Here is a 56,516-nt window from a genome sequence, read left to right on the forward strand (position 1 = left end):
GCGTAGGCTGCTGGAGAACGGCAGTTGAGTGCGCTGTGAAGTGCGTGGAGAAGAAAGACAATGCCGAATGACCGCAGCACAGAACGCCTTCTGCAAAGGAAGAAGATCGCAGAGGAAGCTGGTAAATCCCACCCAGGAGAATGGGGCACGGACATTCGCTACAATCTCAAAATGTCCGCAGTCTGCGCCGATAACGGCAAACCGCTGTGCATCATGACAGACGACAAGGACGTAGCGACCGCGACCCACATCGCCCTCAGTGCCCCTGGCACCACGCAGCAGGATATTGATGAGATCATCAGACTACGGCAGGAGAATGAGCTGCTTGCGCTGGAAAATCAGCGCCTGACCGTGGACGGGGCCAAGGATGAATCCTACCTCCTCACCTGTCTGGACATTATCCGCAAGTCAGTTGGTATGCCAGTCGGCAGTGACTGGCAGCAGGTTGCTGAGCGCGTCGATCGGCTGGGGAAAGAATCCGACTGGCTTGTGAAGATGTTATCGCTCTACACCGAAGACTGTCCGCTCAAATTTTCGTGGGTGTATGCAGAAAAACTCCCCATCCCGAAAATTGATGACTGCGAGGGAACATGGTCGGTCGATGACTGTTTCCACTGCGCTGGACGTAACCCTGGACAATGCTGGCGCGAGGCCGCCAGAAAGGCTGTGGAGGAAGAAGAACGTCATGGATAGCCCCAAGCTCAGACCATGTCCGCACTGCGGGGGAACAAACCTGCGCGTCTACTGGAATGACATCTACGGAAAACACTACGTCAGGTGCCATACATGTCACATGCAGGGGGCTGAAATATACGGAAGGGATAAGGCTGCCGAAGCATGGAACTCTATCCCACGTGCGCTTACCTGGACGAAAGAAACGCCGATGCAGCCGGGATGGTACTGGATTAAAGAGCCAGGCAAAGGTGTCGAGATCATCAGAGTTGAAAAATATTTCGGGCTAGAAGACAAATTTATTGCATTTTTCTTAGAGACAGAATCCAGCAAGTTTTTGCATGAACTGTCCCAAGGTACAATGTATGCAGGACCAATCCCAGACCCGAAGGAGGTAGGATAGATGAACGGATTGAAGCCGTGCCCGAACTGCGAGAAAAAAATTCTTGCACGTCGCAGAGAGAACGGATTCTGTTTTGTCGAATGTCTGTCATGCAAGATGATGGGCCCTGGGAAATCTAAAATTGCTGATGCTCAATATGCCTGGAACTCCCTCCCCCGCCGCCACGAGATCACGCCAAACTCCGTGGACTGCGCAGGCTGCCCGGAGCGGCGGTACAGACAGGATACATCACGATGATTGGCTCCCATACGGAAGCAGCCATGCTGGGAACGTCCCCCGGTGTGGCTGCTTTTATTTTGGAGGAATGACCATGCCTTCATATCCACTTTTTTTGCGCACCAAAGAACTGAAAGATGTCCTTGGCTTGCCTGAATCCAGGGCACTGGCTTTGTTAGAAGAACATGGAATCAAGCCCGTAGATATGGGAAGGGGCAGGTGCAATGGCTTGCGCTGGCGAACCTCCGCTGTTATCCATTTGGCGGACACATTGCACGCTGAAGCCCAATCAACAGAACGACAGCGCAGAAAAAAGGCTGCGTCGCATCCCATTCGCGGGCGCAATGCAGCAGAGCTCTACGCTGAGTTCAACAGGGAGCAGAGGCTCCAATAGGAGGAGCGTGCATGGCAATCAGGGAAGTGAAGGGGCGGAAACGCCCCTTTGTTGTTTACTGGGACAACCCCTTTACCAAACGGAGGGAAAGCAAAGCCTGCGCAACACGCCAGGAAGCTGAAAAGCTGGATGCTCTGGTAAAGTATCAGCTTAAATATGAACGCGAAGCATTCCGCAGGGAAGCAATGGAAGAGGACAAAGGGCCTGAAAGTGTATCACTTGAGTCCCTGCTGTATCTTTACCTGAAAGATAGGAAACTTTCTCTCCCCTGCCTTGAGCGAACGATGTTTGCCGTTAAAGGTATCCTGGCAGACTTCGGGGATCTTGAACTTGAGCATATCACTATGGAGGTACTCAAGAAAATGCAAGAACGGTTGACCGCAGCAGGAAACAAATGGTCAACCGTCCGTCGCAAGATGGGGATAATCCATGCGGCTATGATGTGGGGAGTGAGGCAAGGTATGATCGCATCCCTGCCCGTCTTCCCGGTTATTCCGCAAGGTCATCATGCCAGATTCGTCCCACCGACTCAAGATGAAGTATCTGCCCTATTCGCAGTTGCTCCAGATCATCTGCGTCGTGTCATCGTCTTGGGATACCACTGCGGCATGCGTGTGGGCCAGTCGGAACTTTTGAGGCTGCGCTGGCATGACGTAGACTTCACAGCTGGGATCATTCGTGTTCCAAATGCACAGAAAGGAGCACGCGAGCCGTGGCGTGAGGTCCCCATACAAACAGCCCTTCTTCCCATGTTGAAGGCTTGGGAAGAACAAGACATGGCATCAGGTGTGGACTTCGTTGTCAGTTTCCGGGGAAAGCCTGTGAAGCACATCCGTTCAGCCTGGAAAGAGGCTCTCCAGCGGGCGGGGATTACAAGGCATATCCGCCCCTATGATCTGCGCCATGCTTTCGCTACGGAGGCTATCAGGGCTGGAACAGACTATGGGACGGTCGCTCAGCTCATGGGGCACAGCAGCCCTGTGATGGTCATGCGGCACTACCAACACGTGCGTAACGACCAAAAAACAGCAGCCATTGAGGCCATCCCAACCCCGGAAGCATGTGTACAAAATAATGTGTACAAAAGGAAAGGGGTCACGGCGTAAGCCGTAACCCCTTGATTTCCTTGGTGGGCAGTACAGGACTTGAACCTGTGGCCCCCGCCTTGTAAGGGCGGTGCTCAACCAGCTGAGCTAACTGCCCAAGCCGCCTTTTCCAGAGCGGAAAAGACATGCCGTCTTCTAATATAACACCGTACGAGTGTCAACCGCACATGCCGGTCAGCTGAATTGCAAGGGCTTTGCCATCAGCGTTGCCATATCGCCGGCCAGCTTTTCCTTGAGGGCCGCCGCACGCACGGTATCCTTCATAATCATGTCCACCTGACGGCTGTGGATCAGCAGATAGCCGATCAGGCGCGTCCGGCGCAGGGTCTCTTCGGCATTGTACGCTTCCGCCACAGCAAACATGGAGTCGTTTTTGATGTCCACGCGGAAACCGTGGCTCTCCAGCAGGTCGGCCAGCATCCTGGCACGCAGGATGCGGCGGCTGACGTCCGCTGCCCCCCCCTTGAACTGGAAGCTGACGAAGTTCTCGTGCTCATCCTCGCCCGCAAGACATTCCACCGTGCAGAAATGGTATCCGTACCGGGCCTGCAGGATCATATAGCGCGAGGCGATGATGAAGAAGTTTTTGTCAGCCATGGCCGTGGGCGCCGTACTTTCCAGTTCCCGGTTCATGGTGCTCTCGAACACAACACTCATGAAGCCCGAAGCGCTGGTCGCCGGCGGCCCGGCCCAGGGCACGGCCACCATGCCGTTCCACAGAGCCAGCATGGGCTTGCAGGCGATATCCCCCAGCTCCACCAGCGGCCCGCTGACGCTGCGCTTGAAGCCGTCATCCATGTCGATGACCCAATATTGCAGCTTGACGCCCACCTTGAGCTGTTTGCCCATATTGCGGTTGAGGGCCGCCTCACTGTCGAACATCAGCCCCACGGCCTTTTCATGGCAGAAGCGGGTGATGTCGTGCAGGCTCGTGCAGTTGGCCGGCGAGAAATCCGGCGAATCCGGGTCCAGCAGATGCAGGGGCGTCATCAGGGCCGCCAGTTCCTTGAGGCGCTGATACACAGGGCTCCCGGCCATAAGGTTGGGGGGCGTCGCCCCTGCCGGGATCAATTCAGGATGGCTCCCGGCCAGCACCGTGCCCCGGTCGGCCAGCAGCGTGACCTCACCGGCATTTTCCAGCAGATGACTGGCATCCTTCAAACTAAACAGGGCCGGGAGCTTGTATTCCCGTGCCACAGAGGCCAGATGCCCGGCCATGCCGCCCGTTTCGCTGATCAGGCCCGCAGCCCGGGAAAGCAGCGTGGCCCAGCGGGGCTGCGCCCGTTCGATGACCAGGATGCCCCCACGCGGGAAAGAAAGCATGTCCGCATCCTTGCGGGCCACGAACACCGGTCCCACGGCCACCCCGGAACTGACGGCCATACCGCCCTGCGCCAGGACGGGCAGATCCCCCGGATCTTCTTCTCCGGCCACTGCCGCCGGGGCTTCCTCCACCTGGTCGGGCACGCTTTCGAACAGCGGACGGCTTTGCAGGACCACGATGCGCGTATTGCCCTCATAGGGTTCCAGCGCCCATTCCACGTCCTGCGGCTCGTTATAGAATTCTTCCAATGCCAGGGCCACCTGCGCCAGCTCACGGGCCTGGGCATCCGTCAGGCTGGGACGGACAGCCGCCTCGCCTTCCAGATCGGAACGACTGACGCCCTGCACCGCCTCAGGAGCACAATCCAGGCGAAACGCCTTGTGGGCGATGTGCTTTTCAAGCAGTTCCGGCGGGTTCTGGCGACTGAAGGCGAACACGTCCGGTGTGACGGCCCCGTCCACCACAGCCTGGGGCAGCCCGGGAACGGCATTGAGCGTCACCTGTCCCCTTCCCTGCCGGCTGGCCACGGGGTCGCGGCTGTAGGCCACACCGCCGGCCAGCGCCTGCACCATGCTGAGTACGCCCACACTCATGGGCGCAGCCTCATCCGGGATGCCGCGCTGGAAACGGTAGCTCATGGCCGTGACCGCATATTTACTGGCTACGATCTCCTTCCAGACTTCGCAGGCTTCCTCAGGCAGGACATTCAATTCCGACCGGTACTGCCCCGCAAAGGTCACGCCCAGGGCATCTTCGCCCACGGCGCTGCTGCGCAGGGCAAGGCGCAGCTCGCTGCCGCAACGTTCCACCATGCCCGCCACGGCCTCTTCGATGGCCTGCTCCAGCTGCGGCGGCAAGGGCGCGTTGAGGATGCACTGCTGCAATGCGGCCGACAGGCTGAACAGATCGTCCATGCTGTCCATGTCCGCGCTCTGGATACGGCGGGAGATCTCGTCGCGCAGCCCGTTGTATTCCATGAAGGCATGATAGGCATTGACCGTCACGGCAAAACCGTCCGGCACGGCCAGACCCACATTGGCGGAGACTTCGCCAAGATTGGCCATCTTGCCGCCGACCTGCGGCATATCTCCCAGACGGATGTCCGTCAGGGGCAGCAGCAGGGGGCCGTCCGTGACCAGGCTCTTCCGTTCCAGTACGTCCGTGATGCGACCACTGACATCATTGAAAGCGGTCTGCAGGCTCTCGTACTGGTTGTCGGAAAGCGCGTTCAGTTCGCGCACCATCTGGTACACGGCCGTTGCCGCCCGCGTACCGGCACCGCGAACATAGCTCATGCCGAAGGGTCGCGAACCGGCCAGGGCCTCTTCCACTTCGCTCATGATCTCGAGCGCGTTCTTGTTGGAGGACAGCAGGCGACGGAACCGGGCACAACGTTCGCGGAGCTGCTTTTTCAGCTCTTCCTCGCGTGCCAGATCCTCGGGGCTCAGCTCTTTCTGCCCGCCCAGCAAGTGTCGCAATCGTGTGAATATGGACATATCACGCAGCGGCGCGAACCGCCTCCTCCATCTTGATGATCAGCTCGTTGATGGCCACGGGCTTCAGCATATAGTCGTAAGCCCCCAGATCCATGCCCTGCACGGCCACACCAAGAGAGGCATGACCCGTCAGCAGCAGGACAGGCAGCTTGGGCGCGATCTTCTTCATGTGGCGCAGGGTCTCCAGACCATCCATGCCGGGCATGCGCACATCCATGACCACAACCTGGAACATGGTCTCGGGCTGCTTCATGGCCTCCGTGACGATATCCAGCGCGCTCTGCCCGTCAGGAGCCGTCACGATGGTCATGCCGCGACGGGACAGACGTTTTTCCATCAGCTGCAGGAATTCCACTTCATCATCAACAAAGAGTGCGTGCATGGCATTCTCCTAAGCGTCTTCGCTGGTTTCAAGGGGTTGGCTCGGCGGTTCCGCGGGCAGGCTGATGCAGAATGTCGTCCCCTGCCCCACAACGCTGCTGACCTCTATACGGCCACCAAGCTTTTCCAGAATCGTAAAGCAGATGGCCAGGCCAAGCCCTGTACCCTCGCCCACTGCCTTTGTGGTGAAGAAAGGATCGAAGATACGCTGCATGGTCTCTTCGTCCATGCCCGGTCCCGTATCCTTGAAGTAGATGCGTGCGCCATCTTCCCAGGGTTCGGTGCGCACGGTGATGGAGCCATTCTTGCCGATGGCGTCGATGGCATTGTCGATGATGTTGATGAACACCTGCTCCAGCTGGGCCGAATCGGAAAGGATGACCGGCACATCGGCGGAGAACTCCTTCTCGATGGCGATGTTGCGGCCGCGGGCCTCGGTCTTGAGGAACTCCGTCGCCTGATCCACCAGCACGTTGACCATGATCTCCGAGCGGCCGGGATTCATGCGCCGGCCAAAGCCCAGCATGCGCTGCGTGATCCCCTTGGCACGCTGCACGTGCTTTTCGATCTTGTCCGTGCTCTCCATGATCTCGTCATAATTGACCATGTTCTTGGGGTTCTCGTCCTGCAGCAGGTCGCGAATCCAGCCGGCATTCTCCTGAATCAGCATGAGGGGATTGTTGACCTCATGGGCCACGCCTGCGGACATCTTGCCGAGGGCCGCCATCTTGCTGGATTGCAGCATACGGGCGTCGATATGGGCCTGCTTGCGGTCGGCGGCGGTCAGACAGGAAACGATATAGCGCGTCCCCAGGAAGGCACCCACCGTGACCAGCACGGCACCCAGCCCCACGAAAAGCAGGATATAGATGCGCAGACGGTGCAGCGGGGCCAGGCTTTCCCGCACATCGTCCACCACCACCAGCAGCCAGGGCATGGAATCCAGATGCATCATGGCCGCCAAAGGCTCCTTGCTGCCGCTATCTCCCGGCTGAGACGGCAGGGGCACCAGCGCGATGCCCTGACGCAGCACATTGGGCAAGGTGACATCGAAATGCTCAAGGATACGGCCGTAATCTCGGGAATCGGTCTGCAGCACGCCCTGCTCGTTGATCAGGAAGGCATCACTGCGCTCCCCGGAGTACACGCGCTGCAACAGGCCGTTGATGGCTTCCATGTCGATGGTGGCACGCATGATGAAGCTTTCGCCCCCCTCGTGACGCAGGACGGCGATGATGAAGTGCGGCACATTACGGAAGCCCATAAACACGTCGCTGACGAAAACGCCTTTGCGCAGTACCTCCGTGAACCAGGGAGCATTGACGTAATTAGCATCACGCAGGTCGAACGGCCCCACATAAGAGATGTGGCGGCCGTCCATGCCGATGATGCCAAGGTCCACGAAGGAGCGCCCGCTCTGCTGCATGACCGTGAAGATACGGCTCAGACGGTCGGGATCCCGCAATTCGGCAAGGTCATGCGTAAAGGCCAGCGTTTTTATCTGGGAAACACGTTCATGCAAAAAGGTATCCAGCGCCCGGTGTTTACTGCTGCAAACGGCTTCGATACCGGCAGAGATCTTTTCATCATAGATGGAATTGATGCGGTCTATGCTGAAGATCCCCAAAGCCACCAGCGGCAAAAGGGCAAGCCCCAGATGCGTGACGAACAGACGGCGGAAGATGCGTCTGTATTCCCGTGTGGAAGGCATCTACTCCTCCTTGGCTGAAATCTGGGAAAGGTCTCCACCAGTCAGCAAAATACGGCAATGGTTCAGCATGGTCTTGCGGGTCGCCGCCACCTTGGCGCTGTCCTGCATGATCATGTCCAGCTGGCGGGTATGGATGGTCAGATAGCCTGCCACAGCCAGCAGGCACTGGCCTTCTTCCATATCCATGCCTTCAAGGCGCGCTGTCACGGCGTCATTGCGGACCACCGGCGTCAGGCCGAATTCCCACAGCAGATCGGCCACGAAGCGCACCCGCAGGATACGGCGCTCGATATTGGCCGCCCCGCCGCGCAGCTGGAAGGCCACGTAGTTTTCCGGCGTACGGTCCCCCAGCCGGGCTTCGACGGAGACGAAATGGAAGCCGAAGCGCGAATGCAGGCTGCAATAGTCGCGCGAAACCATGAAATAGTTCTTTTCCGTGAAGTAGGCCGTCTGTGCCGCCGGATCCAGATTGGGATTGGCCGTGGCCTCGAACAGCACGGAAAGAAAGCCCTTGCCGTCCACCGGCGGGGGCCCCTGCCAGGGATAGGCGTTCATGCCGTGCCAGATAGCCTGCATGGGGATGGAGGTGATGTCCTCCACGTCAATGACCGGCCCTGGCTGAACCTTGCCGAAGCCGTCATTGAGGTTCACGACCCAGAACTGCTTGAGGACCTTGTCCCGCAGCTGTTTGATGCGCTGGGCCGCGTACTGTTTGTCGGAGCCCAGGGTGAACATGGCGCTGACGGCCTTTTCATGGCAATAGCGGGCGATATCGTGATAGGTCTGGCAGTTGGCCGCCTTGAAATCCACGCTGTCCACGTCGATGGTCAGGGGCAGGATATGTTCGGCCGCATGCTGCAGCACCCGGTACACAGGGCTGCCGGGCAGATAGTCACGGGGCGGGCGGGCCTGGGCCAGCAGCTCGTCCAGCTGCCCGGTAAAGACACAGCCCATCTCCGTGCAGACCGTCACCTTGTCGCCCGGGGTCAGCTTTTCCATGGCCCCGGCCAGGCCGAACATGGCCGGGATACCGAACTCACGGGCCAAAGAGAACAGGCGCGAACCCAGCAGACCGTCCTCGGCGATGATGGCACCGGCACGGTCCACCAGCGAAGCCCACTGGTACAGGTCGCGCTGCACCACCAGGATACCGCCGTCCGGGAAGTCGAGAACGTCGGACCAGGAACGGGCAATGACCACCGGGCCGCAGGCCCGACCACGGCTGGTGGTGACACCGCCGGTCAGCAGAGGCGCGGGCAGGTTGTCATCCGCGCGGGACTCGGCCTCTTCTTCGCGCTCTTCCTGGGTCCGGGCCTTGATGACCATGGGACGGGCCATGAGCACCTGCGTCCGGCCGGACGGCGTGCGCAGCCAAACCATGGACTGGGGACAAGCGGACATATTTTCCAGCTCCATGGCCAGGGCCGCCACGTCCGCAGCCGCCTGATCGGAAAAGGAACTGCCGTCCTCGGCATCATGCATACATCGGGCACTGACCTTGTACGGCGGGATCCGGGAAACGTGCATCACATTGACGGGCACCAGGGAATATTCCATGTCCTGCGGCAGCCCGTTACAGAAATAGATATGGACGTTGCCGCCCTTCAGGTCGATGGGGTTGGCCGTATGGGCCATGCCGCCAAAACTGCCTTCTTCGACAGCAAGACAGGTGATGCATATACGGGCATTGGCTTCCATCAGGCCGCGGGCACGCCGGTAGACCAGGGCCTGGGCCTGCTGTTTGCGGGCCAGCGTCGTGTGCAGGGAGGCCAGGATGTCCATGTCGGGCGCGTTCAGGGATACCGTGGGGCCCCAGACAAGGAGCCCGGGGTCCGTGCCCGGCGTATCCTCGCCGTCATCCATGCAGGGCCACAAACGCCCTTTGAACAACAGGCGCATCTCGCCCGGGCATCTTTTGCGCAGTTCCGCCAGCGCGGCACAAAATTCTTCCACCAGCCTGTCCGGCAAGGGCGTACTTTCCGTCAGCTCGCTCAGACTTTCCGAAAGATCCTGCAAGGTCTCGGGGATGTAGCCCCCTGCGGCCTGGATGCGGCGGTTCATCTCCTCAAGCATCCCCGTACCGGCAAACAGGCTCATGCAGCCCGCGGCCGTCACCACAAAACCGTCAGGGACCACATCGGGATTCTGGCGGCGCAGCTCGCCCAGGCGGGCAGTGGATTTGTCGGCCAGGTGGGCTTTCGCTGCCCGGTCCGCCTCTTCCAACGGGATGATATACGGTCCTTCCAGCAGCTGTACGCGCGGATAGACCTCACTGGCGACCGCTGTCTGCAAATGGTCGAAGCGTTCGTACAGGGCCTTGCACTGGGAAGGGTTGAGGCGTTCGAGATGCTGGATGCACTGGTACACCTGCGTAGCCACACTGGTGCACAGGGCCCGGACCCGGTGCAGCCCGAAGGGATGGTCACAGCACAGGGTATATTCCAGGGAGGTCATGTTTTCCTGGAACTTGTTCCAGGCCGTCAAAAACAGTTTGAAGCGATGATGGCGAACGGCAAACGTGTGCTCAGGGCTGCCGTCCGTGGCGGAGCTGCCTTTTTTATCGCTGGTAAACCGTTTGAAAAATTTGCTTAAAAACATTCTCTTCCTCGTCCGAAAAAACAAGGGGCGGCAAAGATCCGCCGCTTTACAGGAGGCCGGGAAAACGATTTGCAGGATATTGTGCATAATATCCCAAGCAGGCCGCAGATTCAAGCCCGGTCAGGAATTTCGGTAAATTTCTCACCTGGCTCCTGCGCCGCGGCATCGCCCAAAGCGGCCGTAGCCTGCTGCAGATCCTGCGGCGTATTGACATTGAAGAAGGCGCGGGCGTCCTCCGTGCCGTATTGTTCAAAGCATTGCAGTTCCAGGGGCACGGCTTCCCGCATCTTGAGATGCCCTTGAGCCACGGCAGCTTCCAGAAAAGAGGCAGCCTCCACCCGATAGATGGCGGCCAGGGATTCCGTCCAACCATTGGGAGCCATGAAGGCCGTCATCAGGGATTGGCGGGGAGAGGCGGCAAACGCCGTGACAAGGCGCCGCAGCATGTTTGTATGCATGAGCGGCATATCGCACGAAAGCGCCAGCACCGCTGGAAGGCCTTCCATACGGGCACGGACCAGGGCCGCATGGACGCCGCAGATGGGGCCGGAGGCCGGCAAGATATCCGGCACACAGCTCTGCCCGGCATATACCTGCCCTGCCCGGCACGATACCCAGACCTGCTCACACAGCGGCCGCAGCAGCGCCACACTCCGCTCCAGCAGGGTCGGGGCAGCCTCCCCTCCCAGGCGCAACAGGCTTTTGTCCCGGCCCATGCGCCGAGAACGCCCCCCCGCCAAAACGACACCGGCGATCCGTATCACGTTCCCTCCTGCCACTGTCAGCCACAAAAGGCCTTGCCAAGACGTCTTCCTGCCAGCATAATGCCCGCCGGAGAGGCTGGCAAGTCTGTGGTTGACAAACAGCCAAGCTCTTTACTAGGTTTTTTGAAAATCATTTTCGGATTTATCATATGCTCGCAATCGCTCCCCGGTGCAGCTCTCGAACGGCTGCAAGCCTCCTGATCATGGCCCTTCTGTTGCTGCTGGCCCTGCCCCTGCAGGCGGCCTCGCGGCCCGTGCACGTCCTGGCAACGACGTACCCTGTCTGGCAGCTGGCCCGTCCTCTGGTGGCCGGTCTGGAAAATGTCCACCTTGATCTGCTGATCCCCGCTGCTACCGGCTGCCCGCATGACTATGCGCCGACCCCGGCTGACCTGACCAAGGTGGCCACCGCGGACGTGATCCTCATGAACGGTCTGGGGCTGGAGGCGGCTTTTGCCCCGGCGCTAGCCCAGGCCGAAGCCCACAAAGCTGACTGCAGCCAGGGAATCGCCCTGCTTCCCGGCCGCTCCGGCCATGAAGAGGCAGGGCACGATCATCATTATGATGACAACCCGCATGTCTTCACTTCTCCTGCTGCTGCGGCCCAGATGGCCGAGACCATGGCCGAGGCCCTGATCCGTGCCTGCCCGGAACAGGCGGAAACCATCCGGAGCAATGCCGCTGCCCTGCAAAAAGACCTGCAGGATCTGGAAAAACGGCTTGCAGCCCTGGGAGCGACCCATCCCGGTGCCTGCGTGCTGCTGCAACATGATTCCCTGGCTTACATGATGCGTTCCGCGGGGCTGAAGGTCATGGACGTTTTGCAGGAGAACGAGGAGCAGGCCCCCTCTGCCGCCCGGCTGCTGGAATGCATCAGCCATATCAAGACGGAACGGCCCGTCCTGCTCATAGGCGAGCCCCAGTTCTCGCCCCGCCCGCTGGAGACCCTGGCCTCCGAGACGGGCATCCCCGTCATCCAGCTGGACTCCATGGCTTCAGGGCCGGAAAGCACTCCTGTGAACCACTTTGCACAGCAGATGCGCAACAACTGCCAGATACTTGAAAATGTCCTCTCTCACTAATCAGCCCGCGGCTATCGCTATCGCCCATGTGGATGTCCGCCGTGGAGATCTTCATATCCTGCAGGACATCTCGGCCACCGTCCCCCAGGGGAGCAGCACGGTCCTTGTCGGCCCAAATGGCGCGGGAAAAAGCACCCTGCTGCACTGCATCATCAACGAGATCGCCTATACCGGCGAAATCTGCATGCAGGGGAAAAACGGCCGGAGACCCCGCCTGGCCTATGTGCCGCAAAACCTGCAGATGGACAGCGCCCTGCCCCTGACCGTGGCCGAATTCCTTTCCCTGGGGCACCAGCGCCGCCCCCTCTGGCTCGGCATCAAGGGCAGTGCCTCCCGGCGTGCCCGCGCGGCTCTGGCGCCCGTGCATGCGGAGCACCTCATCCGGCGTCGCATGAGCGATCTTTCCGGCGGGGAGCTGCGCCGTGTTTTGCTGGCCGCAGCCCTGGCCCGTGAGCCCGAGATCCTGCTGCTGGACGAACCGGCGGCGGGAGTGGACTTTCAGGGGGAACGCCTTTTCTGGGAGGTCCTCGACAATGCCCGGCAGCAACAGGGATTTACCCAGCTCATGGTGACCCACAACCTGCCTCTGGCGGCCCATTACGCCGATCATGTCATCGGGTTGAACAAAAAGGTCATTGCCCAGGGGCCGCCCCAGCAAACCCTGCTCGCTCCTACTCTGATGAAGCTGTTCGGCGTGCCCATCCATCTTTATCCCAACCAGTGCGAACACCCTGAAGCCGCCTGCAACAAATGCGGCGCCCTGTGCCACGCCCTGCGCATGGCGCCTGCGGGCAGGGAAGACAAGGGGCAGCGCCATGCCTGATATCTCCTCTATCTGCCATATGTTTTCCCTGCTGCCGCTGGATTGTCTCAAGCTGAGCTTCATGCAGCAGGCTCTGCTGGCCGTCCTGCTGCTCACCCCCATGACAGCCGCTCTGGGAGTAGAGGTCATCTCCTTCCGCATGGCATTCTTTTCCGATGCCATCGGGCATTCAGCCTTTGCCGGTGTGGCTTTGGGCCTGCTGCTCTCGATTGACCCGCACTGGTCCATGCCTGCGTTCGGTGTGCTGGTGGGTCTGGCCGTCATGGCCGTACGCCGGGGCAGCGCCCTTTCCTCGGATACGGTCATCGGCATCGTCTTTTCGGCCGTCGTGGCTTTCGGTCTGGCCGTGGTCAGCCGCCAGCCGGGCATGGCCCGCACCATGCAGCAGTTCCTTTACGGTGACGTGCTGACCGTGAGCCAGGGCGAAATACTGTGTCTGGCCATTCTGTTTGTCGCCCTGCTGATCTTCCAGATCATCGGCTACAACCGTTTGCTCTATATCGCCCTCAATCCTGTCATGGCGCGTGTCCACGGCATTAATGTCTGTCTGTGGCAATACGTCTTTTCCGGTCTGCTGGCTCTGGTCGTCATGTTCTGCGTCTGGACCGTGGGCGTGCTGCTGGTCACGGCCATGCTCATCGTCCCGGCGGCGGCAGGCCGCAACTTTGCCCAGACGGCGGGCGGCATGTTCTGGTGGGCCCAGGTCGTGGCTATCACATCGGGGGTAGCCGGGCTGCTCCTCTCGGCGCAGGAATGGATGTCTACGGCCAGCGGCGCTACCATGATCCTTGTGGCCTGCGTCTGGTTCGCCCTCAGCAGCGTGTGGGCCCGCTTGCGCCGTCCCCACCGGCTTTCGTGATGCAGGAGGCCTGATCCATGAGCATGCGCGTCCTGGTCTTTGCCGGCAGCCGCTCCCAGCTGCTGCAGCATATCCCCGTAGACCGTACGGTACGGAGTTTCCGTGCCTGGGAGCCCCGTCTCGTCCTTTCTTCTGAAAGAGGGGATCACGCCCTCTGGGCTCCCCTGCTCGACGACTATGGCATCACCCCCTGCCACCGGCTGGGCCCGGCTCCGGCCTCCCTTTCCGATGCGAGCCTGCTGGCCCACATCATGAGCAGCGCCAGTCTGCTGCTGCATCGGGAAGCCCCGGCCGCGGTGCTGGTCTACGGCCATTCCGTCACAACGCTGGCCGCAGCTCTAGCCGCAGCGGAACACGGTATCCCGGTCATCCATGTGGGCGCCGGACAACGTCCGGAAAACATGAGCAGCTCGGAAGGGCGGCATGCCGAGCTTACGGACCGCCTGTCCAGCCTGCTCTGCTGTCTCGATCCTGCTGATGAACAGTATTTGCATGCCCGGCAGATGGAGCGTGGGACCTGCGTCACAGGCGATACCCTCTATGATCTGTTCGAGCAGGACCGCCCCCGCCTGCAGCCCTTTGAGGAGGCAGAGCGTCATGGAGCAGCCTTCGGGGAATTCATCCTTTGCTATCTTTCCCGGCCGGCGGCCCTCCGCAGCCCCAACGACCTCCGCTCCCTGCTGGAAGGATTGCGGGCCCTGCACACCCGGCAGGAGCGTCCCATCCTGCTGGTGCGGCACTCGTCTGCCCTCGCCTGTTTCCAGAAGCTGGAGCAGCAAATTCCCGACGGTATCCGCATCCTGCCGCCTCTGACGCACATCGACTTTCTTTCCCTCGTGTGCGCCAGCACCTTTGTCGTGACGGACTCCCCTGCCCTGCTGCTGGAGGCACTATACGCCGGCAAGCGTGCCCTGCTGCTTCCCCCGGTACCATCCGGATCGGCTGCTGTACAAAACGGCTGGCATATCACCTGCGCCTCTGCCGCGGACCTGGCCGCTGCCGGAGAAACCGTACTCCAGCCCTGCCAGCATCCGGGCCTGCCGGGGACCAGCGGTCAGGCTTCCCGCAGGGTGGCGGCCGCCGTTATGGCCATCCTGGCCGACATCGCGGACGGCATCCCTCAAGGGAACGGCGCCTCCGGTCCACAGGATGATTGATGGGCTATCTTCCGCAACCTGTTGACAATCAGGGAAAAACGCGAAACAAGGATTGCTTGGTGTTTTCACCGGGCAATTTTTTTTGCCCTGCACAGAAGAGCACAATCCCCGGGAGGAACCATGGATGCGCTTATGCTGAGTCAACCGGAAACCGTGGCCTTTGGGATAGCCATGGGAGAAAAAAAGGCCAAAGCCGGCTGGGTGCGTCAGATCGTGCTCGCCTTCTGGGCCGGAGCCTTCATCGCCTTTGCTGCGGAAGGGTCCAACATGGCCGCCTTCAACCTGCTTGCCCGGCCGGAGACCTACGGCCTGGGCAAATGCCTGGCAGGCACCATCTTCCCCGTGGGCCTGATGCTGGTCATGCTGACGGGGGCGGAGCTGTTCACCGGCAATACGCTCATGTGCATGGCCCTTGCGGAAAAACGCATCACTCTGGCAGCCATGCTGCGCAACTGGCTGTTCGTCTACATCGGCAACTTCCTGGGCAGCCTCTTCCTTGCCCACATGATCGTCACGTCCGGCCAGCTCGCCAGCGGCGCCGGGATGCTTGGCGGTGTGACCCTGCGCATCGCCGCCGGCAAGGTCGCCCTGGACTTTCTGCCCGCCTTCTACCTGGGCCTGATGTGCAACTGGCTCGTCTGTCTGGCAGTCTGGTTCTGCTGGAGCGCCCGCAGCCAGACCGGCAAGATGCTGGGCATCTTCTTCCCCATCTGGCTGTTCATCACCTCCGGCTTCGAGCACAGCGTCGCCAACATGTATTATATCCCGGCGGGCATCATGGCTGCGGGCAATGAACTTTTCGCCAAGGCTTCGGGCCTGTCCGCCGAGGCGCTGGCCAGCCTGACCTGGAGCAACTTTGCCATCCACAACCTCATCCCCGTCACCCTGGGCAATATCGCCGGCGGAGCTCTGTTCGTCGGCATGATCCACTGGTGGACGCACCGCGGGGCTCTGCCTGCCAAGCAAAACCACTAAGACGGCAGACCAACCTGTGAGGGGGCCTGGTCCCTGCGGACCGGACGGCAACGATGTTGTTCTTCCGTTTCGTCCCGTCATGCTCTTCTCAACTACGAACACAAAAAGGCGGACATCTCTCCAAGAAGGGATGTCCGCCTTTCCCTATGCTGCCGGCTGGACATGAGATGCCGTGACGCATCTGCTGTCCCCCGCCTGAAATGCATAACCGGGCAGAGCCAATGTGCCCAATCCTCGTTATCCGCCTTCCTCACAGCCTGTGGCAGTGCGCTCGCGCACTCAGTGCCACTCTATACTGTCGATCAGGCTTTCCAGGGCGGCATGTCCCCCCATGATGGAGATCACGCGCAGGTCCGCACCGGCAACGTGCACGACAGCCACACCATCGTCCCCGAACGTGAAGCTGTACACGCCGCCTTCTTCTACAAGGTCACTGCCGCCCAAGCCCTGAGCCATCTCCGCAGCAAAAGCCGCCGGATCGACATCTTGAGCCGAGGCCACGGTCACGGTCACAACGGCTTCCCTGCCGGGCGATACGAAGCCCACCATGGCCTCCTTTTCCTCCATGACTTTCCATCCCGGGGGCACCTCGGCACTGAATCCATTGAAATCCCTGGCTATGCTGAGCACAGGCAGGAACAACAGCAGCATAATGCAAACAAGCAGCTTTTTCTGCATCCATATCTCCTAAAAGAAAGAAGGCTCGCTTGCCCGGAGAGTCCTCTCAGCTCCGGGCCAATCGCGCGCATAGCCCACAGGAAGAATCTAGCCCGCGCCCCTGTTCCATGACAACCTTCCAAGCAGTCAGATAGGCTTTGACAAGATAAAGACCTGCGCCTAGCATGACAGGGGCATCGGAATCAGAAATGACATATATCGTTGTCATAGAGCTGATGCCAGAATCCGGATCGCGTTTTTATGGACAGGTTGCTCCTTTCCCTTTGCCTCATTTTTCTCAGTCTTGCCGCGGGTCATGCCGCGCAGCGTCTGCTGCGCATTCCTCGCCCCCGGCTGGAAAGTATCCGGAAGCGTCTGCAATCCTTTGCTGTTTTCTGCCTCATCCCCTGTTCGGCCATGCTTTCTCTGTGGGGGTTGCCTTCACCGGATTCCCGATTGCTGGCTCTTCCCTTCCTGGGCATCGCCTCCTGGATCTGGGGCGGCCACCTTTCCTTGCGTGTTGCCCGGGCCCTGCATCTGGATGCACCGCGTACCGGCAGTTTTTACTGCTGCGGGACCTTCTCCAATCTGGGAGCTGTGGGGGCCTTGGTCTCCGTCATGTTCTTTGGAGAAAAAGCTATTGCCATCGTGGCGCTGTTCCGCATCTGCGAAGAAATGTTCTACTTCGGGATTTCCTTTCCTGTGGCACGCCGTCTCGGGGGGGGAGAAGGGGCGTTCCGGCTACGCTCCTTCCGGCCTGATCCTGTGCTGCTGCTCATCCTGACAGCTCTGGGGCTGGGACTTGCCCTCAACATGCTGGGCGTCCCCCGTCCCGCGCCGCTGGGCTCCGTGGCTGCGGCCGCCATGCTTCTTGCCACGGTGCTTTTTCTTTTTGCCATCGGGCTCGGGCTGCGTCTTTCCCGCGTATCCTGCTACGCGCGTGAGGCCGCGACCCTGGCAATCGTCAAATTCATCGGCGTTCCCCTGCTGCTGGTGCCGCTGGCCGCCCTGGCAGGGCTCGGCAGCATCGACGGGGGGCTGCCGCTCCAGGTCGTGACGGTCCTTTCCTGCATGCCCGTTGCCATGACGGCCCTGGTGCCTCCGGCCCTGTTCGGGCTCGACGTGGACATGGCCAATGCGCTGTGGATCTTTTCCACCCTGGCTCTGGTCGTCATTTTGCCTGTGCTGTATTTCGTTCTGCCGCTGTTGTGAGATGCTGCCGCGTGTCGTGGGGACCTGTGGCCACGGCAGGACGTTCTATCCTGAGGAGGATGTTTCATGAAAGGTTTCTACCGCTGGGCGGTCATGGCCGTGTGCGCCTGTCTGCTGGCCCTGCCGGCAACGGCAGCTCCGTACAAAAGCGAGTACAAACTGAGCGTCGTGCCCGGCGCCACCTCCGGCTGGGGCATGACCGGTACGTTCTTTGCCGACCTGGTGCGCGAGCGCAGCCAGGGCCGCATTAACATCAAGGTCTATCACTCCAGCCAGCTGCTGGCCGGCAAGCAGACTTCGGAATTTTTGCTGCTGCGCAACGGCGCCATCGACTTTGCCCTGGCCTCGACCATCAACTGGTCTCCCCAGATCAAGGAACTGAACCTGCCCGCCCTGCCCTTCTTCCTGGCCGTGCAGCCTGACCGCTACAAGGCCATGGATGCCATCCTGTCCGGCAAGTCCGGCAAGATGATGACCCAGGCTGTGGAAAAGAAGGGCGTCAAGATCATCGGCTGGACCGAGAACGGCTTCCGTGAGCTGACCACCTCCAAGGGCCCCATCACCAAGCCTGAAGACCTGCGCGGCCTGAAGATCCGTGTGGTGGGCAGCCCCATCTTCATCGAAACCTTCCGTGCCCTGGGTGCCAACCCCGTCAACATGAACTGGAGCGAAGCCACCACCGGCTTCCAGCAGGGCGTGGTGGACGGTCAGGAAAACCCCACCAACGGCATCAATATCCCGCTCAAGATCTGGGATTACCACAAGTTCCACTGCGACTGGCACTACATCATCGACCCCCTGATGCTGGGCGTTAACCCCCGCGTCTGGAAGTCCTTCAGCCCTGAAGACCAGAAGCTGCTGCTGGAATGCGCCGCCGAAACGGAAAAGTACGGCAAGGCCCTTTCCCGTCTGGGCATGGACGACGGTTCCGCCCTGGCCTACCTCAAGAGCATCAATAAGCTGCCCGAGACCACGGATTGTTACGCGGTCATGGAAGCCAACGGCATGACGGTGTCCCGCCTGAGCACCGAACAGATCGCCGCCCTGGCCAAGGCTACGGAAGGCGTCCGCAAGGACTGGACCGCCAAGATCGGTGCCGACCTTGTCAAGGCCGCCGAGGAGGATATGGCCTCTGTCCGTTAGGGAGCGATCCCCGTACGGCAGGCTTTGCTGATTTTTGTTTTTTCGTTCTGTGGGGAGGGCCCGGCCCTCCCTTTTCAACCACCGGATGGATTCGATGCTGCGTTTTCTGGATACGCGCCTGGAAGAGATGCTGGGTGCGCTGCTGCTGGCGGTGATGGTGACCATCGCCTTTGTCAATGTGGTCGTGCGCTATTGCACACCGTTTTCTTTTGCCTGGACGGAGGAGCTGACCATCAACTTCTTCGTCTGGATCGTCCTGCTCGGTTCGGCCCGCTCTTTCCGTGACGGCAGCCACCTGGGCATGAGCATCCTGTATGATGCCCTGCCCAAGTCGCTACGCTTTTGCTGCTATCTGCTCTCCATGGCGCTCTGCCTCGGCTTTTTCGGAGCCCTGGCCTGGACGGGCTGGCTGGAAGTACGGGACGAATACGAGCTGGAAGTCATTTCCGAAGCGCTGGCCGTCCCTGTCTGGTGGTATACCATCGCCACCCCGCTTTTTTCCGTACTGACCATTTTTCGCATGTTGCAACGCGCCTGCGCTGACCTGCGCAGCGGCAGCTATTAGGAGGCCCGTGTGGAAACCACATCCTTGCTGCACGATCCGGCTTTCTGGCTGCTGGTCCTGTTCGCCATCCCGCTGATCCTGCGTGTGCCCATCGCGCTGGCCCTGGGTTTTTCCGCCCTGGTCGTCGTCTGGCAATGGGACCTGGGCTTCAGCATGCTTTCCTACAACTTTTTTGCAGGCATAGCCAAATTCCCCCTGCTGGCCATCCCCTTCTTCATCCTGGCCGGCTATATCATGGAGCGTTCCGGCATCGCTGCGCGTATCGTGGCCCTGATGGAAGCTCTGGTGGGCTCCATGACCGGCGGTCTGGCCCTGGCTACCGTGGCGGTGGCCACTTTCTGGGGCGCTGTCAGCGGTTCGGGCCCTGCCACCGTGGCGGCCCTGGGCCTGATCCTTATCCCGGGCATGGCCAAGGCAGGATATGACAAGGCCTTTGCCGCGGCCACCGTCTCCGTCACCTCCGGCCTTGCCATCGTCATCCCGCCCAGCATCGCCTTCATCGTGTACGGCAGCGTGGCCGATGTTTCCGTGCCCGCCCTCTTTGCCGCCGGTTTCGTGCCGGGCATCGTGGTGGCCCTGTTCATCATGGCGGCCGTGCTCATCATTTCCCGCAAGCGGGGATACAGAGGCCAGCCCAGCGGCAAGAGCGTGGGTACCGCCCTGAAAGAAGCCTTCTGGGGGGTCATGACGCCTGTGGTCATCCTGGGCGGCATCTACGGCGGCGTGTTCACGCCCACGGAAGCCGCGGCTGTGGCCGTTTTTTACGGCTTGTTCGTGGGGGTGTTCATCTACCGCACCATCAACAGCATCAGTATCCTGGTCGAGATCTTCGCGGCCAGCATCCGGGCCACGGCCGTGGTCATGCTGGTAGTGACCTGTGCGGGCCTCTTCTCCTGGGTGGCCTCCACTGTGGGCCTGGTGGAAAAAGGCTCCGCCGTGCTCCTGGCTGTTTCGGACAACCAGTGGGTCGTCCTGCTGATGATCAACATCATCCTGCTGCTGGCGGGCATGCTGCTGGATGCCATTTCCATCTATTACGTTTTCCTGCCCTTCATGCTGCCCATCATGGCCCACTTCAACTGGGATCCTGTCTGGTTCGGCATCATGATGACAGTCAACCTGGCTGTGGGGCAGGTTACGCCGCCCGTGGCCGTGAACCTGTATGTAGGCGCCAATATCAGCGGCATCAGCATGGAACGCATCAGCAAGGCGGCCCTGCCGCTGATCTTTGCCTCCCTGCTGGCCCTGGTGGTCATCATCATCTTCCCTGATCTTTCGACCTTCGTGCCGCGCATGCTGGGACAGATGTAAACCGGCAGGCAACCTGTTTATGGCTGCTGCCTGAAGGAGATCCAGAACATGAAATTTGCCATCATCTATTACAGCAAGACCGGCCATACCCGTGAGATGGCCGAAGTCATCGCCCGCGGTCTGGCCGCCGCAGGTGGAGAGACACGCTTCTTTTCCGTGGAAGAAGCCATGGATGCCGACTACATCGACCAGTGCGCCGGTGTCATTTTCGGGACGCCCACGTACCTGGCCAATACCTGCTGGCAGATGAAGCAGTGGTTCGATGAAGGTTCCCGCGGTATCAAGCTGGCCGGCAAGCTGGGCGGGGTCTTCGCCACCGCCCACTATGCCCAGGGCGGCGCCGATGTGGCCATCATGACCCTGCTGCCTCATATGCTGGTCAAGGGCATGTTGGTCTATTCCGGCGGCGCTGCCCACGGCAAGCCCTACATCCATCTGGGTCCTGTGGCTCTGGATGCCGTGGGCAATCATTATGAGGAATGCAAGGCCGATTTCGAGATCTTCGGCCGCCGTTTCGCGGAAAAGGCCCGGGAGCTGTTCCCCAATAAATAACACTGCGACGGGAGCGAAACGACACAGACGCCGGAAAAGCCCGGAGCTGTCAGTCCGCCTTCCCGCTCCCTGCGCCCCAAGCACATGAAAAAGCGGTCTGCTCTTTTGGGAGGGCAGGCCGCTTTTCCGTTTCCCGGCAGGCAATGACGCTGTCCAACGCATACAGGGAAATACCTTTGTACCCCTTTCCCTGCCGCTATGCCTGCCCTCTTCCCCTACTGGCCCCATCGAGACGAAAGATAGCCGACCTCCCGACGCCCTCATGGTACTTGTGCCTCTTTTTCCCGCTGCCTGGGACATCGTCCATGAGCACCGGGGATGGGAACCGGCTTATCTTCAGAGCTGCCGCTGCCGTGCTTGCTTGTGTTGTTGCCATATTTGAGCCAGGAGGACCTTTTCCCCTTTATGGAGCAGTGACAATAGTTGCAGGGAGTCCATCCAGCAGCTGCAATAGATATATTTTCAAACGGGCAGGAACACAGCCTGCAGGGCAAAACAGTCTTTACCTGCTCAAGCCCCTTGAACTGCTCCTGAGCTTTTGCCTGCCCAATACAGTAGCTCGTTATGCTTTGACCAAACAAAAAGGGCCGCCCCCGAAGGAGCGGCCCCATATCAGCTTTGAGCAAAAACCTTATTTGAAGGCCTTTTCAAAGTTGGGCACGACCTGCTTTTTGCGGCTCATCACGCCGGGCAGCCACACGCTGTCGCCGTCGGGCTTCACGCCGAAGGCCTTTTCGACCACGGTGGGATCGTCGGAGACGATCAGCATTTCAGAGCCTTCCTTCATGATGTCGGTCAGCAGCAGGAACACGCTGTGGCGGCCTTCGCCCTTGACCTTGGCGATTTCGGCTTTCAGGCCGTCTTTCACCTTGTCGAGGATGGACAGGTCGACGACTTCCAGCTGGCCGATACCGACCTTGTTGCCGTTCATGTCGAAGTCCTTGTAGTCACGGAAGACCAGGTCGGACATGGAGGCACCGTCAACAGCGCTCTTCACGGTGAACATTTCCATACCAAGGGCCATGACGTCTTCCACGCCGGCGACCTTGGCCAGGGCTTCCACGGCCTTCTTGTCAGCTTCGGTACAGGTGGGGGACTTGAACATCACGGTGTCGGACAGGATGGCGCACAGCAGGCCACCGGCGATGGCTTTGGGCAGTTCCACACCGTAGAAGTCGTACATGTTTTTCAGCACGGTGCCGGTGCAGCCCACGGGCCAGATCCAGGCTTCCAGCGGGCTGGAGGTGGTCACATCGCCCAGCTTGTGGTGGTCAACGATACCCAGCACGGTGGCGGAGTCCATGCCCTTGGGGGCCTGGGCCAGGTCAGAGTAGTCGACCAGGTACAGGTCCTTACCGGCCACATCTTCCACAACCTGAGGAGCGGTCAGGCCGAACTTCTTCAGCACGAATTCGGTCTCAGGGGTAGGAGCACCCTGGGCGGCGGGGGTGACTTCAAAGCCACGCTTGCTGTACAGGTCAGCAGCGGCGATGGCGGAAATGATGCTGTCGGTATCGGGGTTCATGTGACCAAGAACGAGTGCAGCCATGGTATATCTCCTCTTTGGGAATTTCGTTGCACAGTTACGTGTGTAAGTTGCCTTACGCTTGTTACCTTTAGCACAAGACCTAGGGCTTGCCAAGCCCCCCATAAAAAAAAACCTGACGCGTTTTCCTGTAAAATAATATTTAACTATTCAATTTTTATTTATATTTTATTTTTATGACGAACTTGTGATTTTTTTATTTTTTCTGTGCCCTCGGGTGCGCCTCATCATACAGGTGCATCAGCCGCTCCAGACTGACCCGCGTATAGCGCTGCGTGGTCGTCAAACGCTGGTGCCCCAGCAACTCCTGCACACTGCGCAGATCGGCACCGGCATCCAGCAGGTGGGTCGCGAATGAATGCCGCAAGGCGTGGGGAGAAACAGGCTCCACGCCCGCGTTACGGCACAGCCTTTCTATACGGCGCATGGCTTCACGGCGGTCGAGGCGGCCTCCCCGCGCGCCCACGAACAGGGCTTTTTCATGTTCAGGAGCCAGCGTCCCCCGCTGCTCGAGCCAGGCCCGCAATGCCGTCACGGACGTATCTGACAACGGTGACATGCGCTCACGGGCCCCCTTGCCGAAGACGCGGGCAACGCCCTCTTCCAGCCGCAAATCCGTCACATCGAGCCCCAGGGCTTCGGAGATGCGCAGGCCGGATCCGTACAACAGCTCCGCCAGAGCATGGTCCCGGGCCGCCAGAGCATCGCCGGTGGCAGGGGGGATGCGGGGAGAACCGGACACGGCCAGGGCATCGGGGGTATCCAGCACGGCAAAGGCCTGATCCACATTAAGGACGCGGGGGTGGCGCTGCTCCTGTTTGGGATTGCGCACCTGGGCCGCCACATTGTTCTCCGTGCGTCCCATGCGCTGCTGATAACGGAAGAATGTCCGTGCCGCCGCGAGCTTGCGGGCCATGGAGCTTTTAGCCTCTCCCAGCGCGTACAGACGGGCCAGCCAGGCCTGGATATGCTTTTTGCTCACCTCGGCCGGACGGGCAAGGCTGGCGCCGCGCTGTGCGAGGAAAAGGGCCAGCTGGCGCAGATCCGTCCCGTAGGCGATCTGCGTCGTAGGCGAAAGGCCCCGCTGCACGTCCAGCCAGGCCAGGAAAGCTTCGATTTCCAGAGTAGTGCGGGGATCGAGCTCCTCTTCCACCGTATCCTTTTCTATGTGTCGTCCCATCTATACGGCCTCGTAGCGTGCGCCCGGCAAGCGCCGGATGCGTCCCATTATCTCCAGTCCCAGCAGCACCGGCGCCAGCTCTGCAGGGCTGCGTCCCAGGGCGGCCCCCAGGGCATCCACATGCAAAGGGCCCTGCTCCCGCAGCAGCGGGATGATAGTGTCCTGTGCCGGAGATGCGGCAGCTGTGTCCGTCTCCCCGGCTCCTTGCGTCGGCCTCTCTTCCCCGTTGCCGGGATCGGCCTTTGGCGGCGTGTCCGTCTCCGGCGGCATGCAGGCAAAAAGCGTACGGGACAGCCCCGTGCCCTCGGCTTCAGCCCGGCGGCGACGTTCCGCGGCTTCCCGTGTCAGATGGTCGGCCTGCACGCCAAAATCACGCAATGGCCCGGCAAGATCTTCCAGCACATCTTCCGGCGCGAACACCGGCTTGGCCCCCTGCCGGACAAGCTCCTGGCAGCCGAGACTCTGACCGGACAGGGCCGCTCCCGGTACGGCATAGACTTCCCGCCCCTGTTCCAGCGCCAGACGCGAGGTGATGAGGGTCCCGGAACGGCTGGCGGCCTCCACCACGACCACGCCCAGAGAAAGACCGCTGATGATGCGGTTGCGGACAGGGAAATTTTCCCGCAGGGCCGGTGTGCCGGGAGCGAACTCCGAGACCAGCAGGCCCTTTGCCGCCATCTTGTCATATAAACGGGTATTGGCCCGGGGATACGGGACATCTATGCCCGTCCCCAGGACGGCGATGCTGCTCCCTGTCCTGCCCAGCGCGGCTTCATGCGCCGCCTTGTCGATGCCCCAGGCCATGCCCGAGACCACCGTGATACCCCAGGAAGCAAAGGCTCCCGCCATATGTCCGGCCAGGGCCTGCCCCCGGAGCGTGGCCTTGCGCGAGCCGATGACGGCCACGGCCGGATTGGCCAGCAGGGAAAGATCCCCCAGGCAGTACAGCAACACAGGGGCGTCGGGCAGTGTACGCAGCAGGGCCGGATAAGCGGCTTCATGCCACTGGACGACGACAGCGTCCAACTCACGGACGGCATCCCATTCCGCCCGGGCCGTGACCCGCCATGAGCCTGTGGAGAGTTCGGCGGCCTTGCCTTTGTCCACCCCGGCATCGGCCCATCTTTCCCTGCCTTCCAGCGCGGCGAAAGCCGAACCGAAATGGCGGAGCAACCGGCAGCAGGAACGGGCTCCCAGACCACGGCAATGGCGCAGGGCAAGACCGGCCCAGTATTCACGCCGGGCACGGTCATCCATATCGGCCCAGCGGGCAGACAGGGGAGCTGCGGGAGCCTGATCCGTCATGGCTGCACCAGTCCTTTTTTGCGGATGAGATCAGCCGCTGCGGACGAGGGGAAACGCTGCACCACCTGCCGGAAAGCCTTGCTGGCACCTGCCGTATCTCCCTGCTGCTTCAGGATCATCCCGGTACGCAACAGGGCATCGGCATTTTTATGATGCTTGGGATACCGGGCCTCCACATTTCGGAAATGCGTCAGGGCCTCTTCGTTCCGGCCCTGGCTGGACAGGGCCTCGCCCAGCCAGTACTCGGCATTGGCTGCATAGGTCCCGGAAGGATACTGTTCCAGCAAGGACTGCATACGGGCCATGCCTTCGTCCAGACGACCCGACAATATAAGATCCAGTCCTGCCTGATAAGCGGCCTTTTCATCAGTGACGGGAGCGGACGTGTCCGCCGTTGCCGTACCGGATGGGCTGTCTGTGCCGGGTACAGGCGCTGCATCGTTGACCGCGGCAGGCTTTTCCGCACGCGCGGCCCCGGACGCCGTACCTCCTGCCGGTCTGGACGCGGCGGCAGAAGTCACAGGCTGTCTTTTTTCGGACGGGTCTCTGGAGGGCTTCTGCGTGGAGGGGGCTTCCTTAGCCCGATCCGGCACGCTCTTCCCGGCAGCAGCGGGACTGGTGGTCGCGGCGGTCGCGGATGGTGTTTTTTCTCGGGAGGGGCTTTCGTGTCCCGTATGTATCTCCTGCTCTTTTGCAGCAGACCGGCCCGTTTCTGCGGCATCGTCCCGCACCGCAGCCTCATTTTGACGGGATGAGGACCCAGGATCCACGGCCGGGGGCGGGCCTCCGGCCGTGCCGCCAGCAGGGGCAGCTCCATCATGGACAGGCAGGGGACATTGCCCCTGATCACACTGCAAGAACTCCTCACGCACAGGGCCGCGGTAAGCATGCACGGGCCTGCTGCTCCCGGACCACGGCAGCTGCCAGCTTTCCTGCGATTGCTGTGCGTCCGCGGCCGAAACAGCTACGGGATGCGACAGGGCAGGCAGGACAGCAAGGAAAAAGGACAGGCTAAGGGCATGTGCTTTCATGGGAGACTCCTGTCTTTTTTCTGCCCGATGCGCTCCGGCAATGCAAGCGCTGCTTGCAGCACAGCCATTTTTGAGGCACAACCAACACGAACTCGGCGTCTCCCTGCCGGAGAACCGGGATCCGGTGAATCTTTGGAGGAACAATGGGGAACTTTTTAGAGAGCGTGCGCGCCTTCATCGCTGACAATCCGCTGCTGCAGACAGGGCTGGACATGGGGAGCATCATTGTGCCCTTTGCCCTGCTCTATGCCTATTTCGGCCTTACCTTCATCGCCATCTGCGGCGAGATCATAGCCCTGCGGCGCAAACGTTCCGCTTACAACAAATGTGCGCGGCAGCTGGCCTGCCTGAGTATGCTGCTGGGCTGGCTCATGCTGCTGGGGGGGCGTTTGTGGCTCATCATGGCGCTGGACGGTTTCGACTCCTACAGCATCATCGTCCTGCTCAGCGAAGCCACCTGGATGATGTTCGGTTTTGCGGCCATCGTTTCCTGCTGCTACTTCATGCTTTGGAAATTCCTGGCCAATTATCCCGTCCTGCACATCATTCTGGGCGCCATCGCCTTCCTGCAGGGCCTGATGACCTGCGTGGGCGTCATGGCCGTCACCCGCCTGTACAATGCCCTTTCCCTGCCTGAGGCCAGCAGCATCACCATCCCGCAGCTGTTCACGCCCCAGTTCGGTCAGGCTTACCTGAGCGCCCTGTGCTATACCCTGCCCCTGATCTTTGCCCTTGCCGGTGGCTTTGGCGCCGTGTGGCTGCTCCTGCGCCGCAAGGCCGATGACTTTGGCCGGGACTATTACAATACCATGGTCCCCTGGTGCACGCGCTGGGCCCGCAATGCCTGGGGCCTGCTCTGGCTGCTGCTGGTGGCATCCAGCGGGCTGGAGATCTGGCAGACCTGGCAGACCACCGGCGTGTTCATGCAGCAGGATGCCATCTTCCAGAGCCTCCGCGTGCTGCTCTGGCTTGTGCCCGCCCTGCTCTGGACCTTGGTCGCGCGCAGCGCCACTCCGCTGCGCCAGAAGCCTGCCCTTGTGATCGGCCTGCTGCTGTCCATGGGCTTCACCCTGCCCTACTTTATGGAACTGATCCGGCTTTAGCCGATACGACAGCCAGTGTGCCGCATTCCTAGGAGGCATGCTGGCTGTCGTGCGTCCGGGCCGCTATCAGGAACGTTGCCCATGCCTCACGAATCGCCTGAAAAAAATTTCTATCCCCTTTTTCTGGACCTGAGCGGCCTGCATTGCCTTGTGGCCGGTCTGGGGGGGGTCGGCAGTCGCAAACTGCAGGGCCTGCTGCATTGCGCACCGGCCTCGATCCTGGCCCTGGACATGGAAGCCCCTGCCGCAGAGCTGCGTCCGCTGCTGGAGCAGCCCTGCGTCCGTTTTGAGCAGCGGCCCTTCCGTGACGACGATCTGGACGGTCGTCAGCTGGTCTTCGCCGCCACGGGCAATGCCGAGGTCAACAGGCATATCGCCCTCCTCTGCCGGGAACGCCACATCCTGTGCAACTGTATCGATGCCCCGGCGGAAGGCTCGTTCATCGTGCCCGCCGTGGCCCGTTCCGGCGGCATGGCGCTGGCCCTTTCCACCGGCGGTGCCAGCCCGGCCCTTTCCCGGCGCTGGAAGGGCGAGCTGACGACCTGGCTGGAGGCCCGCCAAAAAATGGTCCGTCTGATGGGGCAGTTGCGTCCCATGGTCCTTGCCTTGCACGACGAGACAGGGCACAATACGGCCCTGTTCCGCGCTCTGGCCCAGTCGCCCCTGCAGGATCATCTGCAACAGGGCGACCGGCAGGCGTGCCTGCGCTGTCTGCAGGCCCTGCTGCCGCCAAAGCTGCACGACCGCATCCCGGAGTTGCTTGATGTTATCGCCTGAGACCTCCACCCTACTGACCCTGTGTTGTTACGGCGCTGCCACTGTGGCCGGTCTGGCCGGCATGCTGCTGCGCAATGCCTTCTGGCGGCGGCTGGGCTGCTGGCTGGCGGGGCTGGGATTCGTCTGCCAGACGTTTTCCCTCCTGCTCGGCTTCCACAAGACCATGCCCACGGGCCTGAGCCTTGGCGGCTATCTGCAGATGCTGGCCTGGTTCGTCCTGCTGTGCGGCCTTGTCAGCCGTCTGAGCTACAAGCAGGAAGCCCTGCTCCTGCTGGCCACGCCGCTGGCCCTCATCCTGTTCGCCGTTTCCGCCCCGTACCTTTCTGCCGTGGTGCAGGTGCCTCCCCAGCTTAAGGGCTCTTTCTACGCCCTGCACGTGGGGGCGCTGTTCCTCAGCATGGGCCTCATGACCCTGGCCTTTGCCGCCAGCTCCCTGTTCCTGTTCCTGGAACGACGCATCAAGAGCAAGCAGCGCATGGAAGGGTTCTGGCAGGACATGCCGGCCCTCTCCCTGCTGGACAAGATCAACGCCTTCGGCGTGGCGGCCTCGTTCCCGCTGTACACGCTGGGTGTGGTCTCCGGCCTGTTCTGGGCCAAGCCCGTCTACGGCGCCACCTTCACCGGTGACCCCAAGGAAGTGGTCAGCATCATCGTCTGGCTGCTTATGGCCTATGTGTTCCACGGCCGTCTGGCCACCGGCTGGCGCGGTCGCAAGCCCGCCCGCCTGATGGTGCTGGTCTTCGGTCTGAGCCTTTTCTCCATCGTGGTCGTCAATACCCTGATGGAAACGCATCATTCCTTCATCAAACCTTAATCCACCGACGTTGATATGGATTGTGATATCGTACTTGTTGGCCTGAACCATCGCACCGCCGGTGTGGACGTGCGCGAACGTTTCGCCCTTGTGGATTTTTGCAGCCGGGAAAACTGGGCCCTGCCGTGTGACGACGTCATCGGTGAAGCCATGATCCTTTCCACCTGCAACCGTGTGGAACTGCTTGCCACCGGTCATGGCGATGTGGCGGGCCGTATCCTGGAACGCTGGGCCGCCGCACGCGGTACCGACCCCGAAGAGCTCCGGCCCTATGTCTACATCTACAAGAACATGGATGCCGTGCGGCACCTGTTCTCCGTGGCTTCCAGCTTGGATTCCATGATCCTGGGCGAGCCCCAGATCCTGGGGCAGCTCAAGAGCGCCTACCGCAAGGCGGCCGCCTGCCATGCCACCGGCGTGATCCTCAATCGCCTGCTGCACAAGGCGTTTTCCGTGGCCAAGCGCGTACGTACCGAGACCGCCGTGGCCTCCAGCGCCGTGTCTATCAGTTATGCCGCCGTGGAACTGGCCAAGCGCATCTTCGGCGAGATGCAGCACCACAAGGCCATGCTGGTGGGCGCCGGTGAGATGGCCGAACTGGCCGCCACCCACCTGCTCCAGGCCGGTGTGGACGAGATCCTGGTGGCCAACCGCACGTTCTCGCGCGGTGAGGAACTGGCACGCCAGTTCAATGGCCGGGCCCTGCCTTTTGAATCCCTGGCTTCCCATCTGACAGAGGTGGACATCATCATCACGTCCACCGGTTCTCCGGATCCCGTCATCCGTGCCCGTGACATCCGCGGCGTGCTCAAGGCGCGCAAGAACCGGCCCATGTTCTTCATCGATATCGCTGTCCCCCGCGACATCGACCCCGACGTCAACGGCCTGGACAACGTCTATCTTTACGATATCGACGACCTCAAGGAAGTGGTGGAAGAGAACCTGGCCACCCGTCGCGACGAGGCCCAGAAAGCCGCCGAGATCGTGGACGAAGAAGTGGACATCTTCCGGCAGTGGCTGTGCAGCCTGGACGTGCAGCCCACCATCGTGGACCTCATCCAGCATGGCGAGAATGCCGCCCATGAAGAAATTGCTCGCACCCTGAAGCGCCTGGGCCACGTGGACGATGCCACGCGCGAAGCCATCGAGGTCATGGCGCTGGCTCTGGTCCGCAAACTGAACCATGATCCCATCATGTTCCTCAAGCGCGGTACCATGTCGCAGGAAGGCAGTGCGCCGCGCATCAGCCTCATGCGCCGCATCTTCAACCTTGACCAGGGCTGTACCTGTAGTGCCCGGAACAACGGAGAGCACGAATAATGCGCTATTTCCTCATCGATGACCTGCGTGCCGAAGAAACCAAACGTCTGTGCGAGCATCTGGATGCCATGGATCTGGGCGCCGGTCTGGACGGCATCTACTGGCTGCCCATCCCTGCCCATATGCTCAGCGCCGTGCAGAAAGAACACGAAAGCCAGTGCGGGCCCTATGTCATGGCGCTGGAATGCGAAGAGACCAGCCTGCGTCTGGAGCTGCTGGTGCGTGCCCGGGGCCGCATCCGCTGTGAATGCGTGGCCTATGCGTCGCCCGAACTGCAGCGGCACATGATGGACTACATCACGGATACCCTGAAAGAACTCAAGATCCCCAACTAAGCGGAATGCCCTGCGGCATGACCCCCGTCCTCAAACTGCAAACGCTCCCTTCCCGGCTGGCTCGCCTGTGCCTGGATGTGGAGCGTTTTTGTTGTGACAGCCTGAAGATGGCTGATGGCGATACCTGGTTGCTGGCTGTTTCCGGCGGCGCGGATTCGACTGCCCTTTTATGCATCATGGCCCTGCTGGCTCCCCGGCATGGCTGGCAGCTGCATGTGGCGACAGTGGATCATCAGCTGCGACCGGAATCCGCCGGGGACGCCGCCTTCGTGGCCGGGCTCTGCCGGGACTGGCGTATCCCCTGCCGCATCCTGACGGCAGATGTGCCCCGGCTGGCACGACAGGAAAATCTGGGCACAGAAGAGGCGGCCCGACTGGCGCGCTATGCCCTGCTGGAGCAAGCCCGGCTGGCATGCGGCGCTACAGCCATCTTGCTGGGGCATCACCGGAGCGATGTGGCCGAGGACCAGATGCTTCGTTTCCTGCGCGGTACCGGTTGGCCGGCACTGGGCGGCATGCGGGCCGAGGACGCGGAACGGCATCTGTTGCGCCCCCTGCTCCGCACGGACAAGCATGCCCTGAAAGATCTGCTGCACCACTGCGGCATCCTCTGGCGGGAAGACGCCAGCAATGCGGACACCCGCTATACCCGCAACCGTCTGCGGCATACCGTCCTTCCCCTCCTGCGGCAGGAGAATCCCCGCCTTGAGGACAGCTGCCTCAATCTCTGGGAGCTGGCAGGTATCGACGGGGATTACTGGCAGCAGGAGCTGGAACACCATCTTTCCCGCACGCCCTGGCAAGAGGCACTCGGCAGCATCATCCTGCCCCGCGCGCTGTTACGGGGGACGCATGCGGCCCTGCGCCTGCGTCTTTACCACCGGGCCGTGGCCCGGCTGGCCCGGCTCTCCGGCGGCCAGGCCCGTTCAGCCACGCTGCTGGCCCTGGACCAGGCCTGGCAGGAAGGCCGGGGCGGTACCACCTTTCAGCTGCCCGGCAATATCATGGCCCATCTCAAGGGGGGCAGCATCCGCTTTTACGTCGAAAAACGGCAGGCTGTTCAGGAAAGCTGAGGAACTGTACGACGCGTTGATGGCAACAACGTGTCCTGCTTGCCTCCCACACAGAAATCCGTCCTCCGCCCGGAATATCTTCCCTCAACATCTGTGCGTACACCGTTCCATCCTTCTGCCGGAACGGCATATGCCCGGGAGTTTCCCCATCTCCAAGCCTTACGCCCGACCACACCTTTTCCACCGCAAGCATAAAAAAAGAGCGTACCCGGCAGGTACGCTCCTCTCGTTTCCGTTGATGCCATAAAAGGCTCAGTCCTTCAGGATCAGTTCCCGCACAGCCCGAATGATGTCCGGCGCCCGCAGGCCTACCAGCTCGCGCAACTGGGCCTGGGTACCGTGTTCCACAAAGGCATCGCCGATACCCAGACGGCGGATGCGCTGGCCGCGCAACAGACCGTCGTCGGCCCAGCGTTCCAGAACGGCCGAGGCAAAACCGCCTGCCAGGCAACCTTCTTCCACGAAAACGATGCGGTCGAACGTGCGGGCGATCTCGGCCAGCTGCACCGCAGGCAGCGGCTTGAGCCAGATAGGATCGAAGACCAGCGGCCGGAAGCCGAATTCCTTTTCGATGGCTGCCGCGGCTTCCAGAGCCGGGCGCACCCGGTTGCCCACGGCCACGATAGCCACCCGCTCCCCTTCCTGCATGATCTCGCCCTGAGCAGAAGGCAGCAGACGCAGCTCGGCATCCAGCGGAACCCCCATACCGGCACCGCGCGGATAGCGCACGGCACAGGGCCCACCGGACGTGGTGGCCGTCAGCAGGCAATGGCGCAGCATGTTCTCGTCACGGGGCGCCAGCAGGGTCATCTCGGGGATATGGCGCAAGTAGGCGATATCGAAGACACCATGATGCGTGGCCCCGTCCTCGCCCACCAGACCGGCCCTGTCCACACAGAAGGTCACGGGCAGTTTCTGCAGACAGACGTCATGGACGATCTGGTCATAGGCCCGCTGCAAAAAGGTGGAATAGATGGCCACCACGGGATGGAAGCCGCTGGCCGCCAGACCGGCGGCAAAGGTGACGGCGTGCTGTTCGCAGATGCCCACGTCCACGAAGCGTTCCGGGAAGCGCTCTTCGAAAAGGTTCGTCCCGGTGCCTTCGGGCATGGCTGCCGTAATGGCCAGCAGACGGTCGTCTTTTTCCGCCAGCTCGACCAGGGTCTTGCCGAAGATGCCGGTGAAGGAAGGGGTCTTGTTGCTGCTGGGGATGAGCAGGCCCGTTTCCGGCTCGAAGTGGCCCACACCATGGAAATGCGTGGGGTCTTTCTCCGCCGGGGCATAGCCCTTGCCCTTGCAGGTGCGCACATGCAGCAGCACCGGTCCGTCTTCCACGGCTGCCGCCATCTGCAAATGGCGGCACAGGGCGGGCAGGTCGTGCCCGTCCACAGGCCCGATATAGGTGAAGCGGAAGGCCTCGAACAGCATGCCGGGCGTGAAAAAGGACTTGAAGCTCCATTCGCCGCGCATGGCATACAGAGCCAGCTTCTGGCCGATGCGGGGGATGGAGCGCAAAAGCTGGAGCACATCCTTGCGCGTCTGCCGCACCCAGCGCCGGGACAGCGTACGGCTGAGGAACAGGGACAGGGCGCCCACATTGGGCGAGATGGAGATCTCGTTGTCGTTGAGCACCACGATGAGCCGCCGTCCCATATGCCCGGCCAGGTTCAGGCCTTCAAAGGCCTCTCCCGCAGTCAGGGAACCGTCACCGATGACGGCCAGCACATGTTCCTTGCCGCCGGCCAGATCGCGGGCCATGGCCATGCCAAGAGCCGCCGAGATGGACGTGGAGGAATGCCCCACCCCAAAACGGTCATAAGGGCTCTCACTGCGGCGCGGGAAGCCCGCGAGGCCTCCTAGGGTGCGCAGGGTATGGAACTGGGAAGCGCGTCCGGTCAGCAGCTTGTAGGCATAGGCCTGATGCCCCACATCCCAGACGATTTTGTCCTGCTCCATGTTGAAGGTGTGCAGCAGGGCCAGAGTCAGTTCCACGACCCCCAACGAGGGGGCCAGATGCCCGCCGTTCTTGGACACCACGTCGATGATGCGCTCGCGCAGCTCCGCGGCCAGCACCGGGAGCTGTTCGTCAGAAAGATCCATCACCTGTTTCGGTGATGTCAGGCTGTCCAGCAGGGACTGTGCAGTATTCTCCGTCATTTTTTAGGCCGCTCTCGTGATGGTGTACTCGGCAAGGGCGCGCAGGAATTCAGTCTCGGGGCCGCTGAAACCGGCCAGTGCGGCGCAGGCGGCATCCGCCTGTTCGCGGGCCAGACGGCGGCTCTCGTCAAGCCCCACCAGCGCAGGATAGGTGTTCTTGCCCTGTTCGGCATCGCTGCCGGCAGGCTTGCCCAGGGTGGCCGTATCGGAAACGACGTCCAGAATGTCATCCGCGATCTGGAAAGCCACCCCCAGCGCGGCACCGTAACGGCCGATGCGTTCGCACACATCGTCGGCAGCTCCGGCCAGCAGCGCACCACACACGCAGGAGGCCCGCAGCAGGGCCCCGGTCTTCATGGCATGCATGCGGCGCAGCTCCGCCATGCTCACGGGCGGCAGGCCGGTGTAGAGCATGTCCCACTCCTGTCCGCCCACCATGCCGGACGAACCGGCGGCACGGGCAAATTCCGCCACGGCCCGCAGCACCTGACCGGCGGGCAGTTCCACCCGGCACATATGGGCGAAGGCATCCGTCAGCAGGGCATCCCCGGCCAGGATGGCCGTGGCCTCATCAAAGGCTTTATGGTTGGAAGGCTTGCCGCGGCGCAGGTCGTCGTCATCCATGGCGGGCAGGTCGTCGTGGATCAGGGAATAGGTATGGACCATCTCGATGGCGGATGCGAAGGGCAGCACGTCCTCCGGCTTCAGGCCGCACAGGGCGGCACAGCTCAGGCACAGGACAGGGCGCAGACGCTTGCCGCCCGCCTGCAGGCTGTACAGCATGGATTCCCGCAACCGGGGCGGCATCTCCTGCCCGTCAAGACAGGTCGCCAGATAGCTTTCCACCAGCTTCCCGCGTTCTTTCAGCAGGGATTTCATGGCTTCCGTAGACATCATCATCGTTGCTCCACACTCTGTTGCAGGGAATCTTCCATATTTTCTTCCGGCCGGAACGCCCGGACCTGTCCTTCCTGCCAGACCGTCAGCTGCTGCCGGGCCTGCTCCAGCTGGCGCCGGCATTGCAGGGAACATTCCATGCCCTCCTGATACAGGGCCATCCCCTCTTCCAGCGACGGCTGCCCGTTCTCCAGGGCTTCCACAATCTCCTGCAGTCGGGCCATGCGCTCTTCAAAAGTCAGGTTCTTCTTGCTCGTTCTGGCTTTCATGCTTCATCATCTCCGGGCAGCAGGACGTGCTTCCAGCAGGGGTTCCGGGTCCACCGCCTGTCCCAGGACGACCAGGGAAAGATGCAGATGCGGCCCCGTGACCCGTCCCGTGGACCCCACTTTGCCGATGACCTGGCCACGCCGGACCACATCGCCCGGCCGGACAAGGATACGGGACATGTGCAGGTAAGAAGTGAACACTCCCTGCCCGTGGTCAATATATACGGCATTGCCGGAAAAATACAAATCGTCGGCCAGCACGACCCGGCCGTCGGCGCAGGCCAGGATGGGCGTCCCTTCCGCACCGCGCAGATCGAGCCCGCGATGCACGCCGCGCGGCTGGTCATTGAAGACCCGCTTGAGCCCGAACTTGCTGGACACGCCCCCCGGTACAGGCCGCGCAAAAGGAGCCGTCCACAAACGTTCCGGGCTGTAGTTGTCCAGGGCCTTGCCGGCCTTTTCCCGGTCCCTGCGGATGCGCTCCTGCACCTCTGCCGGGGGATCCACATATTTTTTGTCCACCCGCAGGGCCTGCACCGGACGCTTTTTGTCGAACAGGGCCACACGGGCCTCCGCCTGCCGGCCGTCCTGCGTCCGCATTTTCAGGGCAAGGCTTTTGGCGCTGCTGTCCAGCGGGACAGGCAGCAGGAACTCCGCCTGCCAGCCGCTCCCTGACGGCTGTGCCGCCATGACATGCTCACGCTCCAGCCAAAAGACGGTCACAGGACGCGCAGGCCCGTCACCGGAGACCTGCACGCGGATGGCATCGCCGCGGGCCGCCCGTGCGGGAACGTCCAGATGCATCGCCGCCATGACCGGGAAAGACCACAGCAGGAGCAGGACCACCGCCCCCAGGATGCCGCTTACCGGCCGTTGGAAAAAAGAAGACTGTTCAGGCATGATCCCCTCCCTGTCCGTCATGAGGATGCACCGCAGTGATCCTGGCTTCCAGCTCCCCGTCCTGTAACAGGATGCGCACGTCCTGCCCGGTGCTGCTCTGCCCGGTCGAAGACAGTACGCGCCCTTCGCCCGTGCGCACCACGGCATAGCCGCGCCCCAGCGGAGCCAGCGGATTGCAGGCCGCCAGACGCAGTTCCAAGCATTCCAGCCCGTGCCCGCGATGCGAGACACGCTCCTGCCCCAGGCGGGCCAGATCACGCGTGCAGTCCCGCACGGCCTGCTCACGACCGCGCACCATCAGATGCACGGCATTGCCAAGCTTTTGTTCCAGCAGGGCAAGACGCTGCTGCAGATGTGCCAGCCGTCCCGGCCCCGTGAGGGCCCGCAAACGCTCCTGGCTGTGCTGCAGACTGCGCTCACGATCCTGCACCAGGCGTTCCCCGGCCTGGAGCAGACGCTGCCGCCACTGCTGCCATTGCTGCCCCGCCCCTTCAAGACGACGGGCGGGCGAACACAGGCGCAGGCCGCGCTCGCAACGCTGGAGCCGGTCTTCCTGCCGTTGCAGCCAGCCCTGGCGTGCGCGCTCCAGCGCCAGGGAAAGCTCGTCCAGGCGCTGCCAGTATTCGCGCCGCAAGGGCCAGAGCAGCTGGGCCGCATGGGAAGGGGTAGCCGCACGCACGTCGGCCGTCATGTCGGCCAGGGTCACGTCCACTTCATGGCCGATACCGGCCAGCACCGGGATCTTTGAGGAAAAAATGGCGGTCGCCACGTCTTCCTCATTGAAGCACCAAAGATCTTCCAGCGAACCGCCGCCCCGGATGATCACCGCGACCTGCGCCCAGCCCTGACGGTTGATCTCGTCCAGGGCCCGGCAGATCTGTCCGGCAGCGCCCTCCCCCTGCACTCGCACCGGGAACAGGCGCACTTCGGCCCCCAGGCCCCGCACGGAGGCCAGTTCCATGAAGTCATGGATGGCGGCCCCGGCAGGTGACGTCACCAGCGCCACGCGGCTAGGACTGGCAGGCAACGGACGTTTGCGCTCCGCGGCAAAAAAACCGCGGGCAGCCAGCGCCTGTTTGCGCTCCTCGAAGGCCTGGGCCAGCAGGCCCTGCCCCCCGGCCTGCACCAGTTCCACGATCAGCTGGTATCGGCCGCGCGGCCCGTAGACACTGATCTGCCCGGCACAGAACAATCCGGAGCCCTGCCGCAGCAAACGTACGGGATCCGGCCGGGGCTCGGCAAAGATCTCGCCGGTCAGGGGGTCGAAGTTCCGGCCGCGCATCTGGCGGTCCCGGAACCAGACGCATTGCAGCTGGGCACCGGCATCCTTGAGGGTAAAATAAATATGTCCGGATCCGGGGAAAGACAGTTCGCCTATCTCGCCCCGGACCCAGACGAAGGGGAAGGTCCCCTCCAGAGTACGACGCATCCTGTCCGTCAGTTCAGTGACGGACAGGATGCGCTCTTGTTCACACGCAGCGGGCATGCAGGGGCTCCGCTGTCAGCCGTCCTAGGCGCGGCGCTCGGCCCAGGCCTTGCGCACGCCTTCCATCCACTGGGGCAGAGCGGTCTCCAGGGCGTCCACGGGCAGTTCGCCCTTTTCGCCCGTACGGCGGTCCTTGCATTCCAGCACGCCGCGGGACAGGCCCTTGCCGCCCAGCACCAGCTGCATGGGCGCACCGATGAGGTCGGCATCCTTGAACTTGACCCCGGGGCGCTCTTCGCGGTCGTCCAGCAGCACGGTCACACCGGCCTTGCACAGCATGGCGTAGATCTCTTCGGCCTTGGCGCGGACTTCTTCCTTGCCGGGGTCGAGGTTGAGCAGGATGCATTCCACAGGAGCCACGGTGGGCGGGAAGATGATGCCGTGCTCGTCGTGGTTCTGCTCGATGGCGGAGGCCACCACGCGGGAGATACCGATGCCGTAGCAGCCCATGATCATGACGTTTTCCTTGCCGTTCTCGTCCAGATACACGGCATGCATGGCGTCGCTGTACTTGGTGCCCAGCTTGAAGATGTGGCCCACTTCGATGCCCTTGGGCAGCTCGATGGCGCCGCCGCAGCGCGGGCAGGGGTCGCTCAGGGTGATGCAGCGCAGGTCGGCGTAGGCCGTGACCTTCACGTCGCGGCGCAGGTCCACGTGCACCAGATGCGCGTCAGCGGCATTGGCGCCCACCACATAATCGGTGGCACCCTGCAGCTCAAGATCGGCGTAGATGGGCACATCCAGGCCCACGGGACCGGCAAAGCCCAGAGGCGCGGCCGTGACCTTTTCCACCACGGCGGCCGGAGCCAGCTCCACGGTGGTGGCGTTGAGCAGGTTCTTGAGCTTGGTGTCGTTGACTTCGCGGTCACCGCGCACCAGCACGGCCACGGTCTTGCCGTCCACCACGAAGAGCATGGTCTTGACCACCTGCGAAGGAGCCACCTTGAGCATGGCGCTCACTTCTTCCACAGTGTGGGCCGCAGGCGTGGCGACCTTTTCATAGGGGGCGCAGGTCTCGGTGCAGGGCGTGCCGTTCCAGACCACTTCGGCGCGTTCCACGTTGGCGGCGTAGCTGCATTCGGTGCAGGCGGCGATGGTGTCTTCGCCGGTATCGGCCAGCACCATGAACTCGTGGGAGAAATTGCCGCCGATGGAACCGGTGTCGGCTTCCACAGCGCGGAAGCGCAGGCCCAGACGCTTGAAGATGCGGCAGTAGGCGTCGTACATCAGCTTGTAGCTTTCGTCGGCACCGGCATCGCTGGAATCGAAGGAATAGGCGTCCTTCATGACGAATTCACGGCCGCGCATCAGGCCGAAGCGGGGACGGATCTCGTCACGGAACTTGGTCTGGATCTGGTACAGACGCACGGGCAGCTGACGGTAGGAGCGCACTTCGCCGCGCACCAGGTCGGTGATGACTTCCTCATGCGTGGGGCCAAGGCAGTAATCGCGGTCGTTGCGGTCCTTGAAGCGCAGCAGCTCCTTGCCGTAGTACTCCCAGCGGCCGGTCTCTTTCCAGAGGTCGCCGGGGATGACCATGGGCATGAGCAGCTCGGAAAAACCGGCGGCGTCCATTTCCTCGCGCACCACGCGCTGCACGTTTTCCAGGGCCTTCAGGCCCAGAGGCAGATAGATGTACACGCCGGAGGTAAGCTTGCGGACCATGCCGGCGCGCAGCAGCAGCTTGTGGCTGACCACTTCCGCTTCGGAAGGGGATTCCTTGAGCGTGGGGATGTAGGTGGAGCTGAAACGCATCAGTGAGTTTCCTTTTCTTTAAGCAGTCGTTGAAGTTCTTCCATAAAAGCCGCGAGCAGGGCGTCCTGTCCCTTGACGGAACGGATGACTTCCCCCTTGCGGAAAATGATGCCTTTGTCGCGGCCGCCGGCCACGCCCAGATCGGCCTCGCGGGCCTCGCCGGGACCGTTGACCACACAGCCCATGACCGCGACCTTGATGTCTGCCGTGGATTCGGCCAGCGCATCCTCTACGGCACGCGCCAGGCCGAAAAGGTCGATCTCCGTACGTCCGCAGGTGGGACAGGAGATGATCTCCGGCCCGCGACGGCGCAGGCCCAGGGCCCGCAGGATCTCCCAGGCCACGGTGACTTCCTCGGCGGGATCGGCCGTGAGCGAGACGCGCAGGGTGTCGCCGATGCCCTCATGCAGCAAAATGCCCAGGCCCACAGCGGACTTGACCGTGCCGCGCATGAGCCCGCCCGCCTCGGTGACACCGATGTGCAGCGGATAGTCGCAGGATTTGGCCAGCAGGCGGTAGGCCGCGATGGTATCGAGCACCGAAGAGGACTTAAGGGAGATCTTGGTATCGTAGAAGCCCCGGTCCTCCAGCATGCGCACATGGCTGAGCGCGCTCTCCACCATGGCTTCCACGCAGGGTCCGCCGTACTTCTGCAGCAGATGCTTTTCCACGGAACCGGAATTGACGCCCACCCGGATGACCGCACCGTTGGCCTTGGCGGCATCCACCACGCGGTCCACATGCTCGCGGGGCCCGATATTACCGGGATTGATGCGCAGACCCTCCAATCCGGCCTCCAGGGCAGCCAGCGCCAGACGGTAGTCGAAATGGATGTCCGCGATGAGGGGCACGGGCGAACCGTCACGCAGGGCCCGCAAGGCTTTGGCCGCCGTCATGTCGGGCACGGCCACGCGCACCGCTTCGCACCCGCGGCGCACAAGGCGGTCGATCTGGGCCAGCGTGGCTTCCACGTCACGGGTATCGGTATTGGTCATGCTCTGCACCATCACCGGCGCGCCGCCGCCGATGGCCAGCTTACCCAGCCTGATGCCCCGGCTGATACGTTTTTCCTGCATGGCAGACCTCGAAAAAATTGGTTTGCAGCAAAAGTGCCGCCAGTGTCTTATGCTATTTCAGCAGGCAAGCCAAGTCCTGTAGGGGCCGGAAACACGGCGGCGCCACTTTCCCGCCTCCAGAACAGCGAATCGTGCCGCACGCCGGGGTAGACGGCCTTTCCTCCGCGGCCCATGCGGCCTTCCGCTGCCGCCATACTTGCCAGCCGTACGGCTTTTGCCTATAAACTCCCCATTCCAACGACATGTTCCGGGCGCTCCTGCGCCTTTTTTCCGCCTGCGCCACCGGCGCATGGCCCTGAACTTCCAAGCCCGCAAGGAGAGGCCATGTCCCTCAGCATCGGCATTGTGGGTCTGCCCAACGTGGGGAAATCCACCCTGTTCAACGCCCTGACCAAGGCTCAGAACGCGCAGGCCGCCAACTATCCTTTCTGTACCATCGAACCCAACAAGGCCACCGTGGCCGTGCCCGACGAGCGCGTGGACGCGCTTTCGGCCAAGGTCTCGCCCAAGAAGACCATCCACGCCAGCGTGGACTTCATCGACATCGCCGGTCTGGTGCGCGGCGCCAGCAAGGGCGAAGGCCTGGGCAACCAGTTCCTGGGCAACATCCGTGAATGCGCCGCCATCGTGGAAGTGGTGCGCTGCTTCGAGGATGAGAACATCACTCATGTGGACGGCAGCGTGGACCCCCTGCGCGACATCGATACCATCGAGACCGAACTTTTGCTGGCCGACCTGCAGAGCGTGGAACGCCGCCTGGAAAAGCTGCAGAAGATGGCCAAGGGCAGCAAGGACGCCAAGGCCGCCGCAGAGATCATGCAGGGCCTGCTGGAGCACCTCAATGCCGGTAACGGCGCCCGTTCCTTCGAACTGCCCGACAACGAGACCTTCCTCCAGTCCTGGCGTGAACTAGGCCTGCTGACCGCCAAGCCCGTCATCTACTGCGCCAACGTGGACGAAGCCGCCGTGGCCGACGGCAACGACTTTGTGGCCCGCGTGCAGCAGCTGGCCGAAGAACGCCATTCCGGTTTCGCCTGCATCTGCGCCAAGCTGGAAGAAGAGCTGCAGGGTCTTTCCGCCGAGGAACAGGCCGAGATGCTCTCCTCCTACGGCATCTCGGAAAGCGGCCTGGTGCGCATCATCCGTACCGGCTACGACACGCTGGGCCTGTGCAGCTACTTCACCGCCGGTCCCGACGAAGTGCGCGCCTGGACCATCCACAAGGGCTGGAAGGCTCCCCAGGCTGCCGGCGTCATCCATACCGACTTCGAACGCGGCTTCATCCGCGCCGAAGTCATCTCCTACGCCGACTACATGAGCCACGAAAGCGAAGCCGCCTGCCGCTCCGACGGCGTGCTGCGCGTGGAAGGCAAGGAATATGTGGTGCAGGACGGCGATGTCATGCACTTCCTGTTCAACGTCTAGTAGCGGCAACAGGTCTGCGATCTTCACGAGGGACGGCGGCAGCCGTCCCTTTTTTTGTGCCTCCCGGCAACACGGGTGGAACACAGCAGGCTCCTGCCCGTAAAGCGGATGCCTTCCTGTCTCCTTTTTTTGCCTTTCAATCATCCTTGCGACGATTGGACAATTTTTAGCGTCGATTTGATATTTCCCCCTCACTGCGGCCGCGCTAGGTTCGTTCCATGATCTTCCACAAGGAGCTTGCCATGCGACGCAGATCCCTTCTCCCTCTTCTGGTCATCCTGATATTTCTGTTCCCGTTGCTGCAGGTGAAAAACAGTCCTGCCAAAGGACTGGATGGACGGCAGCAGAGCATGGTGCTCGTAGCCGCCTACACCGCCAATGGCGATCTGGAACGCCTGCGCCCGGCCCTGGACCAGGCTCTGGACGCCGGATTGACCATCAATGAGATCAAGGAAGTCCTGACCCATCTGTATGCCTACATCGGCTTTCCTCGCAGCCTGAACGGGCTGCAGGTCTTCATGGAAGTCCTGGAGCAACGCCGTGCCCGTGGCATCACGGATATGGAAGGGAAAGCCGCCTCTCCCCTGCCCTCCACCCTGGACCGGGATGCGTACGGCGCCCGTGTCCGGACCGACCTTGCCGGACAAAAGGAGATCCAGCCCCCGTCCGGCGTCCTCGCTTTTGCCCCGGTCATCGATACCTTTTTGAAGGAACATCTTTTTGCGGACATCTTCGCCCGTGACGTTCTCGACCGCAAGGCGCGCGAACTGTGCACCATCGCCGCTCTGGCCAGCCTGCCCGGGCTGGGAGGCCAGCTGCAATTCCATATGGGAGGGGCCATGAACTGCGGCCTGAGCCCGGAAGAACTGGAGAGCTTCCTTGACCTGCTGGCTGCCCGTATCGGCACGCAGGAGGCGGAGGCGGCCCGCACCGCGGCCCGAAAGGTGCTCGCCTCGCGCTGATGTCCCCTACCCAACTACGGAGGAAATGCCATGTCTGTGAACCGGAGACAGTTCATCAAGGCGGGCAGCCTTGCCCTGGGCTCCCTGGCTGTCCACAGTCTGCCGCTGCAAGCCCGACCCGCAGAGGATAAGGCCACCGTGTACTTCACGCCCGAGATCACCACGGAGAGCCTGCTGCGCATCTATGAAAAGGTCTGTGCCCCGTTGCAGGGGCGCATCGCCATCAAGCTCCATACCGGTGAACCCCACGGCCCCAACATCCTGCCGCGCGACATGGTGCGGGCCCTGCAAGCCCGCATCCCGGGCAGCACCATCGTGGAATGCAACGTCCTCTACCCCAGCCCCCGCCAGACCACGGAAGGCCATCGCGAGACCTTGCGGACCAACGGCTGGACCTTCTGCCCGGTGGACATCATGGATGCCGACGGCGAAGTCTCCCTGCCCATCCCCGGCGGACGTCACCTCAAGGAAGTGGCTGTGGGCAAGAACCTGCTCAACTACGACTCCATGCTGGTGCTGACCCACTTCAAGGGCCACGTGATGGGCGGTTTTGGCGGTTCGCTCAAGAATATCGCCATCGGCTGCGCCTCCGGTAAAACAGGCAAGGCACAGTTGCACAGCGACGGTACCAACCTGTGGGCGGGCGGACCGCTGTTCATGGAACGCATGGTGGAGGGCGGCAAGGCCATCACCACCCATTTCAAGGGCCATATGGCGTACATCAATGTTCTGCGCCGCATGTCCGTGGACTGTGACTGCGCGGGGACCAGCGCCGCCGAACCGACCGCCCCGGATATCGGCATCCTGGCATCCACCGACCTGCTGGCCGTGGACCAGGCTTCGGTGGACATGGTCTACGCCCTGCCCGAACAGCAGCGCCGCGATCTTGTGGAGCGCATCGAAAGCCGCAGCGGCCTGCGCCAGCTGGAATATATGGAGACCCTGGGCATGGGCCATGCCCGCTACGATCTTGTTTCCCTGTCCTGACAGGAGGTCATGTCATGCGACGTTTCGTTTCCCTGCTTGCCCTTTGCGGCGGCCTGCTTGCCGCTGTCTGCACCACCGCCCCTTCCACAGTATCCGCCCGGGAGCCCGGACAGGAGATCATCCGCTGCGGACAACAAACGCTCATCAAGGGCTCCCCCCGCTTTTTCACCGGGACCGTGCGCATCGATCCCCTGTATGCCGCCAACAACGCCATGCGTTCCAGCGGCGGCAGCGTCACCTTTGAACCCGGCGCCCGCTCCCACTGGCATATCCATCCTGTGGGACAGGTGCTCATCGTCACCGCCGGGGTCGGCCTGACCCAGGAATGGGGCAAGCCCATCCAGGAGATCAGGGCCGGGGATGTGGTCATCTGCCCTGCCAAGGTCAAGCACTGGCACGGCGCCGCTCCCGGCAGTGCCATGACGCATATCTCCATCTGTGAAGAAACAGAGCCCGGCAAGGTCGTGGAATGGCTGGAACCTGTTACCGACAGCCAGTACGCCGGCCGCTGAGCATAAAGGAGAGCAGCATGGAAAAGTACAACAACGGACGCCGTCAGATCCTGATGGCCCTCGCATCCCTCGCAGGCGGCCTGTTCCTTCCGGGCACGGGCCACGCTGCCCCTCAAACGCAGGAGGCACAACGCATGCTTGTCGTCTTTTATTCCCATACGGGCAATACACGTACCATCGCCCGGCACATCCAGGCCCTGACCGGATGTGACCTGCTGGATCTGGAGCCCGTCACCCCCTATCCCCGCGACTATGATACGGTCGTCAGCCAGGCAAAAAAAGAAAAGCAGCAGGGTTTCCTGCCGCCGCTGAAAAATCCGCTGGATATGGTCAGCCGCTATGACGTCATCCTCGTGGGATCGCCCAGCTGGTGGGGCACCTTTGCCGGACCGGTGCGCACCTTCCTGTCTACGGCTGCCCTGGACGGAAAAACGCTCATCCCCTTCATCACGCACGAAGGCTCCGGCCTCGGCAGCGCTCCTGCCGACTTGCGCCGCCTCTGCCCTTCCGCGAAGACAGGCGAAGGGCTGGCCATACGCGGCAGCCGTGTGGACGGTGCCCGCCAGCAGGTGGAATCCTGGCTGCGGAAGGCGGGCCTGCTGCCTGCCTAAGAGGAAGTCTTCTGCGGAACGATCTTCTGCTTTCTCCTGTGCCCCGCCGCTTGGGGCAAACAGGAGACAGCAGGCATCTATCGGCCCTTTTGGTGAGGAGTGATAGCCCGACCCCCAAAGGATTCAGTCCCCTTAAAAAGGAAGGGCGGCAGGATGTTTCCTGCCGCCCTCTTCGTCACAGTTCCATACTTTTGGAAAAAAGATGCATGACCGCCACTCCGGCAATGATGAGACCCAGCCCGATCATGGCCGGCAGGTCCAGTTTTTGGTGAAAGAAGAACCAGCCCACCAGGGAAACGATGACCACACCTATGCCTGACCACAAAGCATAGGCTATACCCACAGGCACATATTTGACCACCACCGAAAGCAGGTAGAACGCCAGGGCGTAGCCGCCGATGCAGAGCAACGACGGCAACAAGCGGGTGAATCCCTGCGTTTCCTTCAATGCCGAGGTGGCCACGATCTCCGAGCCGATAGCCAGCAGGAGCAACAACCAGTGCATGGAGCCCCTATGCCTCCTGCGCCAGCAGCGCGGCCTCGTACAGGCCTTCGGCCAGCGTGGGATGGGCATGGATGGTATGGGCCACCTGTTCCAGGGTCAGGCCGTTGGCCACGCCCAGAGCGGCTTCCGCCACCAGGTCGGAGGCATGGGCGCCCACGATGTGCGCCCCCAGCAGACGGCCGCTATCCGCAGCGGCCACCAGCTTGAAGAAGCCCGGCAGCTCGCCCATGGCCTGAGCCTTGCCCAGCTCGCGCATCTGGAAGGTGACGCAACGCACGTCCAGGCCCTGTTCACGGGCCTGCTGCTCGCTCAGGCCCACGCTGCCCACTTCGGGCGAGGTGAACACGCCGGAGGGCACGGCATCATAGCGCATGGCGCGCGGCTTGCCGCACAGGCTTTCCACCACGCACAGGCCTTCCATGGCCGCCACATGGGCCAGCATCACACGGGAGGGCCCCAGCAAATCACCGATGGCGTACACTTCGGGCAGGGAGGTCTTCAGCGTATCGTCCACCACGACCCAGCCGCGGCGGTCGGTCTCGATACCGGCTTCGGCCAGCCCCAGGCCTTCCGTGGCCGGGCAACGGCCCACGGTCACCAGCACCATGTCGGCTTCCACTGACACTTCCTTCTGCTGGGCGGGCGTGGGCTTGTCCACAAAGGGAGAGACCGTCAGCGTGGCACGGACCACGCCCTCCTCCACCCGCACGTCCTTGAGGGTACGGCCCAGCTCGCAGGCGATGCGGCGCTTTTTCATCTCGCGCTGCAGCAGAGTGCTGACATCGGCATCCATGGACGGCATGGGCAGCAGACGGTCCTGTCCTTCCACCACGGTCACCTGCGCGCCGAAGGCACGGTAGATGAACGCCATCTCGCAGCCGATGACACCACCGCCCACGATGATCAGGCGCTGCGGCACACGGTCCAGCTGCAGGGCATCATCGCTGCTCAGGATGTGGGTGTGGTCAAAAGGCAGACCGGGCAGCTCCGCCACTCGGGAGCCGGTCGCCAGGATGAGGGCGTCGTTCTCCACCACTTCCACGCTGCCGTCGGTCATGGTCACTTCCACCTGACGTGCATCCAGCACCCTGCCATGGCCAGTACACAGGCGCACTTTGAGACGGGCACAGGCCTTTTCCAGACCACCGCGCAGGATACCGACGACCTTTTCCTTGCGGGCCAGCACGGCGGCCGGGTCCACATGGGGCGTCCCTTCACAGGTGATGCCGAACTCGGCCAGGCGCAGGGCTGTCTCCAGAGCTTCGGCCGAAGCCTTGAGGGTCTTGGTGGGGATGCATCCGGAATTGAGGCAGGTCCCGCCCAGATGGGCAGCCTCCACCAGCGTGACTTCCATGCCCGCGCGGGCAGCGGCAAAAGCCGCCGTATAGCCGCCGGGGCCACCACCAATGACGGTCAGACGTTTCATGCAGCCCTCCTGTTGCACTGATTGAAATTTTTTCAGTCAATATACTGAATTTTATGGACTTCACTATCCACGATAGTGCCGCATCCCGCCTGCCCGGTCAAGGCCCGGGCAAAAAAAGCGAAAATCTTCCGCAAGCGCTGTATCATGATTTGCCGCAACCGCCACCAGATAAGAGCATCCGTGGCGGATTACATATGGCAGCCAGACAGGCCTTCGCTCCAGGAAAACGGGGAACCCCCGGATGGGAGCTCCCCTGCCGTCAGGCATTACTTGCCGTGCTTGGCGTTCCACTGGTCAGAATTGGGGAAGAACAGGGGCTGCCCGTACTTGCCCTTGCCGAAATCACGGATGATGGTCTGGGCTTCATCGCCCACCAGCCAGTCCGCGAACTTCAGGGCCGCATCCTTGTGGACCTGGGGAAACTTGTCGGGATTGACCCGGATGATGGCGATGAGGTTGAGCATGATGGGATCGTTTTCCACCAGCGGCACGACCTTGACCGTATCCTTGAGGGTCAGCCAGGTGGCGCGGTCCATCAGAGTGTAGGCCTGCTTCTTATCGGTATAGAGCGTCGTGGCCTTGTTGCCCTTGGCACCGTCGGCATAGACCTCATACCACGCGCCTGCGGGCTGGATACCGGCAGCCTGCCAGATGTCCATTTCCTTGACGTGGGTGCCGGACTTGTCCCCGCGAGAGACAAAGGGCGCACCGGCCTTGGCGATGGTGGCAAAGGCCTCGGCAGCACTCTTCATGCCCTTGATGCCCGCCGGGTCACCGGCAGGGCCCAGAATGACGAAGTCATTGTACATGACATCGCGGCGATCCACGCCGAAACCGGCAGCGACAAAGGCGTCCTCAAGCTTGCGGGCATGAACCATCACCAGGTCGAAGGTACCGCTTTCCGCCTTTTTCAGGGTCTTACCGGTCCCGGCTTTTTCCATGCTGATGGCAATACCCGTCTTTTTGCTGAAGGTATCGGCCAGCAGCGGCAGGATACCGGCATCCACCGGGCCGATGGTGCTGGAGATCTTCAGGCTGTCCGCAGCCTGGACGGGGATGGAGAACGGGAACAGGCACAGCAGGCATACCAGGCTGGCCATACGGGAAAACTTCATGATGCTTCCTCCTGAAGAACTTGCAGCCGGGCGGGATGCCCGGGCTTACGTCGCTTCCAGCCACTGTGCCTCAAAAAAAACTTTCGGACAATACACAAGGCACATGCCGGTACACGTTCGGCCCGACATGGCGTCCATACACGCCATTGCAGCCTGCTTTCCGCCTTGGTATGGCAGCATAATCGGCCAGTCTGCTCCGCAGGCGATACATTTATGCTCTTTTTTTGCCAGATCCTCTCTTCCGCTGTTCAGGTTACGACAAGTTGTTTATATTCAAAGTTGTTGCAGCCTTTTTCCTCTAAGGATGTTCCCATGCTCGATCCGCACGCTGAACTGCTCCGCATCAATGCCCGCATCAAGGAGATCCTGCTCCAGCACATGCCCCGCACGGGCACGTACGACAGCCCCGTGCCCGGACTGGTCACGCGCAGGCTCGAGACCTGCCATACCACCACGACCTGTCTTGGCAAGCCTTCGGCATCCATCATCGTGCAAGGAGAAAAGATCGCCATGCTGGGGGACCGGGAGATCCATTACGGGGAGGGCCAGTGTCTGGTCACGGGTATCGATATGCCCAACGCCTTCCGCGTCCTCCAGGCCTGCCATGACCACCCCTTCCTGGCCATGTCGCTGGAGCTGGACAGGAGCCTGACCGGCCAGATGGTCAAAGAACTGGCCGAGGCCGTCCCGCCTGCCGCCCGCCCGGACAGCGGTGTCAGCCTGGGCACGACCAGCCCTGAACTTCTGGACGCTTTCCTGCGTTTGGCCCGCCTACTGGACACGCCGGAACGGATCCCCATCCTTGCACCGCTGGTCATCCGCGAGATCCACTACCTGCTGCTCATCGGCCCGCAGGGCGCCGGGCTGCGCCAGCTTAATACCCACGGCACCCAGGCCAACAGCATCGCCCTGGCTACGGACTGGCTCCGCAAAAACTACCGCAAGCCCCTGCTGGTGAGCCAGCTGGCCCGCCAGGTCAACATGGGCACATCGACCTTCCACCGGCATTTCAAGGAAGTCACGGGTATGAGCCCGCTGCAGTATCACAAGCGGCTGCGTCTGTATGAGGCCCAGCGTCTGATGCTGGCCGGCGAGATGGATGCGGGCAGCGCGGGGCTGGCTGTAGGCTACGAAAGCACGGCCCAGTTCAATCGCGAGTACAAGCGCCTTTTTGGCGAGCCGCCCCTCCGTGACCTTAAAAGAATGCGCCGCCACGACGCCTGCCCCTCTGAAAACTCCCACTGAGCGCCGAAAAACGTATTGCAAGGCTCGGAGAAACTGCGTAAAAAAAATTCCTGCCTTTATAAGGCAGGATTCAACGTTTTTTGCGCTATGCGCACACAGAGCACAGAGGAGTGCACCCATGTCTTACGCTCAACGAGTCATTGAAGGCCTGAAACAGAAGTACGCCAGTGAACCTGTCTTCCTCCAGGCCGTGGAAGAAGTGCTGATGACCCTCCAGCCCCTGCTGGACAAAGACGCCAAGTACGAAAAGTACAAGATCCTCGAGCGCATCACCGAGCCCGAACGCATCATCAGCTTCCGCGTGGAATGGGTGGACGACAAGGGTGAGATCCAGGTCAACCGCGGCTACCGCGTGCAGTACAACTCCGCCATCGGCCCCTACAAGGGCGGCCTGCGCTTCCATCCCAGCGTGAACCTGGGCATCCTCAAGTTCCTGGGCTTCGAACAGATCTTCAAGAACTCCCTGACCGGTCTGGCCATCGGCGGCGGCAAGGGCGGTTCCGACTTCGATCCCAAGGGCAAGTCCGAGACCGAAGTCATGCGCTTCTGCCAGGCCTTCATGACCGAGCTGCACCGTCACATCGGTGCCACCATCGACGTGCCCGCCGGTGACATCGGTGTGGGCGGCCGCGAAGTGGGCTACATGTTCGGCCAGTTCAAGCGTCTGACCCGCAGCTACGAAGGCGTGCTGACCGGCAAGAACCTGCTCTTCGGCGGTTCTCTGGCCCGTACGGAAGCCACCGGTTACGGCGCCGTGTATTTCGCCCAGAACATGCTGGAAGACCGCGGCGAAAGCCTGGAAGGCAAAGTCTGCGCCGTTTCCGGTGCCGGCAACGTGGCCACCTACTGCTGCGAAAAGCTGCTCCAGCTGGGCGCCAAGCCCGTCACCGTGTCCGACTCCCGCGGCATGATCTATGATCCCGAAGGCATCAAGGTCGACGTGCTCAAGCAGGTGAAGGAAGTGGAACGCGCTTCCCTGACCCGTTACGCCGAACTGGTGCCCACCGCCAAGCACACCCCTGTGGCCGAATACCCCGAAGGCCGCAATGCCGTGTGGTCCGTGCCCTGCTTCGCCGCCTTCCCCTGCGCCACCCAGAACGAACTGAACCTGGCTGACGCCAAGACCCTGCTGGCCAACGGCTGCAAGTGCGTGGCCGAAGGCGCCAACATGCCTTCCACCCTGGAAGCCGTGCACGCCTTCCTGGAAGCCGGTATCGCCTACGGCCCGGCCAAGGCTGCCAACGCCGGCGGCGTGGCCACCAGCCAGCTGGAAATGCAGCAGAATGCCGGTATGCAGAGCTGGACCTTCGAGACCGTCGACGGCAAGCTGAAGGACATCATGGGCAACATCTACAAGAATGCTGCCGAGACCGCCAAGGAATTCGGCCAGCCCGGCAACCTGGTGCTGGGTGCCAACATCGCCGGCTTCCGCAAGGTGGCCGATGCCATGATCGCTCAGGGCGTCTGCTAACGCTCCCTTCCAAACAGCAATGAAAAAAGCCCGGCCAATGCCGGGCTTTTTTCATTGCATCACACACAAAAACACGTGCGCGAAAGGCCTGTCTACCAGTCCTCGTTATGGATGCGCTCAGCGCGGAAGCGTTCCTGAGTCTTGAATTCCTGATCCGTATGCCCAAGCACGATCAGGCTCAGGGGACGGATGTTCTCCGGCATGTGGAAGATCTCGCGAAACGGCCGGGCCCTGTCCTCGATGGGATGCAGGCCGCACCAGACCGTGCCGATGTTCAGGGCACGCGCCGCCAGCATGAAGTTCTGCGTGGCCGCCGAGCAATCCTGGACCCAGAACCCGGGGGTCTTCTCTTCGTTCAGATCGGCGCAGATGATGACGGCCGCGGCTGCGCCTGCCGCCATCTTGGCGTAGGGATGGACCTCCGCCACCTTGCGCAGCATCTCGCGGTCGCGGATCACGACAAAATGCCAAAGCTGGCGGTTGTTGGCGCTGGGAGCGCACATGGCGGCCTCCAACATGCGGTCCATATCTTCCTGACTGACGGGGTCGTCGGTGAAGGAACGGATACTGCGCCGGGTCCTGATCGCTTCAAACAAGTCCATAGGTACTCCCTTGCGGCTTTGGCCGCCTTTTTTTATGATAGCTCCCCTGCAAACGGCATGCCCAACCGGTCCGGGACCGACGCATGCCGTGCGGGTTCGCACCTGCACCGGAGGTACAAATGCATTTTGAACTGCTCGATGAACTGGTCATCATTTTCCTGCTTTCCATCGTCGTCAACCTTGTATGCAATAAGATAAAGCTGACGGCAACCGTAGGATTTTTGTTGACCGGCGTATTGTGCGGGCCTTCCCTGCTGGGCATCGTGGACAGCCAGTCCATCAGCGATGTGGCGGAGCTGGGCGTGGCCATGCTGCTGTTCACCATCGGTATGGAACTGTCCGGCGAGGCTCTGAGCCGCCTGAAACGCCCCGTTTTCCTGGGGGGCAGCCTGCAGATCGGCCTGACGGTCCTGGCCATAGCCGGCCTCACCGCCCTTCTGGACGGGACAAGCCTGCCCAGCGGTATTTTCTGGGGCTGTCTCGTGGCCCTGTCCTCTTCGGCCATCGTCTTGCAGATCTTCCAGCAGAAAGGCATCACCAGCACGCCGACGGGGCGTCTTTCTCTGGCCATCCTTGTTTTTCAGGACATCATGGTCGCGCCCATGATGCTCTGCGTGCCCCTGCTGTCCGGACAGTTCCACATGGCGCCCCTGGACATGCTGCTGTCGGTGCTGAAGGTGGGCGGCATCCTCGGGGCCGTGCTGCTGGCCGCGCATCTGGGACTCAACCGCTTCATGGAAGCGGTCATGCGCACCCGCTCGCGAGAGCTGCTCTTCCTCTCGACCCTGGGCACCTGTTTCGGTATGGCGCTGCTGACCCACAGTCTGGGCCTTTCCCTTTCGCTGGGCGCCTTTTTGGCGGGCCTGATGCTGGCCCGTTCCCAGTACAGCATGAGCGTCATCTCGGGCATCATGCCCTACCGTGACGTCTTCATGAGCCTGTTCTTCATCTCCGTGGGCATGATGCTGGATCTCTCCTTCTTCCTCCAGCACATCTGGGCCATCCTGTTCAACACCCTGCTGTTCATCCTGATCAAGAGCCTGCTGACCATGCCCGCCGTCCTGGTACAGGGGTACCCGCTGCGCACGGCCATCCAGACCTCCCTCTGCCTCGCGCAGGTCGGTGAATTTTCCTTCGTGCTGGCCGCCTCCGGCCTGGCCGCCGGTCTGCTCAACGACATCGGCTACCAGTCCTTCCTGGCCCTGAGCGTCATCACCATGATGCTCACGCCCTTCCTCATTAATCTGGCCCCCCGCGCCGCCGCCCTGCTGACCAGGGGACGCGGCAAGGAAGCCTCCAGCCCGGAAGCAGAGCAGCAGAAGGCCAGTACCCTCAAGGATCATCTCATCATCGTGGGCTTCGGCATCAGCGGCAAGCACCTGGCCCAGGTGGCCAAGGAATCCGGCATCCCCTACACCATCCTGGAGATGAACCCCGAGACCGTGAGCCGCTACAAGAACAAGGAGCCCATCTCGCACGGGGACGCCTCCCAGCCTGTCATCCTTGAGCATCTGGGCGTCTACACGGCCCGTGTCCTGGCCATCATCATCTCCGACCCGGCGGCCGTGCGTGCCATCACCCTGGAGGCCCGGCGCATGAACCCCGACCTCTACATCGTGGCCCGCACCCGCTTCATCACCGAGGTCGCCCCGCTGCGCCGCCTGGGAGCCAATGTGGTCATCGCCGAGGAATTCGAGACCTCCATCGAGGTGTTCAACCAGGTGCTGACCCAGTATCTGGTGCCTCGTCAGGATATCGACGCTTTCTCCGCCCGCCTGCGCCAGCAGAATTACCGCATGATCCGGCGCATGAGCAGTGCTGCGGACAGTCTGGAAAGCGTTGCCAGCCGTCTGCCCGAAATGGGAGTGCAGACCATGCGGCTGGAGGCAGGCTCCCCCCTGTGCGGCCTCAGCCTTGCCCAGAGCAACCTGCGCCGGGAATACGCCGTGACCGTGGTGGCCGTGGCCCGCAGCGAACAGGAGGTAGTGGCCTCCCCGCCTGCCGACTTCGTCATGGAAGCCGGGGATCTGCTCTACCTGTTCGGCAAAACGGACAAGCTCTTTGCCGTCAAGCCGGTCATTTGTGCCGCTCCTGCGACACCTGCAGCGACCGCCCAGGAGGCCCACCAGGCCTGATATCGCGACAGGGCGCAAGTTTTCATCAAGACGGAGCCCAGGCTTGCGCTTGCCCCTGTCAGCCCGTATAGTCGTCTTCCCCCGTCGGCTATGTCGGGGCAATCCCTTATGGAGGCAAGGATGCTTTCGTTTACCGCCATCCGGGACGTACTCCAGCGATCCCGCAGCATCGCCATCGTAGGCGCCAAGGACAAAGCCGGGCAGCCCGTGGACAGAGTGGGCCGCTATCTGCTGGACAAGGGCTATACCATCTTTCCGGTGCACCCTGTCCGCAAGACCGTCTGGGGCCTGACGGCCTATCCCGATCTGGCGTCCCTGCCCCAGCCGGTGGACATCATCGACCTTTTCCGTGCTCCCCAGTACTGCCCCGCCCATGCGCAGGAAGTGCTGGCCCTGCCCTGGAAGCCCCTCTGCTTCTGGATGCAGGAGGGCATCCGCTCTGCCGAGGCTCGTGCCCTGCTGGAGCCTGAACAGATCCTGGTGGTGGAGGATCTCTGCCTCATGGTCGAACACGCCCGCCTGCTCACTTTGCAAAAATAATCCTGAGGATATCGAAATGAGCCAAGAAACCCAGGCCTTTTCCTGTAAGATGTGCGGCCATTGCTGCAAGGGGAAAGGCGGTATCGTCGTCAGCCCCTCCGACCTGAAGCGGCTCTGCGCCACTCTCCGCATGGAAGAGGAAGAGGTGATACGCCAGTTTGGGGAATATGTGGGGACCAAACTCAAGATCCGCGTGGGCGAAGACGGCTACTGCATCTTCTTCCGGGAAGGCAAAGGCTGCATCGTCCATGAAGGCAAGCCTTCCATCTGCAAAGCCTGGCCTTTTTTCCGGGGCAATATAGAAGACCCCGTCAGCCTGCATCTGGCCAAGGATTTTTGTCCCGGCATCCCCAAAGAGATCAGCCATGCCGACTTTGCCGCCCAGGGCAAACGCTATCTGCAGGAAAACGGTCTGCTGGCCAGTGACCGCAGCTGCGAGGCCAATGCCCTGATCCTGGACAAATAGGTTGCCTGAACATTGAAAAAAAAACAGCCCGGAAGATGATCTTCCGGGCTGTTTTTCATGATCCGGTCCTCGATCCGGCGGCTTTTGCCGCATCCAGATCCGCCTGCAGGCGTTCTGCCTGCAAATGGCGTACACGGCGCAAAAAATCTTCACGATATGTCGCAGACTGTCCCGGAGATGTCTCCCCCTCGCGGAGACGCCGCTCGATGGCGGATCGCCGTGCCTCCGGGACATGCTCCAGCAGGGCCGTACGCACGGCAGGCCCGCAGGTATCCAAGACCCCGACCAGAGCTTCACCGGACGTTTCCTCCAGTGCCTCTTCCAGCAGACCGTCCTCCAATTTCAAACAGTCTTCAGGACAGTGCACCATCCTGCCCAACAGCGACGGCAGGCGGGAGTCGTGCCGTTCCAGATCGGCCAGCAGCTCCCTGGCCGCATCCTTGCCCGCAGCCGCCACGATCTCCGCTGCCACTTGCAGGCCGGGACGCCAGTCCTGCACGGATTTTTCCGCAGCCTGCCGGGCAAGCACACTGTCCATCTCATCCAGGATGTCAGCATCCACCGGGGCCAGCCCGCCGATATGCTCCAGCAGCAGGGAGCGCATGTCCGTCGGCAGACGCATGAGCAGGCCCGCCGCCTGGGAAGCGGAAAGATGGCCAAGGACCAGTGCCAGCGTCTGGGGATGTTCCTGCCGCAGCAGCTGATAGAGCTGCCCCGGGCTCATCCGCTCCAGAGATTCGAACGGCCGTGCCGACTCCGCCGGGCCCCAGGCGCGCATGGTCTCCCGCGCCTCGCGCTCGCCAAGACAGTGCGCCAGCAGGCGACCGGCCAGGGCCCTGTCCGCACAGATGCCGTCGGCCTGCGTCTCAAGAAATATCCGGGCCTCCCGCAAGATGGACCGTACTTCGCTTTCGGGGACGTGCGGCAGGCTGGCCATGGCTTCCGTTATCCGGGCAACTTCCTGCCGTTGCATGCGGCCCAGCATGTCCGTAGCCACGTCTTCGCCCATGGCCAGAAGGAAGACCGCACACCGCTGGCTGCCTGTCAGTTGCATGACTCCCGCCCTCCTGCTGCCCCTTCCGGCGTTGTATCTTCCTGTGTCAGCCAGTGCCGCAGCAGGGCCACCCCCTGCCCGGGATGCTCGCGCAGAGAGGTTTCCAGCTGCCGACGCAGACTCTCGGCATCCTCTGCCGCTTTGCCGTCCCTTCCTGCCTCACACGGCAGTTTTTCCTCAAAACGGACTTCGGGATCGGCAGATGGGCCAGAGGCCCGACGACGTGCCCGGAAGAATGCAGCCATACCGGCCAGAGCCAGCACGGCAAAGGTAAGAGCCAGCCCCCGCAGGACAGCCGCATTCCGTCTGGCAGGCAGGAAACAGATCCGCAGGGCATCTCCCCTCCCCTCTTCCAGCGCACAGGCCTGCCCCAGCAGGCTCTCAAGATGCGGGCGCACTGTTTCCGGGACGGCATTTTCTTCCAGCAATACCGAGATGGTACGACGTCCCGTTGTCCGGCCTTTTTCCTTTTCTGCCCCATCCAGACTGACGAGGACCTCTGCCCTGCCGTTGCCTTCCAGCAGTGGCCGCAAGACCCGCAGGGCCTGTCGCTCAAGCGCCACTTCCTGTTCCCGGCGGGCCGTCTCGTCTGTCTCATGATCAGGATACAGGCGCCGTCCTTCCGTATCGAAGACGAGGACATGGCGCTTGTCCGGGGCATCCGGTATCAAGGCCAGGGTATCCAGCATCCTGTCCAGAGCTGCGGCATCCGGCATGGCTTCCGGTCGCGCAGGCTCCAGGACGATGACCGCTCCGGGCTGCCAGCTTTGGGGAGCAAGTTGCACCCGCGCCTGACGGATGCAGGAGAACTGTTCCAGCTGCCGGGCCAGCATGGTCTCCCGCTCATGGCGAAGGACGGCCGCATCGTTATCTCCGCTACACCCGCCTTCCCCCTGCAGGGACAACCAGCCAAGAAGTACGGCCAGAAGCAAAGACACGAACCCGACAGCCGCAAACGCGGCTTGCCGTGTACGCCCTGTCGCTCTGTGACGCTCCTGCATGCTGCCCGACACTGCCAAATTTCCCCCATGGATA

Annotated in this window: 53 protein-coding genes and 1 tRNA gene (1 of these 54 running past the window's edge); 30 read left to right on the forward strand and 24 right to left on the reverse strand. The window is 62.0% G+C overall.

What is annotated here, in order from left to right:
- From ACQRBR_RS01355 to ACQRBR_RS01370, 4 genes are all read left to right on the forward strand, one after another.
- Positions 1–71, forward strand: partial view of a hypothetical protein gene (locus tag ACQRBR_RS01355; protein WP_427812107.1) — the final stretch only. It extends 418 nt beyond the left edge of the window; 71 of the gene's 489 nt are visible here — the last part of the coding sequence; its start codon lies beyond the left edge, outside the window; its stop codon occupies positions 69–71.
- Positions 61–693, forward strand: coding sequence for a hypothetical protein (locus ACQRBR_RS01360; protein ID WP_427812108.1), 633 nt, complete (start codon positions 61–63; stop codon positions 691–693). The genes ACQRBR_RS01355 and ACQRBR_RS01360 overlap by 11 nt, the downstream gene beginning before the upstream one ends.
- Positions 686–1,075: a Lar family restriction alleviation protein gene (locus ACQRBR_RS01365; protein ID WP_427812109.1), complete on the forward strand. Its 390-nt coding sequence runs from the start codon at positions 686–688 to the stop codon at positions 1,073–1,075. The genes ACQRBR_RS01360 and ACQRBR_RS01365 overlap by 8 nt, the downstream gene beginning before the upstream one ends.
- Before the next feature lie 621 nt (positions 1,076–1,696).
- Entirely contained in the window at positions 1,697–2,791 is a 1,095-nt protein-coding gene (locus ACQRBR_RS01370) for a tyrosine-type recombinase/integrase (protein WP_304009162.1), read from the forward strand.
- A gap of 21 nt (positions 2,792–2,812) precedes the next feature.
- On the opposite strand, the gene ACQRBR_RS01375 is transcribed toward ACQRBR_RS01370, so the two are convergent.
- From ACQRBR_RS01375 to mobA, 6 genes are all read right to left on the reverse strand, one after another.
- Positions 2,813–2,888: transfer RNA gene (locus tag ACQRBR_RS01375), tRNA-Val, on the reverse strand.
- Positions 2,889–2,965: 77 nt separating this feature from the next.
- Entirely contained in the window at positions 2,966–5,611 is a 2,646-nt protein-coding gene (locus tag ACQRBR_RS01380; protein WP_303880357.1) for a PEP/pyruvate-binding domain-containing protein, read from the reverse strand.
- A gap of 1 nt (position 5,612) precedes the next feature.
- The gene (locus tag ACQRBR_RS01385; RefSeq protein ID WP_006005507.1) at positions 5,613–5,993 is read right to left on the reverse strand and encodes a response regulator; all 381 of its coding nucleotides are present in this window, start codon (positions 5,991–5,993) and stop codon (positions 5,613–5,615) included.
- Between the two features lie 9 nt (positions 5,994–6,002).
- On the reverse strand, positions 6,003–7,703 hold the full coding sequence (locus ACQRBR_RS01390; protein WP_427812110.1) for a sensor histidine kinase: 1,701 nt from the start codon (positions 7,701–7,703) through the stop codon (positions 6,003–6,005).
- Complete coding sequence (locus ACQRBR_RS01395) at positions 7,704–10,157, reverse strand: PEP/pyruvate-binding domain-containing protein (RefSeq protein ID WP_303880360.1); 2,454 nt, start codon at positions 10,155–10,157, stop codon at positions 7,704–7,706.
- A 254-nt stretch (positions 10,158–10,411) separates the two neighbouring features.
- Entirely contained in the window at positions 10,412–11,080 is a 669-nt protein-coding gene (mobA, locus tag ACQRBR_RS01400) for a molybdenum cofactor guanylyltransferase (RefSeq protein WP_427812256.1), read from the reverse strand.
- Between the two features lie 188 nt (positions 11,081–11,268).
- Between mobA and ACQRBR_RS01405 the strand changes: the two genes are divergently transcribed.
- The 5 genes from ACQRBR_RS01405 (at position 11,269) to ACQRBR_RS01425 (ending at position 15,961) form a co-directional block, all read left to right on the forward strand.
- A complete protein-coding gene (locus ACQRBR_RS01405; RefSeq protein ID WP_427812111.1) occupies positions 11,269–12,147 on the forward strand; it encodes a metal ABC transporter substrate-binding protein in 879 nt (292 codons plus the stop codon).
- On the forward strand, positions 12,131–12,970 hold the full coding sequence (locus ACQRBR_RS01410) for a metal ABC transporter ATP-binding protein (protein ID WP_427812112.1): 840 nt from the start codon (positions 12,131–12,133) through the stop codon (positions 12,968–12,970). Before ACQRBR_RS01405 ends, ACQRBR_RS01410 begins: the two co-directional genes overlap by 17 nt.
- Positions 12,963–13,829 carry a metal ABC transporter permease gene (locus ACQRBR_RS01415; RefSeq protein WP_321127759.1) on the forward strand — a complete coding sequence of 289 codons (867 nt, stop codon included), beginning with the start codon at positions 12,963–12,965 and terminating at the stop codon, positions 13,827–13,829. Before ACQRBR_RS01410 ends, ACQRBR_RS01415 begins: the two co-directional genes overlap by 8 nt.
- A 17-nt stretch (positions 13,830–13,846) precedes the next feature.
- A complete protein-coding gene (locus tag ACQRBR_RS01420; RefSeq protein ID WP_427812113.1) occupies positions 13,847–14,986 on the forward strand; it encodes a UDP-N-acetylglucosamine 2-epimerase in 1,140 nt (379 codons plus the stop codon).
- A 120-nt stretch (positions 14,987–15,106) separates the two neighbouring features.
- Positions 15,107–15,961: a formate/nitrite transporter family protein gene (locus ACQRBR_RS01425; RefSeq protein WP_303880369.1), complete on the forward strand. Its 855-nt coding sequence runs from the start codon at positions 15,107–15,109 to the stop codon at positions 15,959–15,961.
- 279 nt (positions 15,962–16,240) lie between these two features.
- Here the strand turns inward: ACQRBR_RS01425 and ACQRBR_RS01430 are convergent, their stop codons facing one another.
- Positions 16,241–16,639 (reverse strand): hypothetical protein, encoded by a 399-nt coding sequence (locus tag ACQRBR_RS01430; RefSeq protein WP_427812114.1) that lies wholly within the window; start codon positions 16,637–16,639, stop codon positions 16,241–16,243.
- Between the two features lie 240 nt (positions 16,640–16,879).
- Between ACQRBR_RS01430 and ACQRBR_RS01435 the strand changes: the two genes are divergently transcribed.
- From ACQRBR_RS01435 to ACQRBR_RS01455, 5 genes are all read left to right on the forward strand, one after another.
- Positions 16,880–17,830: an AEC family transporter gene (locus ACQRBR_RS01435; RefSeq protein WP_427812115.1), complete on the forward strand. Its 951-nt coding sequence runs from the start codon at positions 16,880–16,882 to the stop codon at positions 17,828–17,830.
- 66 nt (positions 17,831–17,896) lie between these two features.
- Positions 17,897–18,973, forward strand: a complete 1,077-nt coding sequence (gene dctP, locus ACQRBR_RS01440) for a TRAP transporter substrate-binding protein DctP (protein ID WP_303880374.1) — start codon at positions 17,897–17,899, stop codon at positions 18,971–18,973.
- Positions 18,974–19,067: 94 nt separating this feature from the next.
- Positions 19,068–19,538: a TRAP transporter small permease gene (locus ACQRBR_RS01445; RefSeq protein ID WP_168935694.1), complete on the forward strand. Its 471-nt coding sequence runs from the start codon at positions 19,068–19,070 to the stop codon at positions 19,536–19,538.
- Between the two features lie 9 nt (positions 19,539–19,547).
- Entirely contained in the window at positions 19,548–20,849 is a 1,302-nt protein-coding gene (locus ACQRBR_RS01450; protein ID WP_427812116.1) for a TRAP transporter large permease, read from the forward strand.
- 48 nt (positions 20,850–20,897) lie between these two features.
- Positions 20,898–21,401 carry a flavodoxin family protein gene (locus ACQRBR_RS01455; protein ID WP_204673749.1) on the forward strand — a complete coding sequence of 168 codons (504 nt, stop codon included), beginning with the start codon at positions 20,898–20,900 and terminating at the stop codon, positions 21,399–21,401.
- Positions 21,402–22,032: 631 nt separating this feature from the next.
- Here ACQRBR_RS01455 and ACQRBR_RS01460 read toward each other — a convergent pair.
- From ACQRBR_RS01460 to ybgF, 4 genes are all read right to left on the reverse strand, one after another.
- Entirely contained in the window at positions 22,033–22,950 is a 918-nt protein-coding gene (locus ACQRBR_RS01460) for a manganese-dependent inorganic pyrophosphatase (protein WP_303880378.1), read from the reverse strand.
- 193 nt (positions 22,951–23,143) lie between these two features.
- Positions 23,144–24,127: a tyrosine recombinase XerC gene (locus ACQRBR_RS01465; RefSeq protein ID WP_297158919.1), complete on the reverse strand. Its 984-nt coding sequence runs from the start codon at positions 24,125–24,127 to the stop codon at positions 23,144–23,146.
- A complete protein-coding gene (gene dprA / locus ACQRBR_RS01470; RefSeq protein ID WP_427812117.1) occupies positions 24,128–25,432 on the reverse strand; it encodes a DNA-processing protein DprA in 1,305 nt (434 codons plus the stop codon).
- On the reverse strand, positions 25,429–25,953 hold the full coding sequence (gene ybgF, locus ACQRBR_RS01475; RefSeq protein WP_427812118.1) for a tol-pal system protein YbgF: 525 nt from the start codon (positions 25,951–25,953) through the stop codon (positions 25,429–25,431). Before ybgF ends, dprA begins: the two co-directional genes overlap by 4 nt.
- A gap of 653 nt (positions 25,954–26,606) precedes the next feature.
- Here ybgF and ACQRBR_RS01480 point away from each other — a divergent pair.
- From ACQRBR_RS01480 to tilS, 6 genes are all read left to right on the forward strand, one after another.
- A complete protein-coding gene (locus ACQRBR_RS01480) occupies positions 26,607–27,566 on the forward strand; it encodes a hypothetical protein (RefSeq protein ID WP_303880385.1) in 960 nt (319 codons plus the stop codon).
- A gap of 81 nt (positions 27,567–27,647) precedes the next feature.
- Complete coding sequence (locus tag ACQRBR_RS01485) at positions 27,648–28,343, forward strand: precorrin-2 dehydrogenase/sirohydrochlorin ferrochelatase family protein (protein WP_427812119.1); 696 nt, start codon at positions 27,648–27,650, stop codon at positions 28,341–28,343.
- Positions 28,330–29,157, forward strand: a complete 828-nt coding sequence (locus tag ACQRBR_RS01490) for a cytochrome C assembly family protein (RefSeq protein WP_427812120.1) — start codon at positions 28,330–28,332, stop codon at positions 29,155–29,157. Before ACQRBR_RS01485 ends, ACQRBR_RS01490 begins: the two co-directional genes overlap by 14 nt.
- A gap of 15 nt (positions 29,158–29,172) precedes the next feature.
- On the forward strand, positions 29,173–30,477 hold the full coding sequence (gene hemA / locus ACQRBR_RS01495; protein ID WP_321127110.1) for a glutamyl-tRNA reductase: 1,305 nt from the start codon (positions 29,173–29,175) through the stop codon (positions 30,475–30,477).
- Positions 30,477–30,812: a hypothetical protein gene (locus tag ACQRBR_RS01500; protein ID WP_168935703.1), complete on the forward strand. Its 336-nt coding sequence runs from the start codon at positions 30,477–30,479 to the stop codon at positions 30,810–30,812. The genes hemA and ACQRBR_RS01500 overlap by 1 nt, the downstream gene beginning before the upstream one ends.
- 17 nt (positions 30,813–30,829) lie before the next feature.
- A complete protein-coding gene (gene tilS / locus ACQRBR_RS01505) occupies positions 30,830–31,885 on the forward strand; it encodes a tRNA lysidine(34) synthetase TilS (protein WP_427812121.1) in 1,056 nt (351 codons plus the stop codon).
- Between the two features lie 252 nt (positions 31,886–32,137).
- Here the strand turns inward: tilS and dxs are convergent, their stop codons facing one another.
- Genes dxs through ispG form a run of 7 tightly spaced genes read right to left on the reverse strand, consistent with a single transcriptional unit; the run spans position 32,138 to position 40,425 of the window.
- Positions 32,138–34,042 (reverse strand): 1-deoxy-D-xylulose-5-phosphate synthase, encoded by a 1,905-nt coding sequence (gene dxs, locus ACQRBR_RS01510; RefSeq protein ID WP_427812122.1) that lies wholly within the window; start codon positions 34,040–34,042, stop codon positions 32,138–32,140.
- A gap of 3 nt (positions 34,043–34,045) precedes the next feature.
- Positions 34,046–34,939 (reverse strand): polyprenyl synthetase family protein, encoded by an 894-nt coding sequence (locus ACQRBR_RS01515; RefSeq protein ID WP_427812257.1) that lies wholly within the window; start codon positions 34,937–34,939, stop codon positions 34,046–34,048.
- On the reverse strand, positions 34,939–35,208 hold the full coding sequence (xseB, locus tag ACQRBR_RS01520; RefSeq protein WP_168935706.1) for an exodeoxyribonuclease VII small subunit: 270 nt from the start codon (positions 35,206–35,208) through the stop codon (positions 34,939–34,941). Before xseB ends, ACQRBR_RS01515 begins: the two co-directional genes overlap by 1 nt.
- A gap of 6 nt (positions 35,209–35,214) precedes the next feature.
- Positions 35,215–36,108, reverse strand: coding sequence for a M23 family metallopeptidase (locus ACQRBR_RS01525; RefSeq protein WP_427812123.1), 894 nt, complete (start codon positions 36,106–36,108; stop codon positions 35,215–35,217).
- Positions 36,101–37,594: an exodeoxyribonuclease VII large subunit gene (gene xseA, locus ACQRBR_RS01530; RefSeq protein ID WP_427812124.1), complete on the reverse strand. Its 1,494-nt coding sequence runs from the start codon at positions 37,592–37,594 to the stop codon at positions 36,101–36,103. The genes ACQRBR_RS01525 and xseA overlap by 8 nt, the downstream gene beginning before the upstream one ends.
- A 24-nt stretch (positions 37,595–37,618) precedes the next feature.
- Positions 37,619–39,349: a proline--tRNA ligase gene (locus ACQRBR_RS01535; RefSeq protein WP_427812125.1), complete on the reverse strand. Its 1,731-nt coding sequence runs from the start codon at positions 39,347–39,349 to the stop codon at positions 37,619–37,621.
- Positions 39,349–40,425, reverse strand: a complete 1,077-nt coding sequence (ispG, locus tag ACQRBR_RS01540) for a flavodoxin-dependent (E)-4-hydroxy-3-methylbut-2-enyl-diphosphate synthase (protein ID WP_006005442.1) — start codon at positions 40,423–40,425, stop codon at positions 39,349–39,351. Before ispG ends, ACQRBR_RS01535 begins: the two co-directional genes overlap by 1 nt.
- A gap of 324 nt (positions 40,426–40,749) precedes the next feature.
- On the opposite strand from ispG, the gene ychF reads away from it, so the two are divergent.
- The 5 genes from ychF to ACQRBR_RS01565 all read left to right on the forward strand — a co-directional run bounded on the left by ychF (position 40,750) and on the right by ACQRBR_RS01565 (position 44,922).
- A complete protein-coding gene (gene ychF / locus ACQRBR_RS01545) occupies positions 40,750–41,850 on the forward strand; it encodes a redox-regulated ATPase YchF (protein ID WP_006005438.1) in 1,101 nt (366 codons plus the stop codon).
- 242 nt (positions 41,851–42,092) lie between these two features.
- Positions 42,093–42,812, forward strand: coding sequence for a carboxymuconolactone decarboxylase family protein (locus ACQRBR_RS01550; protein ID WP_427812126.1), 720 nt, complete (start codon positions 42,093–42,095; stop codon positions 42,810–42,812).
- Positions 42,813–42,842: 30 nt separating this feature from the next.
- Positions 42,843–43,799, forward strand: coding sequence for a DUF362 domain-containing protein (locus ACQRBR_RS01555; protein ID WP_204673736.1), 957 nt, complete (start codon positions 42,843–42,845; stop codon positions 43,797–43,799).
- 14 nt (positions 43,800–43,813) lie between these two features.
- The gene (locus tag ACQRBR_RS01560) at positions 43,814–44,311 is read left to right on the forward strand and encodes a (R)-mandelonitrile lyase (RefSeq protein WP_427812127.1); all 498 of its coding nucleotides are present in this window, start codon (positions 43,814–43,816) and stop codon (positions 44,309–44,311) included.
- Between the two features lie 134 nt (positions 44,312–44,445).
- Positions 44,446–44,922 carry a flavodoxin gene (locus tag ACQRBR_RS01565; protein WP_240937740.1) on the forward strand — a complete coding sequence of 159 codons (477 nt, stop codon included), beginning with the start codon at positions 44,446–44,448 and terminating at the stop codon, positions 44,920–44,922.
- 175 nt (positions 44,923–45,097) lie between these two features.
- Here the strand turns inward: ACQRBR_RS01565 and ACQRBR_RS01570 are convergent, their stop codons facing one another.
- The 3 genes from ACQRBR_RS01570 to ACQRBR_RS01580 all read right to left on the reverse strand — a co-directional run bounded on the left by ACQRBR_RS01570 (position 45,098) and on the right by ACQRBR_RS01580 (position 47,968).
- The gene (locus ACQRBR_RS01570) at positions 45,098–45,427 is read right to left on the reverse strand and encodes a DMT family transporter (protein WP_301967422.1); all 330 of its coding nucleotides are present in this window, start codon (positions 45,425–45,427) and stop codon (positions 45,098–45,100) included.
- A gap of 7 nt (positions 45,428–45,434) precedes the next feature.
- Positions 45,435–46,853, reverse strand: coding sequence for a dihydrolipoyl dehydrogenase (lpdA, locus tag ACQRBR_RS01575; protein WP_427812128.1), 1,419 nt, complete (start codon positions 46,851–46,853; stop codon positions 45,435–45,437).
- A 266-nt stretch (positions 46,854–47,119) separates the two neighbouring features.
- The gene (locus tag ACQRBR_RS01580; protein WP_427812129.1) at positions 47,120–47,968 is read right to left on the reverse strand and encodes a substrate-binding domain-containing protein; all 849 of its coding nucleotides are present in this window, start codon (positions 47,966–47,968) and stop codon (positions 47,120–47,122) included.
- A gap of 312 nt (positions 47,969–48,280) precedes the next feature.
- On the opposite strand from ACQRBR_RS01580, the gene ACQRBR_RS01585 reads away from it, so the two are divergent.
- Both ACQRBR_RS01585 and gdhA read left to right on the forward strand, forming a co-directional pair.
- Positions 48,281–49,213 carry an AraC family transcriptional regulator N-terminal domain-containing protein gene (locus tag ACQRBR_RS01585; RefSeq protein WP_427812130.1) on the forward strand — a complete coding sequence of 311 codons (933 nt, stop codon included), beginning with the start codon at positions 48,281–48,283 and terminating at the stop codon, positions 49,211–49,213.
- Between the two features lie 118 nt (positions 49,214–49,331).
- Entirely contained in the window at positions 49,332–50,684 is a 1,353-nt protein-coding gene (gene gdhA, locus ACQRBR_RS01590; protein WP_303880406.1) for an NADP-specific glutamate dehydrogenase, read from the forward strand.
- Between the two features lie 92 nt (positions 50,685–50,776).
- Here the strand turns inward: gdhA and ACQRBR_RS01595 are convergent, their stop codons facing one another.
- A complete protein-coding gene (locus ACQRBR_RS01595) occupies positions 50,777–51,286 on the reverse strand; it encodes a nitroreductase family protein (RefSeq protein ID WP_427812131.1) in 510 nt (169 codons plus the stop codon).
- A 119-nt stretch (positions 51,287–51,405) separates the two neighbouring features.
- On the opposite strand from ACQRBR_RS01595, the gene ACQRBR_RS01600 reads away from it, so the two are divergent.
- The 3 genes from ACQRBR_RS01600 (at position 51,406) to ACQRBR_RS01610 (ending at position 54,427) form a co-directional block, all read left to right on the forward strand.
- Positions 51,406–53,421 (forward strand): cation:proton antiporter, encoded by a 2,016-nt coding sequence (locus tag ACQRBR_RS01600; RefSeq protein ID WP_321127702.1) that lies wholly within the window; start codon positions 51,406–51,408, stop codon positions 53,419–53,421.
- Positions 53,422–53,541: 120 nt separating this feature from the next.
- Entirely contained in the window at positions 53,542–53,961 is a 420-nt protein-coding gene (locus ACQRBR_RS01605) for a CoA-binding protein (protein WP_204625569.1), read from the forward strand.
- A 16-nt stretch (positions 53,962–53,977) separates the two neighbouring features.
- Complete coding sequence (locus ACQRBR_RS01610) at positions 53,978–54,427, forward strand: YkgJ family cysteine cluster protein (protein WP_168935795.1); 450 nt, start codon at positions 53,978–53,980, stop codon at positions 54,425–54,427.
- 55 nt (positions 54,428–54,482) lie between these two features.
- On the opposite strand, the gene ACQRBR_RS01615 is transcribed toward ACQRBR_RS01610, so the two are convergent.
- Together ACQRBR_RS01615 and ACQRBR_RS01620 are read right to left on the reverse strand one after the other, a co-directional pair.
- Positions 54,483–55,481 carry a hypothetical protein gene (locus tag ACQRBR_RS01615; RefSeq protein WP_427812132.1) on the reverse strand — a complete coding sequence of 333 codons (999 nt, stop codon included), beginning with the start codon at positions 55,479–55,481 and terminating at the stop codon, positions 54,483–54,485.
- Positions 55,472–56,419 carry a hypothetical protein gene (locus ACQRBR_RS01620; RefSeq protein WP_427812133.1) on the reverse strand — a complete coding sequence of 316 codons (948 nt, stop codon included), beginning with the start codon at positions 56,417–56,419 and terminating at the stop codon, positions 55,472–55,474. The genes ACQRBR_RS01615 and ACQRBR_RS01620 overlap by 10 nt, the downstream gene beginning before the upstream one ends.
- Positions 56,420–56,516: the final 97 nt, after the last annotated feature.

Origin of the sequence: Desulfovibrio sp. SGI.133 (genome assembly GCF_050313955.1) — a bacterium.
Taxonomy (GTDB): Bacteria; Desulfobacterota; Desulfovibrionia; order Desulfovibrionales; family Desulfovibrionaceae; genus Desulfovibrio.

Coding starts and splice junctions, on each gene's coding strand:
- xseA (WP_427812124.1), bottom strand. CDS start 37,594: ATGCCCGCTGCGTGTGAACAAGAGCGCATCCTGTCCGTCACTGAACTG.
- dxs (WP_427812122.1), bottom strand. CDS start 34,042: ATGACGGAGAATACTGCACAGTCCCTGCTGGACAGCCTGACATCACCG.
- ACQRBR_RS01485 (WP_427812119.1), top strand. CDS start 27,648: ATGCCTCACGAATCGCCTGAAAAAAATTTCTATCCCCTTTTTCTGGAC.
- ACQRBR_RS01370 (WP_304009162.1), top strand. CDS start 1,697: ATGGCAATCAGGGAAGTGAAGGGGCGGAAACGCCCCTTTGTTGTTTAC.
- ACQRBR_RS01555 (WP_204673736.1), top strand. CDS start 42,843: ATGTCTGTGAACCGGAGACAGTTCATCAAGGCGGGCAGCCTTGCCCTG.
- ACQRBR_RS01435 (WP_427812115.1), top strand. CDS start 16,880: ATGGACAGGTTGCTCCTTTCCCTTTGCCTCATTTTTCTCAGTCTTGCC.
- ACQRBR_RS01610 (WP_168935795.1), top strand. CDS start 53,978: ATGAGCCAAGAAACCCAGGCCTTTTCCTGTAAGATGTGCGGCCATTGC.
- ACQRBR_RS01605 (WP_204625569.1), top strand. CDS start 53,542: ATGCTTTCGTTTACCGCCATCCGGGACGTACTCCAGCGATCCCGCAGC.
- ACQRBR_RS01420 (WP_427812113.1), top strand. CDS start 13,847: ATGAGCATGCGCGTCCTGGTCTTTGCCGGCAGCCGCTCCCAGCTGCTG.
- ACQRBR_RS01430 (WP_427812114.1), bottom strand. CDS start 16,639: ATGCAGAAAAAGCTGCTTGTTTGCATTATGCTGCTGTTGTTCCTGCCT.
- ACQRBR_RS01515 (WP_427812257.1), bottom strand. CDS start 34,939: ATGATGTCTACGGAAGCCATGAAATCCCTGCTGAAAGAACGCGGGAAG.
- ACQRBR_RS01390 (WP_427812110.1), bottom strand. CDS start 7,703: ATGCCTTCCACACGGGAATACAGACGCATCTTCCGCCGTCTGTTCGTC.
- ACQRBR_RS01500 (WP_168935703.1), top strand. CDS start 30,477: ATGCGCTATTTCCTCATCGATGACCTGCGTGCCGAAGAAACCAAACGT.
- ychF (WP_006005438.1), top strand. CDS start 40,750: ATGTCCCTCAGCATCGGCATTGTGGGTCTGCCCAACGTGGGGAAATCC.
- ACQRBR_RS01615 (WP_427812132.1), bottom strand. CDS start 55,481: ATGCAACTGACAGGCAGCCAGCGGTGTGCGGTCTTCCTTCTGGCCATG.
- ACQRBR_RS01380 (WP_303880357.1), bottom strand. CDS start 5,611: ATGTCCATATTCACACGATTGCGACACTTGCTGGGCGGGCAGAAAGAG.
- ACQRBR_RS01405 (WP_427812111.1), top strand. CDS start 11,269: ATGGCCCTTCTGTTGCTGCTGGCCCTGCCCCTGCAGGCGGCCTCGCGG.
- ACQRBR_RS01550 (WP_427812126.1), top strand. CDS start 42,093: ATGCGACGCAGATCCCTTCTCCCTCTTCTGGTCATCCTGATATTTCTG.
- hemA (WP_321127110.1), top strand. CDS start 29,173: ATGGATTGTGATATCGTACTTGTTGGCCTGAACCATCGCACCGCCGGT.
- ACQRBR_RS01445 (WP_168935694.1), top strand. CDS start 19,068: ATGCTGCGTTTTCTGGATACGCGCCTGGAAGAGATGCTGGGTGCGCTG.
- dctP (WP_303880374.1), top strand. CDS start 17,897: ATGAAAGGTTTCTACCGCTGGGCGGTCATGGCCGTGTGCGCCTGTCTG.
- ispG (WP_006005442.1), bottom strand. CDS start 40,425: ATGCAGGAAAAACGTATCAGCCGGGGCATCAGGCTGGGTAAGCTGGCC.
- ACQRBR_RS01600 (WP_321127702.1), top strand. CDS start 51,406: ATGCATTTTGAACTGCTCGATGAACTGGTCATCATTTTCCTGCTTTCC.
- gdhA (WP_303880406.1), top strand. CDS start 49,332: ATGTCTTACGCTCAACGAGTCATTGAAGGCCTGAAACAGAAGTACGCC.
- ACQRBR_RS01480 (WP_303880385.1), top strand. CDS start 26,607: ATGGGGAACTTTTTAGAGAGCGTGCGCGCCTTCATCGCTGACAATCCG.
- ACQRBR_RS01580 (WP_427812129.1), bottom strand. CDS start 47,968: ATGAAGTTTTCCCGTATGGCCAGCCTGGTATGCCTGCTGTGCCTGTTC.
- ACQRBR_RS01395 (WP_303880360.1), bottom strand. CDS start 10,157: ATGACCTCCCTGGAATATACCCTGTGCTGTGACCATCCCTTCGGGCTG.
- ACQRBR_RS01385 (WP_006005507.1), bottom strand. CDS start 5,993: ATGCACGCACTCTTTGTTGATGATGAAGTGGAATTCCTGCAGCTGATG.
- ACQRBR_RS01415 (WP_321127759.1), top strand. CDS start 12,963: ATGCCTGATATCTCCTCTATCTGCCATATGTTTTCCCTGCTGCCGCTG.
- ACQRBR_RS01565 (WP_240937740.1), top strand. CDS start 44,446: ATGCTTGTCGTCTTTTATTCCCATACGGGCAATACACGTACCATCGCC.
- ACQRBR_RS01425 (WP_303880369.1), top strand. CDS start 15,107: ATGGATGCGCTTATGCTGAGTCAACCGGAAACCGTGGCCTTTGGGATA.
- ACQRBR_RS01595 (WP_427812131.1), bottom strand. CDS start 51,286: ATGGACTTGTTTGAAGCGATCAGGACCCGGCGCAGTATCCGTTCCTTC.
- ACQRBR_RS01490 (WP_427812120.1), top strand. CDS start 28,330: ATGTTATCGCCTGAGACCTCCACCCTACTGACCCTGTGTTGTTACGGC.
- ACQRBR_RS01585 (WP_427812130.1), top strand. CDS start 48,281: ATGCTCGATCCGCACGCTGAACTGCTCCGCATCAATGCCCGCATCAAG.
- ACQRBR_RS01455 (WP_204673749.1), top strand. CDS start 20,898: ATGAAATTTGCCATCATCTATTACAGCAAGACCGGCCATACCCGTGAG.
- ACQRBR_RS01570 (WP_301967422.1), bottom strand. CDS start 45,427: ATGCACTGGTTGTTGCTCCTGCTGGCTATCGGCTCGGAGATCGTGGCC.
- ACQRBR_RS01465 (WP_297158919.1), bottom strand. CDS start 24,127: ATGGGACGACACATAGAAAAGGATACGGTGGAAGAGGAGCTCGATCCC.
- tilS (WP_427812121.1), top strand. CDS start 30,830: ATGACCCCCGTCCTCAAACTGCAAACGCTCCCTTCCCGGCTGGCTCGC.
- ACQRBR_RS01410 (WP_427812112.1), top strand. CDS start 12,131: ATGTCCTCTCTCACTAATCAGCCCGCGGCTATCGCTATCGCCCATGTG.
- xseB (WP_168935706.1), bottom strand. CDS start 35,208: ATGAAAGCCAGAACGAGCAAGAAGAACCTGACTTTTGAAGAGCGCATG.
- ACQRBR_RS01360 (WP_427812108.1), top strand. CDS start 61: ATGCCGAATGACCGCAGCACAGAACGCCTTCTGCAAAGGAAGAAGATC.
- ACQRBR_RS01535 (WP_427812125.1), bottom strand. CDS start 39,349: ATGCGTTTCAGCTCCACCTACATCCCCACGCTCAAGGAATCCCCTTCC.
- ACQRBR_RS01365 (WP_427812109.1), top strand. CDS start 686: ATGGATAGCCCCAAGCTCAGACCATGTCCGCACTGCGGGGGAACAAAC.
- ACQRBR_RS01460 (WP_303880378.1), bottom strand. CDS start 22,950: ATGGCTGCACTCGTTCTTGGTCACATGAACCCCGATACCGACAGCATC.
- lpdA (WP_427812128.1), bottom strand. CDS start 46,853: ATGAAACGTCTGACCGTCATTGGTGGTGGCCCCGGCGGCTATACGGCG.
- ACQRBR_RS01525 (WP_427812123.1), bottom strand. CDS start 36,108: ATGCCTGAACAGTCTTCTTTTTTCCAACGGCCGGTAAGCGGCATCCTG.
- ACQRBR_RS01560 (WP_427812127.1), top strand. CDS start 43,814: ATGCGACGTTTCGTTTCCCTGCTTGCCCTTTGCGGCGGCCTGCTTGCC.
- dprA (WP_427812117.1), bottom strand. CDS start 25,432: ATGACGGATCAGGCTCCCGCAGCTCCCCTGTCTGCCCGCTGGGCCGAT.